62 protein-coding genes, 1 tRNA gene and 2 pseudogenes (1 of these 65 running past the window's edge) are annotated in these 57,671 nt (G+C 37.9%); 40 read left to right on the top strand and 25 right to left on the bottom strand.

What is annotated here, in order from left to right; genetic code table 11:
- The 20 genes from DWZ44_RS14705 to DWZ44_RS14600 form a co-directional block, all read left to right on the top strand.
- Positions 1-1,016, top strand: the end of a protein-coding gene (locus DWZ44_RS14705; protein ID WP_117805196.1) for a VirB4-like conjugal transfer ATPase, CD1110 family. The gene continues 1,732 nt to the left of window position 1, outside the view; only the last 1,016 of its 2,748 coding nucleotides appear in the window; its start codon lies beyond the left edge, outside the window; the stop codon is at positions 1,014-1,016.
- A gap of 14 nt (positions 1,017-1,030) precedes the next feature.
- The gene (locus DWZ44_RS14700; RefSeq protein ID WP_117805195.1) at positions 1,031-3,844 is read left to right on the top strand and encodes a C40 family peptidase; all 2,814 of its coding nucleotides are present in this window, start codon (positions 1,031-1,033) and stop codon (positions 3,842-3,844) included.
- Between the two features lie 15 nt (positions 3,845-3,859).
- Positions 3,860-7,444 (top strand): DUF3849 domain-containing protein, encoded by a 3,585-nt coding sequence (locus DWZ44_RS19575; protein ID WP_330411481.1) that lies wholly within the window; start codon positions 3,860-3,862, stop codon positions 7,442-7,444.
- A 19-nt stretch (positions 7,445-7,463) separates the two neighbouring features.
- A complete protein-coding gene (locus tag DWZ44_RS14685; protein WP_117805192.1) occupies positions 7,464-7,727 on the top strand; it encodes a hypothetical protein in 264 nt (87 codons plus the stop codon).
- A 78-nt stretch (positions 7,728-7,805) separates the two neighbouring features.
- Positions 7,806-8,789: a hypothetical protein gene (locus DWZ44_RS14680; RefSeq protein ID WP_117805191.1), complete on the top strand. Its 984-nt coding sequence runs from the start codon at positions 7,806-7,808 to the stop codon at positions 8,787-8,789.
- A 376-nt stretch (positions 8,790-9,165) separates the two neighbouring features.
- Complete coding sequence (locus DWZ44_RS14670) at positions 9,166-10,119, top strand: LPD25 domain-containing protein (protein WP_117805189.1); 954 nt, start codon at positions 9,166-9,168, stop codon at positions 10,117-10,119.
- A 91-nt stretch (positions 10,120-10,210) separates the two neighbouring features.
- The gene (locus DWZ44_RS14665) at positions 10,211-10,705 is read left to right on the top strand and encodes a hypothetical protein (protein ID WP_117805188.1); all 495 of its coding nucleotides are present in this window, start codon (positions 10,211-10,213) and stop codon (positions 10,703-10,705) included.
- Between the two features lie 113 nt (positions 10,706-10,818).
- Complete coding sequence (locus DWZ44_RS14660) at positions 10,819-11,295, top strand: hypothetical protein (protein ID WP_117805187.1); 477 nt, start codon at positions 10,819-10,821, stop codon at positions 11,293-11,295.
- Positions 11,296-11,317: 22 nt separating this feature from the next.
- Positions 11,318-11,563: a hypothetical protein gene (locus tag DWZ44_RS14655; RefSeq protein WP_117805186.1), complete on the top strand. Its 246-nt coding sequence runs from the start codon at positions 11,318-11,320 to the stop codon at positions 11,561-11,563.
- 18 nt (positions 11,564-11,581) lie between these two features.
- Entirely contained in the window at positions 11,582-13,147 is a 1,566-nt protein-coding gene (locus DWZ44_RS14650; protein ID WP_117805185.1) for a DUF6674 family protein, read from the top strand.
- 14 nt (positions 13,148-13,161) lie between these two features.
- Positions 13,162-14,850 carry a hypothetical protein gene (locus DWZ44_RS14645; RefSeq protein ID WP_117805184.1) on the top strand — a complete coding sequence of 563 codons (1,689 nt, stop codon included), beginning with the start codon at positions 13,162-13,164 and terminating at the stop codon, positions 14,848-14,850.
- 14 nt (positions 14,851-14,864) lie between these two features.
- Positions 14,865-17,180 (top strand): VirD4-like conjugal transfer protein, CD1115 family, encoded by a 2,316-nt coding sequence (locus DWZ44_RS14640; RefSeq protein ID WP_117805183.1) that lies wholly within the window; start codon positions 14,865-14,867, stop codon positions 17,178-17,180.
- A gap of 26 nt (positions 17,181-17,206) precedes the next feature.
- Positions 17,207-18,262 carry an ArdC family protein gene (locus tag DWZ44_RS14635; protein WP_117805182.1) on the top strand — a complete coding sequence of 352 codons (1,056 nt, stop codon included), beginning with the start codon at positions 17,207-17,209 and terminating at the stop codon, positions 18,260-18,262.
- A 12-nt stretch (positions 18,263-18,274) separates the two neighbouring features.
- Positions 18,275-18,850: a hypothetical protein gene (locus DWZ44_RS14630; RefSeq protein ID WP_117805181.1), complete on the top strand. Its 576-nt coding sequence runs from the start codon at positions 18,275-18,277 to the stop codon at positions 18,848-18,850.
- A 94-nt stretch (positions 18,851-18,944) separates the two neighbouring features.
- Positions 18,945-19,340: a hypothetical protein gene (locus DWZ44_RS14625; protein WP_117805180.1), complete on the top strand. Its 396-nt coding sequence runs from the start codon at positions 18,945-18,947 to the stop codon at positions 19,338-19,340.
- Between the two features lie 64 nt (positions 19,341-19,404).
- Positions 19,405-19,689, top strand: coding sequence for a hypothetical protein (locus DWZ44_RS14620; RefSeq protein WP_117805179.1), 285 nt, complete (start codon positions 19,405-19,407; stop codon positions 19,687-19,689).
- A 350-nt stretch (positions 19,690-20,039) separates the two neighbouring features.
- Complete coding sequence (locus DWZ44_RS14615; protein WP_117805178.1) at positions 20,040-20,435, top strand: hypothetical protein; 396 nt, start codon at positions 20,040-20,042, stop codon at positions 20,433-20,435.
- Positions 20,417-21,799 carry a relaxase/mobilization nuclease domain-containing protein gene (locus DWZ44_RS14610; RefSeq protein ID WP_117805177.1) on the top strand — a complete coding sequence of 461 codons (1,383 nt, stop codon included), beginning with the start codon at positions 20,417-20,419 and terminating at the stop codon, positions 21,797-21,799. The genes DWZ44_RS14615 and DWZ44_RS14610 overlap by 19 nt, the downstream gene beginning before the upstream one ends.
- Before the next feature lie 15 nt (positions 21,800-21,814).
- Positions 21,815-22,843, top strand: coding sequence for a hypothetical protein (locus tag DWZ44_RS14605; RefSeq protein ID WP_117805176.1), 1,029 nt, complete (start codon positions 21,815-21,817; stop codon positions 22,841-22,843).
- An 89-nt stretch (positions 22,844-22,932) separates the two neighbouring features.
- The gene (locus DWZ44_RS14600; RefSeq protein ID WP_117805175.1) at positions 22,933-24,114 is read left to right on the top strand and encodes a HipA protein; all 1,182 of its coding nucleotides are present in this window, start codon (positions 22,933-22,935) and stop codon (positions 24,112-24,114) included.
- A gap of 66 nt (positions 24,115-24,180) precedes the next feature.
- On the opposite strand, the gene DWZ44_RS14595 is transcribed toward DWZ44_RS14600, so the two are convergent.
- Positions 24,181-25,800 carry an AAA family ATPase gene (locus tag DWZ44_RS14595; RefSeq protein ID WP_158565929.1) on the bottom strand — a complete coding sequence of 540 codons (1,620 nt, stop codon included), beginning with the start codon at positions 25,798-25,800 and terminating at the stop codon, positions 24,181-24,183.
- Between the two features lie 19 nt (positions 25,801-25,819).
- Positions 25,820-26,392 carry a recombinase family protein gene (locus DWZ44_RS14590; RefSeq protein WP_117805173.1) on the bottom strand — a complete coding sequence of 191 codons (573 nt, stop codon included), beginning with the start codon at positions 26,390-26,392 and terminating at the stop codon, positions 25,820-25,822.
- 629 nt (positions 26,393-27,021) lie between these two features.
- Between DWZ44_RS14590 and DWZ44_RS14580 the strand changes: the two genes are divergently transcribed.
- Complete coding sequence (locus tag DWZ44_RS14580) at positions 27,022-27,489, top strand: hypothetical protein (RefSeq protein WP_117805172.1); 468 nt, start codon at positions 27,022-27,024, stop codon at positions 27,487-27,489.
- Between the two features lie 370 nt (positions 27,490-27,859).
- Here DWZ44_RS14580 and DWZ44_RS14575 read toward each other — a convergent pair whose 3' ends face one another.
- Positions 27,860-28,258 (bottom strand): hypothetical protein, encoded by a 399-nt coding sequence (locus DWZ44_RS14575; RefSeq protein WP_117805171.1) that lies wholly within the window; start codon positions 28,256-28,258, stop codon positions 27,860-27,862.
- 47 nt (positions 28,259-28,305) lie between these two features.
- The gene (locus DWZ44_RS14570) at positions 28,306-29,085 is read right to left on the bottom strand and encodes a heparan-alpha-glucosaminide N-acetyltransferase (protein WP_117805170.1); all 780 of its coding nucleotides are present in this window, start codon (positions 29,083-29,085) and stop codon (positions 28,306-28,308) included.
- Between the two features lie 281 nt (positions 29,086-29,366).
- Between DWZ44_RS14570 and DWZ44_RS14565 the strand changes: the two genes are divergently transcribed.
- The gene (locus DWZ44_RS14565; RefSeq protein ID WP_243002110.1) at positions 29,367-29,609 is read left to right on the top strand and encodes a phage integrase N-terminal SAM-like domain-containing protein; all 243 of its coding nucleotides are present in this window, start codon (positions 29,367-29,369) and stop codon (positions 29,607-29,609) included.
- Positions 29,610-29,636: 27 nt separating this feature from the next.
- Here DWZ44_RS14565 and DWZ44_RS14560 read toward each other — a convergent pair.
- The 18 genes and pseudogenes from DWZ44_RS14560 to DWZ44_RS14470 all read right to left on the bottom strand — a co-directional run.
- Positions 29,637-29,882: pseudogene (locus tag DWZ44_RS14560) on the bottom strand (transposase); the annotation flags it as partial.
- Positions 29,883-30,350: 468 nt separating this feature from the next.
- Positions 30,351-30,686, bottom strand: a complete 336-nt coding sequence (locus DWZ44_RS14555) for a type II toxin-antitoxin system PemK/MazF family toxin (RefSeq protein WP_117805169.1) — start codon at positions 30,684-30,686, stop codon at positions 30,351-30,353.
- Complete coding sequence (locus tag DWZ44_RS14550; protein WP_117805168.1) at positions 30,686-31,003, bottom strand: type II toxin-antitoxin system RelB/DinJ family antitoxin; 318 nt, start codon at positions 31,001-31,003, stop codon at positions 30,686-30,688. The genes DWZ44_RS14555 and DWZ44_RS14550 overlap by 1 nt, the downstream gene beginning before the upstream one ends.
- Positions 31,004-31,218: 215 nt before the next feature.
- Positions 31,219-31,551, bottom strand: a complete 333-nt coding sequence (locus DWZ44_RS14545) for a hypothetical protein (RefSeq protein WP_117805167.1) — start codon at positions 31,549-31,551, stop codon at positions 31,219-31,221.
- Between the two features lie 50 nt (positions 31,552-31,601).
- On the bottom strand, positions 31,602-31,751 hold the full coding sequence (locus tag DWZ44_RS18265; RefSeq protein ID WP_158565927.1) for a hypothetical protein: 150 nt from the start codon (positions 31,749-31,751) through the stop codon (positions 31,602-31,604).
- A gap of 654 nt (positions 31,752-32,405) precedes the next feature.
- A complete protein-coding gene (locus DWZ44_RS14535) occupies positions 32,406-32,720 on the bottom strand; it encodes a hypothetical protein (protein WP_117805165.1) in 315 nt (104 codons plus the stop codon).
- On the bottom strand, positions 32,717-33,037 hold the full coding sequence (locus DWZ44_RS14530; protein WP_117805164.1) for a hypothetical protein: 321 nt from the start codon (positions 33,035-33,037) through the stop codon (positions 32,717-32,719). The genes DWZ44_RS14535 and DWZ44_RS14530 overlap by 4 nt, the downstream gene beginning before the upstream one ends.
- A gap of 82 nt (positions 33,038-33,119) precedes the next feature.
- A complete protein-coding gene (locus tag DWZ44_RS14525) occupies positions 33,120-33,341 on the bottom strand; it encodes a hypothetical protein (RefSeq protein WP_117805163.1) in 222 nt (73 codons plus the stop codon).
- A 1,047-nt stretch (positions 33,342-34,388) separates the two neighbouring features.
- Complete coding sequence (locus DWZ44_RS14515; protein ID WP_117805161.1) at positions 34,389-34,862, bottom strand: JAB domain-containing protein; 474 nt, start codon at positions 34,860-34,862, stop codon at positions 34,389-34,391.
- Between the two features lie 99 nt (positions 34,863-34,961).
- A complete protein-coding gene (locus DWZ44_RS14510) occupies positions 34,962-35,786 on the bottom strand; it encodes a DUF5688 family protein (protein ID WP_117805160.1) in 825 nt (274 codons plus the stop codon).
- Positions 35,787-36,201: 415 nt separating this feature from the next.
- Positions 36,202-36,414, bottom strand: a pseudogene (locus tag DWZ44_RS19345) (Txe/YoeB family addiction module toxin); the annotation flags it as partial.
- A gap of 47 nt (positions 36,415-36,461) precedes the next feature.
- Complete coding sequence (locus DWZ44_RS14500) at positions 36,462-36,716, bottom strand: type II toxin-antitoxin system Phd/YefM family antitoxin (RefSeq protein WP_117805159.1); 255 nt, start codon at positions 36,714-36,716, stop codon at positions 36,462-36,464.
- A gap of 201 nt (positions 36,717-36,917) precedes the next feature.
- Entirely contained in the window at positions 36,918-37,121 is a 204-nt protein-coding gene (locus DWZ44_RS14495; protein WP_117805158.1) for a hypothetical protein, read from the bottom strand.
- A gap of 546 nt (positions 37,122-37,667) precedes the next feature.
- Positions 37,668-38,210 carry a hypothetical protein gene (locus tag DWZ44_RS14490; RefSeq protein WP_117805157.1) on the bottom strand — a complete coding sequence of 181 codons (543 nt, stop codon included), beginning with the start codon at positions 38,208-38,210 and terminating at the stop codon, positions 37,668-37,670.
- Positions 38,211-38,235: 25 nt separating this feature from the next.
- Positions 38,236-38,808, bottom strand: coding sequence for a hypothetical protein (locus DWZ44_RS14485; RefSeq protein ID WP_117805156.1), 573 nt, complete (start codon positions 38,806-38,808; stop codon positions 38,236-38,238).
- 148 nt (positions 38,809-38,956) lie between these two features.
- Positions 38,957-39,427 carry a hypothetical protein gene (locus tag DWZ44_RS14480; protein ID WP_117805155.1) on the bottom strand — a complete coding sequence of 157 codons (471 nt, stop codon included), beginning with the start codon at positions 39,425-39,427 and terminating at the stop codon, positions 38,957-38,959.
- A gap of 1,083 nt (positions 39,428-40,510) precedes the next feature.
- Complete coding sequence (locus tag DWZ44_RS14475) at positions 40,511-40,894, bottom strand: DUF3846 domain-containing protein (protein WP_117805154.1); 384 nt, start codon at positions 40,892-40,894, stop codon at positions 40,511-40,513.
- A gap of 178 nt (positions 40,895-41,072) precedes the next feature.
- Entirely contained in the window at positions 41,073-41,735 is a 663-nt protein-coding gene (locus DWZ44_RS14470; protein ID WP_117805153.1) for a DUF5688 family protein, read from the bottom strand.
- Positions 41,736-42,461: 726 nt separating this feature from the next.
- Between DWZ44_RS14470 and tnpA the strand changes: the two genes are divergently transcribed.
- The 10 genes from tnpA to DWZ44_RS14415 all read left to right on the top strand — a co-directional run bounded on the left by tnpA (position 42,462) and on the right by DWZ44_RS14415 (position 49,675).
- Positions 42,462-42,884 carry an IS200/IS605 family transposase gene (gene tnpA / locus DWZ44_RS14465; RefSeq protein ID WP_117805212.1) on the top strand — a complete coding sequence of 141 codons (423 nt, stop codon included), beginning with the start codon at positions 42,462-42,464 and terminating at the stop codon, positions 42,882-42,884.
- A complete protein-coding gene (gene tnpB, locus DWZ44_RS14460; protein WP_117805152.1) occupies positions 42,884-43,981 on the top strand; it encodes an IS200/IS605 family element RNA-guided endonuclease TnpB in 1,098 nt (365 codons plus the stop codon). The genes tnpA and tnpB overlap by 1 nt, the downstream gene beginning before the upstream one ends.
- 724 nt (positions 43,982-44,705) lie before the next feature.
- Positions 44,706-45,434: a ParA family protein gene (locus DWZ44_RS14450; protein WP_117805150.1), complete on the top strand. Its 729-nt coding sequence runs from the start codon at positions 44,706-44,708 to the stop codon at positions 45,432-45,434.
- A 13-nt stretch (positions 45,435-45,447) separates the two neighbouring features.
- Entirely contained in the window at positions 45,448-46,746 is a 1,299-nt protein-coding gene (locus DWZ44_RS14445; protein ID WP_117805149.1) for a DUF6075 family protein, read from the top strand.
- A 41-nt stretch (positions 46,747-46,787) separates the two neighbouring features.
- Positions 46,788-47,006 (top strand): hypothetical protein, encoded by a 219-nt coding sequence (locus tag DWZ44_RS14440; RefSeq protein ID WP_117805148.1) that lies wholly within the window; start codon positions 46,788-46,790, stop codon positions 47,004-47,006.
- A gap of 32 nt (positions 47,007-47,038) precedes the next feature.
- A tRNA-Lys gene (locus tag DWZ44_RS14435) sits at positions 47,039-47,112 on the top strand.
- Positions 47,113-47,286: 174 nt separating this feature from the next.
- Positions 47,287-47,571: a transposase gene (locus DWZ44_RS14430; protein ID WP_238033708.1), complete on the top strand. Its 285-nt coding sequence runs from the start codon at positions 47,287-47,289 to the stop codon at positions 47,569-47,571.
- Positions 47,559-47,747 carry a hypothetical protein gene (locus DWZ44_RS14425; RefSeq protein ID WP_117805147.1) on the top strand — a complete coding sequence of 63 codons (189 nt, stop codon included), beginning with the start codon at positions 47,559-47,561 and terminating at the stop codon, positions 47,745-47,747. Before DWZ44_RS14430 ends, DWZ44_RS14425 begins: the two co-directional genes overlap by 13 nt.
- Positions 47,748-47,940: 193 nt before the next feature.
- Complete coding sequence (locus DWZ44_RS14420) at positions 47,941-48,621, top strand: DUF2786 domain-containing protein (protein ID WP_117805146.1); 681 nt, start codon at positions 47,941-47,943, stop codon at positions 48,619-48,621.
- A 301-nt stretch (positions 48,622-48,922) separates the two neighbouring features.
- On the top strand, positions 48,923-49,675 hold the full coding sequence (locus DWZ44_RS14415) for a replication initiation protein (RefSeq protein WP_191847499.1): 753 nt from the start codon (positions 48,923-48,925) through the stop codon (positions 49,673-49,675).
- 422 nt (positions 49,676-50,097) lie between these two features.
- Here the strand turns inward: DWZ44_RS14415 and DWZ44_RS14410 are convergent, their stop codons facing one another.
- The 3 genes from DWZ44_RS14410 to DWZ44_RS14390 form a co-directional block, all read right to left on the bottom strand.
- Complete coding sequence (locus DWZ44_RS14410) at positions 50,098-50,361, bottom strand: Txe/YoeB family addiction module toxin (RefSeq protein ID WP_117805144.1); 264 nt, start codon at positions 50,359-50,361, stop codon at positions 50,098-50,100.
- Entirely contained in the window at positions 50,361-50,618 is a 258-nt protein-coding gene (locus DWZ44_RS14405) for a type II toxin-antitoxin system RelB/DinJ family antitoxin (RefSeq protein WP_117805143.1), read from the bottom strand. Before DWZ44_RS14405 ends, DWZ44_RS14410 begins: the two co-directional genes overlap by 1 nt.
- Before the next feature lie 1,535 nt (positions 50,619-52,153).
- The gene (locus DWZ44_RS14390) at positions 52,154-52,618 is read right to left on the bottom strand and encodes a helix-turn-helix domain-containing protein (RefSeq protein ID WP_158565925.1); all 465 of its coding nucleotides are present in this window, start codon (positions 52,616-52,618) and stop codon (positions 52,154-52,156) included.
- 168 nt (positions 52,619-52,786) lie between these two features.
- Between DWZ44_RS14390 and DWZ44_RS18260 the strand changes: the two genes are divergently transcribed.
- From DWZ44_RS18260 to DWZ44_RS14355, 8 genes are all read left to right on the top strand, one after another.
- On the top strand, positions 52,787-52,963 hold the full coding sequence (locus DWZ44_RS18260) for a hypothetical protein (protein WP_158565923.1): 177 nt from the start codon (positions 52,787-52,789) through the stop codon (positions 52,961-52,963).
- Positions 52,964-52,978: 15 nt separating this feature from the next.
- Positions 52,979-53,506 carry a sigma factor-like helix-turn-helix DNA-binding protein gene (locus DWZ44_RS14385; protein WP_117805140.1) on the top strand — a complete coding sequence of 176 codons (528 nt, stop codon included), beginning with the start codon at positions 52,979-52,981 and terminating at the stop codon, positions 53,504-53,506.
- A 41-nt stretch (positions 53,507-53,547) separates the two neighbouring features.
- Positions 53,548-54,276: a ParA family protein gene (locus DWZ44_RS14380; RefSeq protein ID WP_117805139.1), complete on the top strand. Its 729-nt coding sequence runs from the start codon at positions 53,548-53,550 to the stop codon at positions 54,274-54,276.
- A 15-nt stretch (positions 54,277-54,291) separates the two neighbouring features.
- A complete protein-coding gene (locus DWZ44_RS14375; RefSeq protein ID WP_117805138.1) occupies positions 54,292-55,713 on the top strand; it encodes a DUF6075 family protein in 1,422 nt (473 codons plus the stop codon).
- A gap of 49 nt (positions 55,714-55,762) precedes the next feature.
- Entirely contained in the window at positions 55,763-56,026 is a 264-nt protein-coding gene (locus tag DWZ44_RS14370) for a hypothetical protein (protein ID WP_117805137.1), read from the top strand.
- A 279-nt stretch (positions 56,027-56,305) separates the two neighbouring features.
- A complete protein-coding gene (locus DWZ44_RS14365) occupies positions 56,306-56,899 on the top strand; it encodes a hypothetical protein (protein ID WP_117805136.1) in 594 nt (197 codons plus the stop codon).
- Between the two features lie 4 nt (positions 56,900-56,903).
- The gene (locus DWZ44_RS14360) at positions 56,904-57,341 is read left to right on the top strand and encodes a single-stranded DNA-binding protein (protein WP_117805135.1); all 438 of its coding nucleotides are present in this window, start codon (positions 56,904-56,906) and stop codon (positions 57,339-57,341) included.
- Positions 57,342-57,359: 18 nt separating this feature from the next.
- The coding region (locus tag DWZ44_RS14355) for a DUF2786 domain-containing protein (RefSeq protein WP_147342486.1) at positions 57,360-57,671 on the top strand (312 nt) is incomplete at its 3' end.

The following is a 57,671-nucleotide window of genomic DNA, read 5'->3' as shown; positions in this document are numbered from 1 at the left end:
CGATATCCCCGGTGCTTTCTGATTTGGAAGCAATTTTCCAGAAACAGCGGGAACCGGAAGCGCGTGATTTGTATGGATCACTGGAGGCTTATACAAAGCATAGCTTTTTGACATTGGAAGGACAAAGTACACTGTCTACCAGCAGCCGGTTTGTTGCATTTGGAATGAAAAATATCCCTGAATTGATGTGGGAACCGCTGATGATAACAATCATGCATGTTTTAACGCAGCGTTTTTCCTACAACGTTGAACAGCAAAGGGCAACGCATTTTATCGTTGACGAGGCTCAATATGTCTGCCGCCATGAGACAAGTTGTAATGAGCTGGAAAAGGCGTATCTGACGTACCGTAAACTTGGTGGTATCTGTACGATCTGTCTGCAGAACGTTTCAGCAGCAACGGCCAACCGGAAAATTATGGAGATTGTATCAAACTCCGATTTCAAGGTGCTGCTTGACCAAGCCGGTGATGATCGGAACGAATTGCTGCAGATTATGGAGTTATCACAGAAAGAGTTTGAAGCGCTTTCTGATCCGACACCGGGCCAGAGTTTGATTGTCTGGGGCGGGCATATTTTGCAGTGTGATTCGACGATTAGCCGGGACAATCCGCTGTATCATTTCTACAGTACAAACTTCCATGAAGCCGCTGCCGAAAATCGGAACGTATTTTACAGCCAGGAAGCGGATCAAGATGAACATGAAGATGATCTGGAATCCGTGTCAAAGATTGACACGGATGAAAACAGAGACTCGGTGTCAACATTTGACACTGATCCAGACAAAGAGTCTGTTGAGCTTTTAAATGGCGAAGTAGAAGAGCCAATCAGTGAAGAAGAGCTGTTCATGTACCATAAAGTAGAAGAAGCTGACGAATGTGATGAATGGCTGGATTGCTATGGTGCCGGAATTTTATGCGGTGTTTCCAATAAACAGGCAGAAGAGATACTGGAATCTCTTGTGAAAAAAGGATATATCGAAAAGATCCAAGGTTGTTACCGTATGCCGGAAAACTAAAGGAAGGATAACGCATGACACCAAAAGACAAGCACACGGAAGTTGCATGGCAGGCAAAACAGCGGGAAGTTAAAACAGGATCTGTGGAAAAGACGGTACACAGTGCTACTTCTGCAATCTATACTGCGTCAGAGATACGATCTGTTATGAGCCACTCTGAAACGCAGGAAATAACAGGAAACCATATTACGCGGGAACAACAGCTGCAAAATATGCGTCTGGCGACGCAGAAATATTTGCAGCCGGAAAATCAAGTAAATACACAAAGTATCTTGCCGGAAAACACTGGACATACGGAACAGCCTGTATATAATGGCTCCAGTGAAAAATATGAGGCGAAAGCTGCACAGTTCCATGCACCTGTTTCAGAGACGTATAAAATACCAGAAAAACCGGACAGACAAGTTGCCCGGGAACAGCAGTTGAAAAGTATACGACTGGCAACACAGAAATATGTGCAAACAGAAGCGGGACGTTCCCATGCAGAAGAGAAGCAACAAACAACCCATTTTATTTTAAAAAGTACAGGTTCAGAACGGGAAGATAATATTGAGGCTGCATCAGAGAATCGGATTCAGGAAAATCACGGTAAAAAATATGCTGCAGCCAAGATGAGAGCTTCCATCCCGAATACTGAACAGCTGGAAATGTCGGAAAATAATGACATAAAAGAAGAAAAACGACAAAGTATGCGTCTGGCCATGTGGAAATATCTGCGGCGGCAAGATACAGAAAACACACAGGGCATTGGAATAGAGGAGAAGCGAAACGGAAATCCGTTGTCTGGAAAACCGACACTTTTTCAACAAGAAGAGGAAGAAAGTAATACGGATGAGAGAGAAAAAAAGAAGGATTTCAGCCGAAAATATACGATTGGCAGGATACAATCATCCACAGTACAAGATTCTAAAGGGGAAGAATTATCATCCAACCAGAGTAAAACTTTCAGACAGCAGCATCAAAGTTTGAATACTGCATCCATGCTGCATGGTATGACAGCAGCGAATGTAGAAAAAGAGGTTGAAGATGATGAGCCGGACTCCCAGAATGATTTAAAAAAATCAAAAACACTTATATATCTGACAAAATTAAAAAAGAATCGAAAAAAAGAAAAAATCACGAGTAAAAATACTTCGGAAGATAGTGAAATTTCAGAAGAATCTTCAACAGAAGAGAAAAAGGAAACTCTTGGTGAAGATGAGGAGAAAACGTCCAATCAGAAGAAGGAAATAAAAAATAAGGAACATACAGAAAAAACATCTGAAAAAAATCCGGCAGAAGATAAAGATAGGCAGGAAATAAAACCGTCCCAGGCGGTAGAGGAATGGAATAAAGAAATGGATCATGCTGAGGAAGAGGACTCAGAGGATGATTCCGGAAGTAAAAAACGGAAAGCCAAAAAGAAAAATCGGAAAGAAAGTGATACAGAAAAGTCAGGAAAGAATGAAAAAGATTCTAATGACCGCAAAAGAAAAAAGGATGAAAAAAGTTCTCGTAAAGAGGGAAAAATTAGAGCATCCTTAAAATGGTTTCGGAGAACAAAGAACTTCCATACAACCGTTCAATCCCTCCGGTTATCCGGGAACGAAGAAGAGATAAAAAAAAGGGCTGATTATCAACAGCGGATGCTACTTCGGCATGGAGTCATTAATACGGCGAAAATATCCGCAGGCATCATTAAAATTATAGCATCCAATGTTTTGTTGCTGCTTCCTATTATTTCGCTTTTTCTTCTTTTGAGTCTTCTGTTTCTTGGGGTAAAGGCTGAACGTCAAAGTGCTTCTTCCGCTTATGATGGAGCCTGTTATCTGGCGGCAAAATATGAATCCGGCGGAAACCCGGATCAGGTTGGTGGCGATGGCGGAAATGCATGTGGTGAATTTCAGTTCGACAATCGTTATGAGCTTGGACCGTTTGTTCGGTGGTGCTATGAAAAAGATCCAACTACATATGGTCCGTTTGAACCATATCTTGGCATGACCACAGAACTAAAAAATAACGCCGGATTTTACGGGGCATGGCATTCGATCTGCATAGAACATAAGATTGCATTTGAGGCAGCCCAGTGCGAATACGTCTATACACAAACACTGCAGCCACTTCTTACATCACTGACAGAATATTATGGTTTTGATTTTACAAACGCGTCTGATGCTTTGAAAGGCTGCGTTCTTTCTTTTGGCAACAGAGATGGAAAATATGTTGTAAGCCTGAAAAGATATTTTGATGGAACAACATCTGCATCAACGGACCGGGAAATTATTGAAAGGGCATATGATGCCATGATCGCCCGCAGACCGAACGTATCCAGGTGGAGCTATGAGAAAGCGGATTGCCTGGCGCAGCTTGATGGGACGCTTGACATTTATGCACCATCCGAAAATGGTGCCGGTGGGATTGACTGGTCCTGGAAAAAAAGCATAGGTGCCGGAGAGTCCGGAAATGTTGCCGTGCAGGCAGCTCTGAATGCTGTAGGAAGTGGTTATTCCCAAAGCAGAAGAGATGATCCGGGATGGTATGATTGTTCTTCCCTGGTTTACCGGAGTTATGCTGCAGCTGGTATTACTTATCTGAATGGAATGGATGCAGCAAGCGAAGCAGAATGCCTGGTAAACAAAGGAATGACTGTCAGCTATGGTGAACTGCAGCCGGGAGACTTGATCTTTTATTCTTATTCGGCCAACGGAAAATACAGGAATATATCCCATGTTGCCATATATCTTGGAAATGGTGAAATGGTTCATGCTGCAGATGAATCCAGAGGGGTATGTAAACAGGCAATGTCACAATCAAATCTTTCGCCGCAATTATATTGTCGGCCACAATAGTAGAAGGAAAATAAGATGGATAAATATGAATACATAGTGAATCTTGCAGAAAAAACAGCTAAAAGGGTTTCACAGAACCGGGAATCCTGGATGAAGTTCCTGACCTCCGCTGCACGGATTTATAAATATCCGTTTAAAGAACAGCTTCTGATTTATGCACAGAATCCGGATGCAACAGCGTGTGCTTCCATCGAGATATGGAATAAACGTATGAACTGCTGGGTAAATAAAGGATCTTCAGGAATTGCACTTCCGGATGATACTGCAACATACGGTCATAAGCTTAAATATGTATTTGATGTTTCGAATGTTCATGCTGTAAAGCCAAATGGACGTTATCCGAAGGCGTGGAAACTGCGGGAAGAACATAAAAGTGATGTACTGCATAGGCTCGAACAAATATATGGCAGTACAGACAGCACAAAACCCTTTGAAGAAAGAATTATTGAAATTTCAGATCAGCTCGCGGCGGATGCCTATACAGAACTTCAAATTGATTATCCGGATTTACAGGATAGGATAGGATTTGATAAACTGAGCGAACAGGACTTTGCTCTTTGCTTAAAAAAACTTATATCGGAAAGTGTTTCTTTTACAATTTTATCGGCCTGTGGAATAGAAATTTCCGATCATGAATTTTCATTTGATTATATCAATCAGTTTGTTTCTATTAAAACATTGTCAGTATTAGGAACAAAAATTAATGATTCTGCCAGAGGTGTTCTTGCAGAAATCGGAAAAACAGTATGCATTTATGATAAACTTCGCGAGAAAGAACAGGAAAAAGAAATCTCCAAAAAAGAACTTGCAAATGCACCACAACCGCGATATAATGCTTTAAAGCGCGAAAGTTTGCAAGAGGGTAATTCCAAAGATAAAGATAATATTGAAGGAGGAAAACAAAATGGACCTGGAATACGAACAGATGGGAGATTATCTGATTCCGAAACTGAAAGCAAATCCGGAACCGGAGGGAATGGTAACGAAATACGGACTTCTGAGGGACAAATTTCTGAGGGAGAGATACGATGGGGCGAGAACAGCAATGTTTCTGGAAGGAACGCTGAAAGCACATCTTCTCGAGATTCAGGAACAGGCAAGAGAGAGGATGGAAGTCCTGACATCCCAGATGGCGGAGAAAGAAGGAGTAAACGAACAGCTCAAAGCACAGGATCAGATGCTTTGGGTGAAGAAGATGAACAGCATCCAGAGCCGGGCGGAGGAAGTCGTACTGAAAGAACTGATTTACAGCCGACCAATTTTGTAAAACCAGAGGAATCATACACACAATTAAGTCTGTTTCCATCAGCAGAGGAACAGAGAGGATCAATTACAGCAGCGGAAGCAAGTAAAAAATATACTATGCCCGCTGCTTTCTATTTGTCGGAAACCGATCTTGAAGTAATCATCCGAAGTGGTGGCGGGCAAAAAGATAGCCGGAAACGGATTTACGCCAAATATACCGAAGGAAAAAGTACCGATGAAATAATTGCTTTCCTGAAAAAAGAATATGGTCAGGTCGGCAAAGGTTTTGAATTACACGGTCATCCAATATCTGTATGGTTTGATGAAAACGGAATGACTGCCGGTTATGGTATGCAGGCAGCGGAATCTGTAGTTACAACATTAAGCTGGGATCAAATCGAAAAGTACATTCACGCCATGATTACGTATGGCTTGTATATGGATGCGAACGAGGCAGCACTCGTAGACAAAACAGAGATGGAGAGGGTATCTTATCAGATCGGCTATTTTCTCCGTGATTGGATAGATGATGTACCGGAAGAACTTAACAGTATAGAAAAAATAGAAACTCTTCTTTCTACGCATGAAGGAAGAGAACAGCTGGAAAGCTTTTTGGAAGATGTCGATGCACGGATTTCCTATGGAGAATTAAAGCCGAAAACTGTGAAATCTCCAGGATATCTATTATCCGAAATCGCGGATCTTGACAGGGAGAGAATTCATTTTCCACTTCATGATACGGTAGATGTCAGACAGGAAGATTTCATCACACAGGACGAAATCGACTATGCCCTTTGCATTGGAAGTGGTTTTGCAGATGGAAAATTTCGAATCTACGAATATTTCATGGACCTGCATAACCAGAAAGAAAATGCAGACTTTCTGAAAAAAGAATATGGGATTGGTGGCCAATCCGGTGCGTTACCTGGCAATAGTAGTTCCAACAGTGAACATGATGCGAAAGGTATTCTCCTGGAGAAAGGAAGCCTTTTAAATCCATATACAAAAGTCCTTTTAAATTGGAATGTCGTAGAAGAAAGAATCTGCGAGCTGATTTATGCAGACAAATACTTTTCACCACAGGAAAAAGAAGAGTATAAGAATTATAAAAAAGAACAGGAAAAAAAGGCAAAAGAAGCCGAAATTACCCGGCTGAATAACGGAATCCGGTTAGAGTGCAAACAGGAGATCGAAAAACAGATTGCCGAAAAATACAATGGATTTTCCGTTCCACAAAATACGGTATCTGAAATTGTAGAAAAATACGGCATAGACTGTGTACAATTTGTTTTGGCCAATACCATTGTGCAGGCATGGAAGGAAGGTCGGTTTTCTCTAAGAAACAAAGAATGGGCGAGTTCCATCCTTACAGAAGGAGAATGGAGCAATACACTGATCTTAAACACCCACCCAACTATTTTGGATGGATTTACAAACCAAGTCAGAAACCTGCAGCATGAAAAAGAACAGGTAGTACAGGAACAGCTTACACTGGATGGCCATCTCTGCATTCTGATTGACCAGTGGGAATCTGGAAACGTTAAATATCTGATCGGAAATTGTGTTGATGATCCGGACTTTTATTATGTTCAGTGTAAAAATCGAGTCTTTGAATTTGACCATAAGCCAGATAAAGTTGAAGTAGAGGACTATTATATCGACATTCTTGCTGAAGAAGACATTGATCGACATGAAGCGGAAGTTGGTGCCAAACTTGATGGGGAAGAACTGCAACGGTTATCCTGGCAGGTGGTACATGAGGCAGATGATGCGTTTGGAAATCCAACAAAATGGAGCGCAAGGCTTTTTTCGGATGTCTTTTTGTGGATCAACAAAGGAAATGCCGTATATTCCATTTATGATGCAGAAGGTTATCCGCCATTGGAAACTTTTGAATCTTTGGAAGATGCCATGGCATGGGCCGATGAACTTGCTGCAGATGGAAGAGACATTGAAAATTCTATTCCAGACGAAACGACGCCAGATACCGAAGAAAAACAAGAAATTGGTCCTGATCCAGTTGAAAATATTATTCGATTGGACAATGTTTTGAAAACCATGCCGGATAAGCTTGCCGAAGCCAAAGACAGACTTGAAACCTTAACTAATCAATTAGAATCAGCGAAAATAGAAGTAACGAAACCATTCCAACAGGAAGAAGAACTCGCTGAAAAGCTAAAGCGACTGGCAGAACTGAATGCGCTCCTGAACATGGATGAGAAAGGAACAGATGCTCTTATACTGGAAGATGATGAACAACCTGCAATAGTAAACTCCGACATGGCAGTTACGCCAATCACATCCGTGAAAACAAAACCAATGCTAAAGAAAAAAGTGGTTGGACTATGCTTATAAGAAAATGGGGAGGATTTCAATGGAAATAACAGAAATAGAATGCAAAATCCTACGGATAAAAGCCGGAGCTATTTTAATTCTTGGGATGCAGCTAGGAAGTGAGCTGCAGCTTGATACGGAAGAAAAACGAGAGGATGTTCTGATGCAACTGGTGGCTATGCAGCGGCTTGTCGAAAAAGCCGAATATTCCCCAGATCTTGCATTTGAATATTTCGGTTATTCGGAACAAAAACGGCAGCTTTACAAGAAGGTTGTTGACTACATGATTGATGTTTCGAAATAAAAAAGGTGTTAAAAAGAAAAAAAGGTCGCTAAGGGAAATTTCATCTTTCTCTTACGACCTTTTTTGTTGGAGGCATTTATGAGTAAAAGAAAATTTTCAAAAAAAGAGGTTGCCATAAGCATAGCGGCGGCCGCTCTTGCAATAGCAACGGTTGGAGGCGCGGTCGCTATCCATAAAGATTCCAGCAACTCAAATACTGGACATTCTATTACCGTGGAGCAATCAGACTACAGTAAAAAAAAGGAAGAGGCAATCCAGCAGATTCAGGATGCCGTAAAAGACTTATCGGATGACCAGCAATCCGAAATTGACTCTTATATCAAACAGAATATTGAAAACATCCAAAAAGCTGAGTCTGAACGTACCATAGAAAGCACGCTGCAGGAAACACTCGATTACATCGACCAAAGAAGTTTGAGTGAAAAAGAAGAGCAACGAAAAGAAACACAGACAACGGAAACATCTTCTTCCAGTGAAAGGGAGGTTACTTCTTCCTCTGTATCAGAAGAAGATAAATACCATATCCTTGGGGAAGATTATATTTATGAAAATAACGACTATCTTCCAGTTATCAATCAAAGTAACTGGATCTATATGTCTGATGAAGAGAAAGACGATTGGCTGAAGAAATGCACACCGGTAAAAGAAGATTCCGCCCACTCTATCACAGCCATATGTACAGACGCTTATGGTTACAATAAAAGCTGGTTTCTTCCCTGCAGACTGCATAAATGGATCACGGAAAACAATATCACAGCAACGGAAGGTGAATATCTGGCCTATGGAACCTATAAACCAAGTAAGGAAACATTCTATCTCGTACTGAATGACAGTAACCGAACCGTAACTCTGGTTACATACAACAAAAATTCCCAGGACTTTTCCTTTGAATTTGCCGGCATGACAGAGAGTGAGGTACTGGAAATGAAGAAAATGGATGCAAATACATCAGACACCACAGGGCACCAGGATGATTCCAATAATACTTCTGATGCCGGTGATGCACCACTTTCTGAATCTGCCTTAAATGAAATGGAGAAAAATGCAGAACAAAATCAATAAAATCAAACATACCGGCGTATATGTTCTGGTTGTAGATGATTACTTATACAAAACCGGAGACATATTTGGCGAGTGGGTTTTTCTTCCCATGGATTCACCGGCAATCTCAAAATATGATGATACTTACGTTATTATTAAGTATGATTTAAGTGACATTACAAATCAGACACAGAAAAACTGGATTCAAAAGCAAATCGAGCAAAATAAACATAATATTTCGCGCCTCAATAACATCTTAATAGCGTATATGGAGAACGAAAACTGGAATTCATAGTCTCCAAGGAAAACTGATACTTATAAATTTTCCGAAAAAGGTAGCCTAATTTTGAGGCTGCCTTTTTTGAACCACAAATCAAAAAAAGGAAGAATTAAAAACATGAAAATACAACGAGATGGGAAAGAATATACCTTGACGGCCGAAGAAGTTATGGAAGCCCACGAAGAATTTGTTACCAGTTTTATGGTTGCCGAATTGGAAAATTCATATGATGTACCACATAAATATTCGAAAGATCTCGCAAAAGAGGCATATGATATGTATGCTGACAGCAGTATTTATTCCGAATATGATTGCATCGAACGTGTTGCAAAGGACTATCAGGATCGCTGTAAAGAACCTACTGTTACAATAACTTGGTCAGAGTGTAACGATTTTGAAGATGGCGAGGTTATTCCGATCGCAGAAGCAAATAAAAGGTTTGAATTAATTGATGCCGATATTCGAGAACAATATGGCGGCCACTATTATGAAAAGACAAAATTCCTGTTGAATTATAATATGGGGAAAGAAAATTTTTCCTATGAAGGCCGCCAGGATTTCGGTGATTATGAGGGTTCCTTGATCGATCACCTTCATAATATGGCACTTATGTATGCATATGATTCTGAGTATTATGATTCAGTGGCATCCAGTAATACACCGGAACTTGCAGAGAAAATCCGTACCAATGGACTGTTTCTTTTAAATAAGCTGGTGCCGTATTTGAGAGCACATGAAGAAATTTCCGATAAATCAGTAACAGTGCATGTTCTGTTTGACAAGCCATCTGTAGAGATAGAATCATGGAAGGAAAAATACTTGATAGATTTCGATAACTATGTATCCGACTGCAGATACTGCCTTAATTCTGGTTTGAATTTACCCGATGAACCGATGTTAAAAGATTACGATCCAGCTTTAATTGCAGAAAGGCAAAAAATAGAGGAAGAACTTAAGCAGGAAGCTGCTGCTGCGGGAATGACGGTAGAGGAATATGCTGCAAATGATTTTATTTCTCCAAAGCAGCAAACAACGAATAAGAAAGCCACAAAAAAACAGCCAACCCTTTAACCTATGTTCAGCAATCTATCCCCGGCTTCTTGCATATACCTAATTTTCTGTTATTATAAAAGTGAGAAAAAATGAAAGAGGCGAAAGAAATATGAAATTTGATATTAATGCATTAATTCAAAAACAAAAAAGACCAATCAAAGATAAAAAACAGCTTTCTGCTGAACTGAAAAAAACTATTGAGCAAGAAGAAGATCCTCGGATTCAAAAACATAAAATTAATGCCTTGAAAAAGGGTTATACTCCAGAAGAAGCGGAGAAAATTGCTAGTATTTGCCGATCATACTATAAGTCTATTGACAAAATGCAAGCGGAACTTTCTGAGAAATCCATGAAAATTCACGAGATTTTTAACGAGCAATCTGTAAAGAAAGGATCATGGCAGCAAAAATACTTGACAGATTTTGATAAATATGTATCCAAATGTAGATACTGCCTTAATTCTGGTTTAGATTTGCCTGATGAGCCGCTATTTACAGATTATGTTCCGGATTTAATTCCTGTAGAGGAAGAACTTAATCAGGAATCTGCTGCCGCAGGAATGACGTTAGAAGAATATATCAAAAAAGAATATCTTTTCAAATAATATTTTCAAAAGGCAAAAAACAGTAAACAAGCATACAAAATGTTCCCAAAAACGCCCAATCATTTAAGACTGCTAAGCAGTCTTTTTTATTACACAAAAAGGAGAAAGAAACTATGGATATAGATACATTAATTGAGCGACAAGAAGTACTGGTTGAAAATCAAAAACAGCTTTTATCTGCGATGGTGTCTACACTTGACCTAATGAAAGCAGAAAAATTACGTCAAGAAATAGATCAGGAAATAGCATTTGATGAACCAAATAAGACTGTTGAGCAAGAAGAAGATCCTCGGGTCCAAAAGCATAAAATTATTGCCTTGAAAAATGGTTATACCCCGGAAGACGTGGAAGAAGTTGCGAGTATTTACCGATCATACTATGAATCTCTTGATGAAATCGAGGCAGATCTCGCTGCAGAAGGTAAGCCAAGTAATGGATCTGACTATGAATTACGAGCTGAAAATGTACGTGCGCTTCGCGATCAGGACTTATCATATATTGACCACAAATATGAAGAGCAGCGCAAACAGAAGTCACGTCCTACGCAGCATCCACTGAAACGTCCCAAAAAAACGATGAGTAAAATTTGACTTGTAGAAAAGAGGAAACCATATGTCAGAGTCACTGGGCCCCCGGAAAAAGGATTGGGATTTTTCATCCACATTAAAAACTCTTCTGGATCGTCATACTCTCGAACTTTCCAACGAAGAATTAGAGGAAATCAATCTATACCTTTTAAATCAAAGAGAACACGCGATCGCTTTATACTCTCAGCAATTATATGGAATGAAACGTACAGCCAATCGTTTATCCAACACTTCAACATCCTTTCAGGATCAGTTACAACACATGAACTAAAAAGAAAGAAGGGTTCTTATGTCACAAGAAATTGAAAATAATTTTGAAGAACGAAAGAAAGACTGGGACTTGACCGGGCTTTTGGACGATGTTATTCGAAGGTACATATATCAACTGACTAATGATGAGCTTAATGAAATCAACTTGGAAAAAGCTTCTGGAATGCCAGATGAAGAGATTAAAAATGGAATCAAACTCCCTTTGGCTACTATGCAGCAACGCCGTGAAACATGGGGTTCTCAAAGTAAATTAGATGTACAAGAGCCTATGATTTTTATATTGCAAAGTACAGTAGAAAAGTTGTCCGTCGGAGACAAAATCCCATTATCAGACGCAGATAGCTTTTTGATTCACCAAGAATCCGGTGTTCTTAATTATGAACTTCATTATTTGATGAATGGTACGCCGCAGGAGTATAATGCATTCCTTGATCTTTCTAAAGTTAAAGTGGCCGACACGTTAATGGATGGCGTTACGCACAGCACTCCACCTGCTTTATCGGATTACCTTGAGCGGCATCAACAATTAAACGATACAGAACTTGGAGCCAAACGATTGCAGAAGTTAAATTGTGATTCAAAAAATGTATCTTATGCAAATGCTCTACTTTCCTATGTAAGAGAAGCAAGGGAATGTTTAAATTCTGGAAAACAACTTCCACAGCGGCCAACCAGAAGTTCTATTACTCTTGAAAAGCCAAACGAAGAAGTTGCAGTTCCGCTTTCCGAACAAACTCCAGAAGAAACTGCTGTCCTTGATCTTAATTCTGCACCTGAAATTAGTATCCCTTCATCCAACAATGAAGAAGTTATGCAGCATCAAAACACCACTCCGGAAAGTCCGGAGGCAGAACATCAACAAGCAAAAATGGAAAATCTTATGGATATATCTCTTCCATTGGTTGATCAGGAACCATTTCAAGAGATACTACAGGCTCTTCTGAAAAATGATATGTCTCAAGCAGCTAATCTGTTGCAATATCTCGGAAGTCATCTGGATAAATTACAAGAAGAGCATCAGAAAATGCAAGTAGAATTCAGGGAACTCAAAGAACAGGTAAATTCTATTGACGAAAGATTTTTTAATGATTCTGACAGTGTTGATACTGTACAGAATAATCTTGATCAGAGTGAAAAACTCATAACACTTAACAAGTCCCGCCTTGCCAATGTTGTTCTGCAGACTAAGAGTAAATTAAAAACTGCTGGAAAAAATGCGCTTTTATCGTTTGCTGAAAAAATTCATGTTCCAAAAGCTTTGGCTTCGTTGCAAAAGGGAATGCAGCATACGCAGGATTCTCTCGATGTACTATTCCAGCGGCTGAACGATGCAAAGCAGGCCGTACAAGATGTTTCCAATAGTGTAAAAAACGTTGGCCGGGCATTGACCGGAAAAGAACTTCTTGAATATGTCCCGTGGGACCCAGAAAAGGGTAAGATTGCTTCTGTCCAGCGTAAGATTTACGCTATGGAGCGTACATTGGGTAATTTGCAGGAAAGAACAAATACATTACTTTCTAAAATGCAACGTCCTGAGCAGAAACCCGAGAAGCAGGTAAAAAAGACAACTAAAAAGGTTATTTAAAGGAGGTATTAAAAATGGCAGCTGAAGATGCAGGTGGAAGTGGTGACCTTGCTATCTTGGTCAACACAGAAATGATTATTCTTAAAGGGGCTGTTAAAGCAGCAGCTTCCGCAGGTAGTGTAACCGGAAAGGTAGTAAATAAAGCTCTGCTTTCTCCCTTCCGACTGATTCAATTTTGTATGAAACTACATAAGCAACATATAATCTCCACGTCAGACTTCAAAAGTTTTACACAATTCATGAAAGCCTGTGATGGAGATTATATTATCGCAAATCTCCCCACACGCGATCCGGAACAGTTGGATAAACTCATGGATTCCATGACAGAGGTTGGAATTACCTACTGTCTCCTTCCTGATCTGGATATTCAGGATTCCTGCCAGCAAATTGCCATACGTGGAAAAGACGTTGCAAAATGGCAGGCATTATACGAATCTTATGTAACAAACCAGCTCGATCTTGGTGGTCCACTGGATTTTGAAGAGTTGAAAGCTCTTACTTCCGGAAATTATAAAATCAAAAGTCTTGCACTCGGAGATGCTTCGGAAGATAATGAGCAACTAGAGCAATTTCTGGATATATTGGACGAACGTGGCGTGAACTATTCTGTTCTTCCGGATCTTAAATATGGAGATAATCACATCCAGATTGCCGTTGCGAATCAATCTCTGCAACAATTCGCAGCAGCTATTAAAGCATATTTAGAAGAATTTCCGGATGCAGCTAAAGATTTGGTAGAAGATATAACTGAACAAGAATATTTTGATTCTGGCCGTATGTCAGAGGAAGATTATATGAAAACAGCTTCGCCGGAAATAAAGGAAAAAACCGATCCAAAAAATTGGCAGAAAGGAAAAAATCTGAATGCACAGTCTTTTGAGCAAGCCCTGGCTGGGAAAGAAGTCGATCGTTATGAAACCTTAAAGAACCGACCAGGGTTAATCGAACGATATATTCCTTCTCAAAGAGTAGCTGCCAGAAGAGAAGATGAAATTGCGCTGCAGACAGGTGACCGAGAATATGTTCGTATTCAGGAAGCTCTTTCCGTTGACAATGGTAAGGGCTTTATTATTTTTCTTGATCCGGAAAAAAATTATAATGTCTATCGTCCGGATGAAAAAGGGATTCTTCAGACTCCTTCCGGCAGTCTGTCTGGAAAAGAATTTTCCAAGTATACAGAACAATCTGACGAAACACATCGTTTAGATTATATTCCGTATGCAGAAACTGAAACTCCGTCCGAAGCTCCTCAAAAGCAATCATCAAAAGCAAAATCTATGGAAAAAACTGTTTCACAAAGCTCTCCAGATGTTTCTACTCAAGAAGCAGCTTTTCCCGTTACCATTAATCGTAGTCTTGTTGATGATATTATGGATGACAAGACTTTTATTTCTCGTATTCCTGGTTCTAAATTGCATATCAAACTTCCTCTTTTTTCCATTGCTGATGACGGAAAAACTCTTGTTTCAGCAATTGATCCACAAAAGGAATATGAAATTTTTAAAAATGATTCACCAACATCGAATCCTTTATTGAATATGAAAGGAGCGCAAATACTACCTTATTATGATCCAGTTCGACGCAAAAACATAACAAAACAGTTCGGCCAGAATCAAAATAAGATTTTAAAGTTTTCTCAAAATCCTGCTTCTAAACACAAGCCTAAATCTTCCCCTATAAGGAAAAAAGACTTAAAGCTTTAATATAAGGAGAAAAAATGATAAAGAAAAAAAAGATTCCAATTAAAAGTCTTGTGCTTATTCTTATTTTGGTCGAATTAATCTGCCTTGTATTTGCAGGTATTTTGGGTGAACCTGGTAATGATATAAATCTTAAAACAGCGTCATGGATGAATCATCCATGGCGCTGTTTTAATCAGTACACATTGATTAGTCTTGGATGTGGTCTGACCGGATGGGTATTTTTTCTTGCGTTTTATTTGGATACGCATCGCAACACACATTCAGACATTGAACATGGTTCTGCAGAATGGGATGACCCGGACACTGCAAATAAACGCATGGCCGATCTTGAGCATCCGGAAAATAACCGCATTCTTTCCAAACACGTAAATCAGGCTTTATCCGGTTCGAAATCCTTTCCAAATAATAATATGATTGTTGTCGGTGCTCCTGGTACCGGTAAATCATTATTTGTGATTGCTCCAAATATTTTGAAATGTATTTCTTCCTATTTATTCATGGACCCTAAAGGTGAACTTGTGGAAAAATATGGAAACTATTTGCAAAAGAACGGTTATCAGATCCGTGTTTTGAACTTAAAAAACATGGAATCTTCTGATCGATACAATCCTTTTGTTTATATCCGAACAGAAGATGATATTCCACGATTGATTATGAATATTTTCAAGTCTGTGGAACCCCCGGATGCCCAAAAAGGCGACCCTTTCTGGGATGATGGTTGCGCTCTTTATCTGCAATCTCTCTTTTATTTCGTGTGGGCTGTATCTGTACCAGATAAAAAAAAGATTTTTGCAGAAGCCGGTTTAAAATGGGAACCTGTATATGCTACGCAAACTTTAAATCAAGTAACAAAGCTCACGCAGATGGAAGGTAAAAAAGTACCACCTCGCTCTGAGGATGAAGAAGAGTCCACAGAATTATCTTTATTAATGGACGCATTAGCAGATATGTATCCAGATCATCCAGCTGTCAGAGATTATCGTAAATTAAAAGAAGGTGCGCCCGAAACAGTTGCTTCCATTCTTTTAATTTTAAATGGAAAATTCAAGTTTTTTTATTCGAAATCTATTCAGCGCATTTTTGAAGCAGATGATATGAACTTATGGGAACTTGGAACCGGTTGGCACAGGGATGGAAAAAGTAAAGTAGCATTATTTCTAGTCCTAAAAGAAAACGATAGCAGCTACAATTTTGTAGGAAATATGCTTTATCAACAGCTGTTCGATGAACTTTTGGTAGAAGCAGATCAGAATTACCATGGTGTTCTTCCTATTCGTGTTGAGTGTTGGATGGACGAGTTTGCCAACGGGTTACGGCCGGAAGGTTTTGAACATTTAATCACAACCCTTCGATCTCGTAACATTGCTGTCATGCTGTTCCTGCAATCAATTAGTCAGCTGCAGACCATGTACAAGGGTGACGGATGGAAAGTATTCATGGATTCCTGTGCTGTATTTTTATTTCTTGGTTCCGGCCGTGGTGCGTATGATACCCAGGAAACTATCAGTAAAATGTTGGGTGCTGCCACAATCGAAAAGGCATCCGGTAGCGTTTCATACGGTCAAAACGGAAGCAGCAGCACAAGCTACGATCGCCTGCAGCGTTCGCTTATGGATGCAAATGAAGTTGCACAAATGGATAAAGACAGTTGCATCATTCTTCCATTTGCAAGTAAACCAATCATCGACAAAAAATATAAGCCATTCCATGATCCCTCTTATTTGAAGGCAAAAAAATATGGACCTTATACCCATCCAGTTGAAATTTTCCGTGATAAAAACGGAAATCTGCATACAGTAAATCACCAGGAGAAATTTTATTTTCCGGATGAATGTCTTCAAGCAAAAATACGCGATGATCTAAAAGAAGGGAAATCTTCCGGCATGTTATTCGAACTCAGCGAAGATGAATTTTGTTCTCTGGATCTGGATGATCCGAAACTGAATGGCCCGCAAGGAAATCTTTTTTTGCTTCAACAGTTAAAGAAATTGGAAGATGATAGTGCCACTTTAAAATTACAGAATGCTGTCAACGAAAAAATGAATTCTGTAATTTATGATATGTCAGACAACACATCCTCCTCGGAGACAGATGAAGAATCTGCCGCAGAAACCATTTCCGTTTATGATGTGCGTCAGTCTTGGGATCTTTCCGGGAATCTGGAAGATGTTATCCGAAGATATATACTCGAACTTTCCGAAGATGAAGTATCAAACATCACAGAAGCTATGAATCGGCATATCCCGGAAAAGAAGATCAAAGATTGTTTAACTCTTCCACCGGAAAAATTATGTCTTATGCTGCAGTTTTATATGAAACAAGCAAACTAAAGTAACTTAGAGAGGAAGTATACCTTATGGCCGAAGAGAAAAAAAACAGATCAGAGGAACTAGAAAGTCTGGATAAGAAAATCAATGAGATTATTAATGGATGGAATCAAAATCCGGAAGAGATTGTTGAATTTTTACAGTTCTCCAGCAAATTTTCTTACGCTTATTCACCACGCAACATGATGCTCATTGCTCAACAGCAAAGAGGAGCTTTACTCTGTAAATCCTTTAAAGCCTGGAAAGAACTTGGTTACTCTGTAAAAAAAGGTGAGCATGGAATGGAAGTGTACGTCCATACACCGATCACTATTTTAAAAACAGATGATGGAGATATTCCTTATAGTAAAGCATCCAAAGAACAGCAGGTCGCTTATGATGTCGGAGAAATAGAAGGAGAGAAACTTTCGTATTTCAAAAAAGGATATACATTTGATATTACGCAGACAAACTTTCCTCCGGAAAAATATCCAAAGCTTCTTGACCGTGGAATTCCATCTGAATTTCACAGAAGCTGCACAAATATATTAAAAGAATACTGTGAAGAGAATCTTGGGCTTAAAGTTTTTCTGCAAGACCAGGAACAAAATATTAAAGGAGTTTCCCTTTATGGCTATCACAGTCCGTCAGAACACGAAATTCATATTGCTTCAACTTTACAGGATACCGCTGCTTTCTCAACATTAACACATGAATTCGGACACGCTCTTGCACATGGATCTGTCGAAGAATCTCTGAATACAAATTTGCATCAAAAAGAATTTGAAGCTGATGTTATGAGTATTATGTTTTGTCAACACTATGGGCTTGAAATAACCGACGAAAGAAAGAGTCATCTTTCTGGTCATTACAAAGATTGGAAAAAATCCGATCCGAACAATTTTCATCCGGATAAAAGTATGCGGAAAATGTTTGACTTATTTAGGGAACACTCAACTGTCCTGGATCAAAAAATAGTTAAAGCTTTTCCAGAGCTTGCAACAAGATTACTTCCGCAAGAACTAGAAGTGAATTCAGAAAAAAAGAAAGTTGTAAATAAAACTGCTAAGAGAAAACAAAAGAAAAAGAAAACACCAAGACTGTAAATACGATTTTTTATGAAGAAGAAAAATAGATGCGCAGACGAATTTCCATCCAGCAGTATCAGAAAATACATCGGCTATCCAGATAGTGCGTATATACATTTTGATGAAGTTGGTGCAGTGCTTTTTATTTTTCGAGCAAATCCTTCTTTGAAAGAATTGGATGGATTCGAAAAAAAATTTGAAATTCGAATTACAGAATTTTCAAAAATCATGTTTATCTCTTTTCGCTTTGGATCTTCTGACTGGTGCAGCATCTCATATTCTCCATACTTAGACACATGGCAGAGCAAACAATTTATTTTTCCGAATTGTAAGTACGGAATAAATTTATTCATAGCACTTTTCGATACATCAACCGGAAAAATATTAAGGGCCAGGATGCTCGATCTTCCGTGCCTCTTTTCAAAAAAAATACGCTCTGCCATTGTACTGCAGGCACTGCAGCCATTCAATAAAGAGAAATATATTAAAGTTATTAAGCAGTTTACTTTTTTTCATTCGCAAGAAGAAATTGCAGTGCAAAGCAAATTATCATCACGCTGCACAGTCCATTATCGTGCATCACAGACTGTCCCTATACAAAAATAATGAATTATTTTCACACCACACATTTCAAAATAATCAGAAAAATGCAGAATCACTATTCTGTGTTTCATAAAAAATTAAAAGTGAGGTAACTAAAATGGAAAGAAAAAAAACTCAGGCAACAACAGCAAAGTTAAAAAAGGTTCAGACCGAAATCAAAAAGACAAAGGATAAACTCAATAAACTTATGGCAGAAGAGGAACGTTTGACTGTTCAGTATCAGACAGAAAGTTACGAAGAGACTTTAGCTTATTTGAAGTCTGCAAGCAAAAATGGAAAGCCAGATCTTGAAGAGATGTGGAAGTTTTTGCAGAGCACTTATTCTCCTGAGTTGAAAAATTCAGTTTCACCATCGACCGGAAATTCTGCACCTTCAGAAGAATCAACTGATGACGTAGAAGAAAATTCTGAAACAGAAGAAACATCCAGCACTGTTCCGGAACAAAAAACTTCTCATTATGATTCAAATGATCTTGAGTTTTTAGCTGACTAATTTTTTGCGGGACATCCTTTGGGGGTGAGGACGTCCCGTTTTTCAAATAGAATCGAGGTAGCAAATGGAAAGCAAAAATTATCATTTCAATGTGAGCAATCCCGAATTGATTTCAAAAATTGAACGCTTCAATGAATATGGATTTGCAAACCGAACTGATTTTTTTCTTGAAGCAATAAAAGCATATGACACAATTTTCACTCCAGAAAATTCTTTGAAAAAACTCATCACAGACGCAGTGATGGATGGAATTGTTGGAGCATTGAACATAGAAACAAACACAACTGATGATGGTGATAAAACAAATTTTGAAGACAGTGATGAAGATTATCTCATCTACATTAAGTAAGAATTGTAAAAATTTACATTACCTTATACCTACGCTCGATATAAAATCGAGCAAAAGGGGTCTTAGGGGACTCCCTAACAAGATGCAAATTGTTTACAATTTGCGTATCTTGCTAATTAAGAAATAGGAATGTGTTTCTTATGGTCGTAAAACGTCCATGAGCCTGCAGCCCCAGTGTTTATGCGGCTTTCCGGGATTTTCATAAAAAACGCATTTTTCTCCACAAAAAGCCCATGGTCATAAAACGTCCATGGATATTTTTGTCATGGTCGTAAAACGTCCATGGGCTTTTTTTAATTGATTTGTCTCGAAAATTTTTATCACCGAGTACAGAAAAGAGGAAAGTATTGATGGAAAAAGAAAATAAAAAAGCAACTGCCTCTGAGAAACTGACGAAGGTAGTTGCCATTCGAATTTCTCAAACTGATTATGATATTTTTTTAGAAAAAGCAAAAATGGAAAATCCGGAATCCACAAAAATAAATATTTCAAAATACTTATGCAGCGTTTTACACGATTCCACAATTTCAAATTTTCATTTTTTAAAAAAGAATTTTCGTCAAGTCGAACAGGCCTTACTCAATATTGACAGCAAACTTTTGCAGATCGAAAAAAATTCGGCAGGATCTTTTTATCCGGAAGAAATGTTGGAAAAAATCTCTGAATGTAAACGGCAGCTTGAAAAATTAGAGTTTGATTTTCAAAAATTGGAAGAGGAGATTTCAAAATGGCAATCACCAAACTGAGTCATGTCAAAGAACGGAAATCCGGAAATCCTAACGCAGGACTCTATAATTGCATTGATTATATTTTGAATCCTGACAAAACAGAAGAGCGTTATATCGGAGGAAACGCGGGTTCCACTACACAGGAAGTATATAACCGGATGATGGCAACAAAACAAGAATTTCGCAAATTGGATGGCCGACAATGTTATCACTTCATTATTAGTTTCGCACCAGGCGAAACGGATGCTATTACCTGCTTTAATATTGCTCAGGATTTTTGTGAAAAATATCTCGCCGGAAAATATGAATACGTTTTTTCTGTCCATACAGATCACGCGCATATGCACGCTCACATAGTTTTTAATTCTGTCAGTTTAGTAGACGGAGTAAAGTATCATTATTCAGATGGACAGTGGAAGAGTAACATTCAACCGATAACGGATCAGCTTTGCGAAAAATATGGACTGAAAAAATTGACTTACGTTCCAGGAAAAAGAAAAGGTGTTGATTATGGAACATGGAGGGAAAAGAAAGATCCATCCGGAAGTCAACGATTACGTGAAGCTATTGACATGGCAATAGCGCAATCTGATTCCTACGATGATTTTCTTTCTATAATGAGGAAGTCATATCAAGTAAAAATTGGGTTTTCACAAAAATGGAATTCTGAATATCTTTCATTTAAAGATTTTAAAACTCCGGCCGGACGATACCGTAGAAATTACGTTCTTGGAAAATCATACACTGTCGCAAGTATTCAAAAGCGCATTTCATTAAATAAGATGGAAATTCCAGAATCATTAAAACGACTGCCACCACATATTCGAGGTTTTGAATCTTCCATCGGCTCTGGTTTTCGTTCAGCAAATGGTTTATACCTTACGCAGCATCAAAAACGTTATATGATTCAATACTGGAGGTTAAAAAATTCCGAACGCACAGTTACTAGTGGCACAGGGAACATTCGAGAATATTCAAAAGAGGCTGATAGAAATTTGCGTGACCTGCAAACCGTGCAAGATAATAAAATTCGAACCGTTCAGGATTTGTCCTCCCGCTTGGATGAATTGAATCAAATGACCGATTCCATCCGAAGAGAACTTCGTGCAATACAGTCTAGCCGTGAAGATTCAGAAACAGAGAATGTCATTTCCGAATATCTTTCCATTCAAAGTGCATTTGCGAATGCCGCTGTTCCTATTGAAATGGAAGGGAAATTTGAAAACCGATTGGATGAGATCGAAGAAAACTATCCGATCGAAGAATTGATACACCAAAAAGAATCTAATAGTAAAAAAGAAAAACAACTACAGAAAGAAATCAAAAATTTGCAACAGGCATCCAGACGTTTATCAAAATTAAAAAAGATCCAAAAGAGATAAAGAGGAGTAGTGAAAATGGCTTTCCAAAAATATTCTGAAGAAAAACGTAATGAAATTTTAGATTCTCAACAGGAAAAAAATGCGCGTGGAAAAATAAGTTTATTACTGAATTTGGGATTTCCCAAAGATTGGATTGAAAAAATGCTTCCTTATATAAATGAGGATACTACATCATGGCAATTACGCATGATCAGTCTTTTCGATCAAGATCCGGAAGATCTCGTAGCCATGTTGGAAGATTCCGTAAAAAATTCTTCTGTGGAAATTTTTCAATCTATCCGGAAGAAATATTATATTGAGAAAAAAAGCAGTGCAGATATTGACCAGATTCAAAAATCAATGGAGCAATACGTTCCATTGATCCATAACCAACTAGACGCTTACAATGAGATGTCCTCTTTGTTGCAGCAGCAATTCGCCGCCCAAAAAGAGAAAGATGATCTGCATAAATCAAAGGGTGATCTGCAAGAAAAAATAAATGCTATGCAGAAGGAGCATGAAAAAATTTCTATTGAAAAGGAAGATATTTTTCATCAGCTGCAGGATTCAGAGAAAGAAAAAATTTCCATTCAGCAACAACTCGTTGATGCGAATGAATCGCTGCAGAAATCTCAGGGAACTGCAGCTTCTTATGAAAAACAAATTGTCCTCTTGAATAACCAGCTCAATGAATTAGAGAAACAATTGGAAGTATATCAAGCAAAGGAAAATGAAATTGCACAAATAGAATCGATGCAGCCTAAAAAATCTTCTGCAAGTCCGCAAAAAAATTGGCTATCTTTTTTTCACAGCTCTAAAACAAATCGTGAAGAAAAATTGGCCATTCAGGAACAGGCTACACGAGAGGATCTGGCAAAGGAATACATTTACAACCCATCTCACTCTGAAGAACAGTCTGCGATTTTTCTTGCTGCTGCAGGAACAGAAGAGTGGACCCTGGAAGATCTTCGAACGCTTGCTGCTCAACCAGATACTGATAGTATGAAACTATTGCAGCGAAAAATAGAACAGCTGCATAAAGCTACGCAAAAAAATAATAAATAACCTTTACTTTCCCTGTTTACATCTGTTGTTTTCTTTCAGGAGAAATGATAAAATTAATATAATTCCATTACTACGGAGGGTAATTTAAAATGGCAGTATCATATTTTAATACAAGCGAATATGAATTAATGAATAAAGATAACATTGTTGCAACGGTAAGTTGTATAAGAGATGAATTTAATGATTTACATTTTGAAATTCAGCATGTATCTTCACAATTACCAATCGGTTTCAAAACATTTAAAGATTGGATCGAAAATCGTAGAGCACCGAGCAATCGCCAGCATATTGAAAAATTGCTTAAACATTGTAACTGTTATGATTTAGAAGGTTTCATTCAAGTTACACATGCTGCAACTCTAAATGATACGTTTTGGGTTCGCCCAGCAGAGAGTAGTCTTTCTTGGAATAACGTTTCATTATTCCAAAATCCTTTCGATGACATTGTTGCTAGGATAGCCTTTGAAGGTGGTATGTATGGAGAACATTTTTCAACAGCTTCCCCTGAGTTTTCTACTGATGGAACCTTTGCAAAATGTTGGACTCGTTTAAATAATCAAATTTTTCTTATGAAAAGAGGATCTGAAGGTGGTGTGAATGCTGGACTCGAACCATACAGTGAAATGTATGCTTCACAATTAGCTGCTGTATTTTGTCCGGACTTCGTTCCATACGAGGTTGTAAATTACCATGAAAAAAAAGCATCTAAATGTCCTCTTTTTACAAATGAACAATATGGTTTTGCTCCAATCTACAAATTCATTGGGGTAGAAGCTGGTATTGCAAAAAACCTACAATACTTTTCCTCTATTGGTAGTGAAAATGCTTTCCGTAGAATGCTCATTTTAGATGCCCTTATAGTCAACACCGATCGTCATAAAGGAAATTACGGAGTATTATTTCAAACTGATACTCTTCAACCGATAAAAATGGCACCTGTATTTGATCACAATCAAAGTTTGTTACCATACGCAATGGAAGATGACTTTCGCCACCTCGACTCTTATTTGCTCGAAAAAATTCCGCGAATCGGTACAGACTTTTCAGAAACCGCAGCTATGGTAATGACGCCAGACATAAGAGCAGATTTAAGAAATTTACAAGATTTCGCATTTTCCAGCTCAGAAAACGGATTGCCAAAATGGAGAGTTAATGAATTAAACAAATTAATAGTACATCAATCAAGAGCTATCCTTAAATCAAAAAAAATATATATGTCTCCCGATCAACCTAAAAAGAAAAACATAAAAAAAGCAACTCCTCGTCTATGAAAAAAATCCGTGTCAATAATTGACACGGATTTTAAAGTTAATGTGATTATGATAGCTCTCTATTCATTATAGTTTACGTGGTTTCTTTCTTGATGTAGTCTTGAGATTTGGTTTGGAAGTATTGCAGTTTTCATTAAGTAATTGTTTTATCTCTGGCCGTGGAGTATTGGAAACTATCGAAAGTCGTTTTAAATACGTTGCTGCATTCAAATAAAGTACATCATTTTGTTTTGAAGAAGCTCCCGTATAAAGTACCAAACGGCTTTTCACCTTTCCAAAATTTTCATCTATATATTCCAAAAAATCAGTGTTTCTTAAATGCTTTGTTTGATCTATTACGATCTGATTAGAGTATTTTACTTCAAACAGATAGCTTTCTCCTTTTTGCTTATCAACCAGTATCATATCAGCTTCAACATGCTGGTTGTTGTTTCTCAAGGTGATGCTTAATTGTGATACGTAATAACGATCCGGATCAATCTTTTGGAATGTTTTATATGTTTCCGCAAGAATTATATTTTCAAGTAAAATTCCTTTTACGAAATGATCTGCTCTTAAAATAAATAAATTTCTGTCAGCTATACCACAAGTATCCTTCCACATAGAATCATCCGCCAAATTTTTGATCAAAGCAGTTGAATGGGCATATATCATACCTGGTTGCATAAAAATTTCTAAATCTTCAGAACGTTCCCCACTATTCAATGAAATATATGATGGAATTTCGAGAAATAGTTCGAGTTCCAACAAGTAATTCTTTAGTTCATCCAGATGTCGCTTACTTAAAGACGTTTGCATTTCATCCAAATCCTTAATTCCCAAAGCATTCTTGGTTGCCTGATTGGCTTCTTCCGTGTTAATTAGTGACACATAAGATGGTTCTTGAATATTATGGATCGTAGAATACAGCGGGGCACTTTTAAAACACTTGTTAACTGCTTTGACCGTAGTGTAATAGCTGAACTTATTAATCATTTTATTCAAAACAGATTTCAATTCATTCTGTTCGTACAACTCAGTTATTGCAGCTCCATACCTTCTTGCATCTTCGCTTTTCTCCAATGAATGTAAAATATTTCCAACAATAGCGGTATTTTGATATTCTTCGCTGGCCTGCAATGTTTTATATGGACTTTTTGTTAATGTTCCTCCGTATTCAATATATTCATCTACGGAATCATTTTCGATAAGTTTTGAAAACTCCGCAAAAGGAATATAGGATGTATGTATCATTTGAATCCTATCATATAAAATATCGGATTGCGCAAGCATAATTCCCAATGAGTCCGTTCCAGCGATAACGATTTTAGCTCCTTTTGCTGCAAAATAATCTGAAAAAGTATTTCCATATTTTTGAAAGTCTGTAACTTCCGTTATTTCATCTAGGAAAAAGTTGCGAACGCCTTTATCGTATAAATCTTCCATTGCCTGCCGCAATTCAAGCATATCACATTCCCGTAGGCAAAGAATATATACTGTTTTTTCTTTGTCTTTATCCGATAGTTCTGATATATACTGATACATCATTACTGTTTTTCCGGTTCTTCGTAGGCCATATAAAGCACAAATCTTTCCAGGATATTCATGTTGCATAAAATCTTTCAATTGATTATAACAATCCCTTTTCCGAACATATGAAGTGGCGATTTGTTTTCCCATAATAATATTAATATTTTTTTCAGACATAAATTGCGCCTCCATCTCTTCATTGATTTATTTTATATTCTTGGAACAAGCGGTCAAGCGTACATCTACTTATTTTCAATTCTTTTGCAATCTGCGTTTTCGTTGCCTGTCGGGTCATATAACGATTATAGTATTCTTCGATTCCAGGAACAACGATTTTGTTTCTACCTTTGTAGCGCCCCTCTTTTTTGGCGATTGCTATTCCTTCACGCTGCCGTTCCAGAATCATTTCTCGTTCAAACTCTGCAATGGCTGCCATCATGGTGAGCTGCAAACGTCCTGTTGGTGTCGATGTATCAAAATTTTCTTTTAGGCTTACAAATTTTGCTCCGGCATCTTCGATTTTTTCCACAATACTTAAAAGATCAACTGCGGTTCGGCCGAGTCTGGAAAACTCCTCTACATATACGACATCATCTTCCCGAATGTATTCCAGCATTTCCTGGAGTTTAGGTCTTTTCATTGTTTTTCCAGATGCCTTTTCAATAAACCACTTATCAATGTTATATTTTCCCAATGCCTCTTGCTGCCTGGCTTCATTTTGGTCAACCGTTGATACTCTTACATAAGCAATATTCTTACCTTTACTCATTTTTTTCCTCTTTGTACAAATAAATTCTAAGATATAATCTACATTTTGTTTAATAATTAAATTCACAATTCTATTTTAACATTTTATTTTCTATTTGGCAATGTATAAAAACGTACACCCTATTTAGACATTTTATTTTTCACGATCGGATTGCTTTTCGTATATTGCAAAAAAAAATTGCATATGCTATAATGCCAGTAGGCAAAATGAAGAGATAAATTCATAGTAATGCAACGAAAACCCCGGAGGTGCGAACTCCGGGGTTTTCTGTCCGTTTGGGCGAGGTGGATTAGTCCTCAGGCTGGCTACCAGCTGCTATTTTCTGTCCAGCCATTTGCAGATGTAGTAGGCGACTACACTTGCCAGAACAGAAAGCAAAAATGAAGAGATCATGCTCATAGTAACGACCCCCTTCCTGCACCAGTTTAGGGGCGGTAGCTTCTGAATTATAACATAACGATATTGTGAAATACAAGATGCGGATGTCTGTGGAAATAAAAAAAAATTAAACTTCTCATTTTATTGACAAATGCCGGCGAATGTGGTATTCTATAGAAGAAAAGAAATAAAAAATTTTTTTACCACTAAAGAGGTAAAAAGAAAATTTACCACTAAAGGAGGAATTTAAAATGAAAAAGAAAATAACGATCGATTTATTCCGTGCGCTGGTTATCGCAGCCTTAGAGGAAAAGGGGTACGATGTCATTTCAGATGACACAGGATACATCCATGCTTGCCCGGAGGAAGAGGGGAAACCAGAACTTCTTCTGGCAGTAATCAGCCGGTGCCTTTCCAACGGAGAACGTCGGGAGAGCCCACAGGTATTGGCGAGTCGGACGTTAGTGGAAAAGCTCAAGACAAAAGCAGATTCGATGGCTGGCGATGTTATGCCTTGTGTTGCGTTCGGCGTTGCGCGTTACAGTTATTTTGATTGTGAAGTTTGTGTGGTACCAGTGATGGTATGGGATGAGTTAGCAGAAACGGGAGGCGTATATTCAAAAACCGCAGCGGGAGTTTTTTATAACTACCAGGCGGCGGGGGAATTACTCCCGCAGGATGCAGTTTTGCGGGTGAGCTGGGGAGCAAAAGAGTATTAATCGTATCCCAAAAAGAGCAGGCGGTATACCGCCTGCTCTTTTTGTATATTTATGTCTTTTTGAAGTATAGGGAAATATGAATTAGCACGGGAAGAATTTGAAAAACTTTCCTATATAAATGCTGAGAGAAGACTGTGAAAAATAAAATAAGAGCTGCCGCACGTTAATACGGCAGTTTCTGCATCTCTGTTCATCAGTAATTTTTTATAAAATTACTGATGAACAGGAGGAGAGTATGATATGCAAGGGAGGGGAACTTACACTATAATCCAAGCCTCAGTTGCACCTTGCTCTTGTTATGCGGCGTATAGTTTTCAATTTGCCAGTTCAAAAGTTGTTAGTCTGTTCTTTGACCACGATATCATAGTTTTTATCCAGCGCTCAGTAATTGATTTGCATAGCGGCTAAGCCTCTCACACGGTTCGTATTTTGCCTTATATCCTACGCCGTTGATTATGACAAACGGATTGAATACTGTAATTTTTTCCTGAGCCCCATCAGCCATTGTTAGCGTGAACAAGACCGTTTGACCGCAATAGTCGTTATATGAATGATCTTCATTATAGATGGTAACCTCGCCGAGATATGAAACAAGTTCTTCTACATCTGTAATTTGGACTGTCTTATCGGGCGGAAAGAAATAGACTGTTGCGGAAACAATATCGGAGGCTTTCAAATCTTTATAAGGCATTTTCCCTCTCAAAATAATCACGCCTGCCGTCAGAACGATGATCGCAACTGCCATAGTGATAGCTACTTTCTTTCTCATACGGACAACTCCTTTCGAAATATATCATGGTAGTTTGGACAGGCAATCTACCCAGCAACCATTAACTTAAAAGGGAGAAAAATCTCGGAAACCAAGAACGCTACAACATAGCAGATCGGTTGGTGTATCATGTAAATAATAAGTGAATGTTTCCCTAAAAAGTTAATACCTGGAACTTTCCCTTTTCCAAATAGCCGGTTAATCAGCCCCTTTTCCTGTAAGAAACTGTACAGGAAATATCCTGTTGCAAATAAGAAAATCCATGGGAGCAACGGAAAATAGTCGGTAGATGAAAAGCCAGCTTGCGGAAATCCAATATAAGCTAATACCGATTTCAACCATGTAACATTCATCAAATTATCAGATAGTTGGATAGGGTCTTGCTTCGTCCAACTTCTGAGAATGAGGAATAGCACAAAACTAACGCTTACTCCAACCCCAGCCGGGATTTTTTTCAGAACCTTATCCAGTAAAATCCATATCAAAATACAGCTGCCAATAAGCGTTAGAACACCGTAGCGCACCCGATCATTGGGAAGAACTATGGCGGTAACGAGCGAAACGACCACACCACCACCAAACGCCCACAATCCACTTTTCATGTGTTTTTTTCCTAAATGCCAGCTGAACCCAGCCAGCAAAATAAAAGTCCAGCAAATGGATTGCTGCCAAATATAGGCACCGTGGGACTTATACCATGGAATATCTGCATTATACAGATAAACTAAATCCCATAAGAAATGATACGAAATCATTTCAATAATGGTTATACCTCTTATCAAATCAATAAACGGTAAACGCTGCTTTATTTGCGTTGTTTCCAGCAAAATTTCATCACCCCTTTTATTTACTCCAAAATCGGCTCCACCAGCTCCGGGGCGGCTCTGGCTGCTGCCGTTCCGGAGCTGCCGGAGCTACGCAACTCTCTTAAAGGCTAAAAGGAATGAGTATATCCAACAACATAGCAATAGGAATTGCCATCACAAGCTCCACTGCCTATGATAAGAATAACATTTTCCAGTCTCTTCCGCAATCGGAATTATGACGCTAACGCACCTCCGAATAGGTAGATGTAATTATTAACACTACTTATTCTGGAGGTTTTATTATGTATAAAGATATTTTTGAATCCATCCGCAATGAAGCGGAAAAACGTAACCTGCGTGAAAGAACTATTCAACTGTATTGCTCTGATGTCCGTTACTTCCTTCGTTGGATTGGAAAAAATGTTTCTGATCTTACACTTGAAGATGCGGAAAGTTTTCTTACTGCCAAACGTCTGGAAGGAAGGTCTCCTGAAACTCACAATCGAGACTGTGAGAAAAAGTCTGTAAATAAGATTCTTCTATGATATGCAAGGGTGGTGAGCTTACAGTTTGAGCTGTTTGCGCTTATACCCATTGCGGTAATCATCATTATCCGAACGTTCTGATTTTTCATAGCCGAGATGATCGTCCATTTCCGCTTCCATCATTTCCTTAATGGTACCGCCTAAAAGATCCTTGAGCGCATCCTGGATGTCTTCAGCAGACTGGATATCATACTCTTCCAGGAGCTGATGGATGATGTTTCGTTTTCCTTCGGTCATTTGTACTCGATGTACCGGTTTCTTTTGTCTTGCCATAATAAAAGGTCCTCCTAATGATATTTATTGTATCATAGAAGAACCTTCCAAACATTATTTTACAGAAAAAGTTTCATACTCTCTGTGACATCAACCCCCGCCTATAAAAGCGGGGGCTTTTTGTTGAACTTAACTCTTAAAAGTTGTAGGTCTGTCACCATTTCCATTCCATAAAGTCCCATACCAATCTACCATAACATATAATCATTCTATTTTTTTATCCATGCTCTTTGTCTAAATTTAGTTCTCTCAAGCAATTGGGGCAAATATTTCCATACTCTTTTGTATATCGCCAATCACTTGTAGCATTTTTTAACCATTTTACACTCGTACTGTTCTTATAATTTCGATTTATAATACCTCCGCAGTGACCGCAAGCTACTTCCATATAAATAATAGCTTTCCTCATTTATATCATATCCTTCCAAAATTAAAGTCGAATTTTAATAAATGGTGCTATACACCATATTATATAGCACCATTATCCTTTAAAAACTTTCTATACATATCTTCAATTCTACTTAAATCGTCTGGATGTAAATTTCCGATCTTAAATATAAAGCTATCTTTTGTAAGTAGCGTTACCTTTGACACTCTTGCGGTAGATGCCAGTCTTAAACTTGCTTCTTCCCAATAAATAATTGGTATATCATAAGGATCTTCTTTTCTGGCTTTGTGTTTTGTAATCTTGACTGATAATACTCCAAGAATATTTTCATCAAGTACAATGACTGGTCTATTGATTGATTTACTTTCATCTTCTTCTAATGGAAATTCTACAAACCATACTTCTCCCTTGTTCACTACTCAATACCTCTTTCTTTTTTCATCTGTTCAAACATATCATCCCATTCGGTTTCATCTTTCCATTCGTCATCAGATGATATAACAGCTTTCCCTTTTTGGTTATAGTTTGTATTCTGCATTGCCAATTTATATGCTTGCAATCCATATATCCCAGTATTCATATCCGGTTTAAATGGCAAAGCTTGCTCTCTAACTGCTTGTTTTGCAGCCATAGTAAAGAAAGTAGTCATATCAAGTCCTAAACTAGACATAAGTTCTTGTAGCTGCGATTTTAATGTTTCATCAATTCTCATTGTTACATTTGTATTTGCCATATTTATCACCTCTTTCTTAATATTATTATATTCTCTATTTTCCTTTATGTCAATACATTGTATTAACAATGCACACAAAAGTTAAATTTCATCTAAATAAACTCTATGCCCATTATTTTCTTTATCAATAGCATAAAAACATGGTTTTTCATTTATTTCTCAAGTGAATTACTCAACGAATTTTTGCTGAGTAATTCACTTGAGATTACAATGTATCACTCTTCGAAAGTTTTCATACAATGTACAACTACACTTTGTCCAACCACTTCAAAGTGATATTGGTATTCTGCAAAAGACACATCAAATTTTCCTTCCGCAATTGACGGATCAGTTTCCTCTTTCGGGAAACATTCTGGCACTGTTGAAATGTATTCACTCATGTTTTTATAGACATTGTATTTTACTTCCCGATTTTTCGGATGATTTTCAATCATCACTTCAAAAACTCCAACTTTTATTACATCGCAAATTTTAACAAAATCCCCTATTGTCAAAAATTGGTTATTATAGTTATCTGCAATAGTTTTTGAGAAAAAAATATTTTCCATTTTATATACCTCCTTAAGTAAACTCTTTCAGCTCATCCCTGAAGCTTTCCCTAATACTCTTCATTATACAGTTTCAAGTATTCCGTATCAAGTTTATTCCAAGTCGTAAGCACTTCTTTAAATTCCTTTGAATCTCTACTGGTTGTTTTTAATTTTTTCCAAGCTTCTTGTACTCGTTTTTTTCTTTCTTCTTTTGTCATTTCTTCTTTTCCTTTCTGTACAAATAAAGATCACGGGAATCAATTCTCTAAAAAACCTTCTGGGGCTTGTTTCTGAGGGGGGATGCTCTTGATTTTTCGAATGTAGAAGTGTGCATTTTCTTTCTCCTTTCTGCTATATTTTTTTCTTCCGGGTTCTCGATCTTCGGGGGTTTGCGGGCATGATAAATACACCATCCGCGGAAAGATGATAGGGCGGCGCAGCCGTTCATCTTGACCCTATCATCTTTCCGCGGATGGTGTATAATGCACGCTTAAAAACCCCTGATCGAGGAGCCGGGAGAAAAAAATATAGCAGGGAGGAGAAAGACATTTTCTACGGACATTCGAAAAAAGTCCCCCTTTGGGGGGATTTAGGGGGGACTTTCATTTTTCCTTTTTCTGCCGGGCTTTTTGCAGCTCTTTTTATCAAAAAAGAGCTGCTTTCCGGCAAGTGGTCTGGGAGACGGGCAGACCAACGCGCAGCGGTGCTGGGAATGGTACCCGCCAAATGTTTCAAATTAACCCTTGCTTTTTGATGCTTTTTATGATATATTTTAAATACCTTATAATTTAAAATTTGCAAAAACAAAAAAGAGAAATGTGATGACTTCCATTTCTCTTTTTTGTATGCTTTGTGTCCAATCACTTCATGTTTCAGTATGTCTTGTTGCCAATATATAAACCATCCTCTTTGCTTGCGTATTGTCCCCACAACTTTTTGAATAAAGCAACTGTTGCATCAAACATCTTATTCTTTTCAGTTCCTTCCTCATTTTTCGCGAAGTCAATAAAATCATATTCATTTGCACAATCAGGTACAAGATAAATCCATGTAAAATAAGCAGATTCATTATTCATGTTTCGAACCATAATGTCCATTGCAATAATTGCATTTAACCTATCCATTTCTTTCCGCGAAAAATTTTTCACAATTACCTTTGCATCTTCTTCCCAATTTACTAAAATCATTTCTTTTCCCCTCTCTTTTTCTCTTCCAGTAAAATTTCCTCTTCAATTGCACTCCAATCCACAGTTCCTGATCCGATTTTTATTCCCGTAGAAATACCAGAGTCGTTCTTTTTCATTCTATACAGCAAATAGAACAGTCCTTCATTGCTCTCCCCATCAGAACTAACCATTAGTTCCTCCAGATTGTCTCCATATACAATGTCGTTTAGAATTCCTTCCGCTGGACTATTTGCAAAAAAATCCAGTCCATATCCTGCTGTTCCATATCTTTCATCTTCCGCCGTAACAATCATCACATATTTTTTGTCTATTTTCATTGGATCATCGCTCCTCTCTTAGTGTAACATCCTCCCCCGTCTATAGAGGCGGGGGATTCCTTTCCGTGTCAACGCTTGACACCTAACCTTCCAGTTCATCTAAATGGAAATTGTATTCAGGACGAACATCACCAATATAATCATTTTCATACTGCATATGGTCACATATGTCAGGAACATCAACAAGAATATAATCTTCGTGTGTTTCTTTCACCGTTCCTTTATGCCATTTTTGCCATATATCATCCGCAACAAATACTCTCACTTTCTGACCGACATGGAAAATATGTGTTAAATCAGCCATTCTTATTAACCTCTTTTCTCGTTTTTCTTGTGTCATACATTGACACAAGACATATTCACATTTTTATAAAAATTTACTGGAGCCAGCGTTCCCTCAAAACCTTCTGGGGCTTGTTTCTGAGGGGGGATGCTCTTAATTTTTCGAATGTAGAAGTGTGCATTTTCTTTCTTCCTTCCTGCTATATTTTTTCTTCCGGGTTCTCGATCTTTCGGGGGTTTGCGGGCATGATAAATACACCATCCCTGTAAGGATGATAGGGCGGCGCAGCCGTTCATCTTGACCCTATCATCCTTACAGGGATGGTGTATAATGCACGCTTAAAACCCCTGATCGAGGAACCGGAAGAAAAAATATAGCAGGGAGGAGAAAGACATTTTCCACGGACATTCGAAAAAAGTCCCCCTAGGGGGATTTAGGGGGGACTTCTATTTTTCCTTTTTCTGCCGGTGCTTTTTGCAGCTCTTTTCATCGGAAAAGAGCTGCTTCCGGCAAGTGGTCTGGGAGATGGGCAGACTAACGCGTAGCGGTGCTGGGAATGGTACATAACAAATAAAACAAACCGCATTTTTCCACCTTTTTTCTACTCTAAAGAAAACATTTCTTCCAGGTCCAGATATCCCGGACAAGTATTTCTATATACTTTCGTACAGCATTTAACATACGTCAAAATAAACTGCTTTATGAAATTGCGACAAGAAGCTTTAAGTCCCCCTTTCCGGGGGCTTTAGGGGGCTTTTATTCTAGTTTTCCTGTGTCAAGGATTGACACAGGAAAATTCCTTTTTGTTTTGTAAAGTAGACTAAACGGCTGCTCAGAAAAAGAGATTGGATAGATAGGATATACATCCCACCTTATTGTAGCGGCAAAACTGTGTATTAGAGCCATTCCTATAGAGACAAAAAAAGATTCCCTATTCCGGGAATCTAATGGGAATACTTTGATTTTTCCTTTTTCTGCATAAAAGCAGTCTAGGAAATGGGCAGACCAATCACAGCGATGCTGGGAATAGTATCTACCCATTTTTTGTCTGAAAATTAGTTCTCATTTTTACTCAAACGTAACTGCTTGTATTTCCCGCAAACTGGTATAATTTTTTTCACCGATAATCAAATGATCCAGTAGTGAAACGCCAATCAAACTTCCCGCTTTTCCAATACTTTCTGTAATTTGAATATCTTCTTGGGACGGATTTGTGTCTCCACTCAGGTGATTATGGCACAGAATAAATGACACAGCACCAGCCAACAGCATTCGAATTAATATTTCTCTTGCAGAAATCAAACTACAATTAACGGTTCCTTTTCCAACTTCAAAAATTCCAGTGATTTGATTTTTCGTGTTCAACGCAATAGCATATATATGTTCTTCCGGTAGATCACTTATCCGGAAACAACTTTCCATGATCTTTGCTACATTTGCCGGAGAATTGCACTTACTCTCACATAAAAAAGATTTCTGTGTTTCTAAATATGGAATTCTATTCTCATTAAGCATCATCTGATATTCTTTTATTTTTTTCATTTTCTCCTTTCCGTGGTTCGTGTCAATGATTGACACGAACCACTTTTATATTTTTATTTACGCCGCCATACTGTTTCTTTCATGGCGGAATTTTTGCAATTACACTTCCATGATATATGATTTATTACCGAGCTGTTCAATCGGTGAAACTAATGTGTCATTCACTTCTTGAATTATTTCATCTATGTCTCTTTCATCTATTGCCTCATCCAATGGGAAAAACAACATTTCATGAATAGTGGATGGCAAAACCACTATTTTGTTTATATCCCTTTCATGACAATAATCAGAAAGCATTTCTTTATTGATAATTGCTGATGCACCATATTTCATTTCTTTATTTGTTACTACATATAATGGTATTCTTATAAAATTTTTCACATCTGCTACATCTTTAAAAAAATCTGCCATTGAAAAAATAATGCTGTCTCTTTTCGTATTTTCTTCTGCGGCTTTCCATGCGCTTTCCACTGGTACATTAAAATATTTAAGGAAATCATCATTCATATTAATTTTTCCGTCCTCTGTCATAATGTATAAATACTCTTCAATTCCATCAAAATCTGATTCCCGTTTCAACATATTACTGTTATATTCCGTTCTCTGAAAACCGATTGTGATTTTCTGTAAAACTTCTTTGTCGTTCTTTGGAAAATCGTTTAACTTAGGACTATTTTCCCATACGACCTCGATGATTCTTTCCACCACTTGTTCAAAACTCAAGTTTTCCATTTCTTTCATTTCTTCTAAAGTATCCATATAAATTACCCCAAAAACGCTCTGAACTTTTTCGTTCTCCATTTTTGTTTCCGGCAAATGAATTGAAATTCCATCACAAATGACACCATTTTTCACTACATTTTTTTCTTCTGCAATATATCCTCTTTTACGTAACTCATTGATTACCATTTTTCTATCCAACATAATATTTTCTCCTTATCAATTTAAAATTTGCCGGAGCCGATGCTCCCAAAAACCTTCTGAGACTTGCTTCAGGAGGGGGTGCTCTTAATTTTTCGAATGTAGAAATGTACATTTTTTCTCTCCTTTCTATGTATTTTTCTTCTGATTTCTTGATCTATCGGGGTTTGCGGGCATAAAAAATACAGCATGGGCAAAAAGCTGATAGGGCGGCGTAGCCGTTCATCTTGACCCTATTAGCTTTTTGCCCATGCTGTATAATGCACGTTAAAACCCTGATCGAGAAATCAGAAGAAAAATAAAGAGGAAGGAGAGAAACATTACATAGCGACATTCGAAAAAAGTCCCCCATCGGGGGATTTAGGGGGGCTTTCATTTCAAAATTCCCGTGTCAATCATTGACACGGGGTGAATTTGCTCAATCTTCATAATGAAATTTACAAGAATATATTATGAGATTTTGGTTGCTATCAAAGTTATATGTAAGTCTGTGTTCGTCCGTTATCCGTCTACTACATACTTTTCTTTTTTTTAACGGTTCAGGTTTACCAATTCCCTTTAATAGTCCATCGCGGTCTATACTCCTTATAAGCTCATTGATCCGTTTTACAATCTTTTTATCTTCCTTTTGCCAGTCCGTGTATTGCTACCATGCAGTCGGAGTAAATACTACATTCATTATTCGTATACTCCTAACTCATCTATTGTTTTTGTAATAAATCCACCAGCTTCAGCTTCGGCCATGGATTTGTCCAGCATAGCAAGGTATTCAGCATTTCTTTTGGCTTTCATAATTTCATTGTATTCAGATTCTGACATCATTACTATGTTTTCATTCTTTGGTCTTGAAACAATCAATGTTTCTCCTTTGAAAACCTTATCGCATAACGACTTGAAGTTTTCTCTTACATCCATGCTCTTTACTGCTAACATTTTTAACACCTCTTTTCCGTACAAAAAATCGTATGTTTTTTCGTACTTATATTATATGCTATTATTGTGTCCTTGTCAATTAATCTCATAAAATAAAAAAATTCTTCCTATTTAATATAATGCATATTTCCATATGCCGGATCTTACCGGCATATGGATTATCGTTTCTTTCAGCACCTGCTGATCGGTCGCCCTACGTTTTTATGCCATAAATTCTTCTACACGCTCACATAATCTCGTGAACGCTATTATTATATCTTCATCAGGGCATTTTTCCAGGGCAACCGTCATTTTATCTATGGCATCTTCTCTCCATTCTTCGTCATCATATCCATCGGATATGCAATCGCAAATTCTTTCGGACAACTCTGTTATGTTATCCATTAAAAATTCTTTTCGTTCCATAAATTTTTCTCCTTAAATAAAATATTTTGTTCTTCCCCCAAAACGACTTCTGGTACTGTTTCTGCAGGGGGTGCGCTTTTATTTTTCAGAGCATAGACGTTTATTTATCTCTCCTTTCCGCTCTGGCTTCTGTACACTGTTCATTGGGGTTTGCGCAGCATCATATGAAACAGAAGATGAATTGATATGCAAGGGCGGGCATAGCCCGTTCATCTTGACCCTTGCATATTATTTCATTTTCTGTATGATGCCATAAGCAAACACCGAACAGTGTACAGAAGCCAGAGCGGAAAGGAGAGTAGTATTACGTTCATGTTCTGAAAAAAATCCCCCTCGGGGGATTTAGGGGGGATTTCACTTCTTCCTTGTTTTGACTTCTACATTTAAAAATTTAGTAGAAACTCCCCGCAAACACTTCGAGGCGGAGAGGAGAATAAAATAAGCTGCCGCACGTTAATGCGACAGCTTATGCCTCTCTTGTTCATCAATAATTTTATATAAAATTTACAATTGTACTGGCCACATAATGAAACATCTTCTTCATCATTATGATCCAACGGAATATTCGAATGATGCTACACCCAAAATAACCGTAGCCTTTTCATCATTTTTTGAAAAAGCAGTCATTTGCAGAACGGTATTTTGTTCCCCCTTCCACTGGTAAATCTGATTACCCAACCCTGTTGTCTCTCCGCTTCCATATAAAGAATTCAGTTCATCGACTTCTTTCTGAATCCATTCTTTCGCATCTTTTTCAATCTCAAAAGTAAATGAAACTTGATTTAACTGATCATCGGAAAATTCCAGATCCATGTTCGCTTTTTCATTTTCAAGGGAAAATTCCTCTTCACTTGTATATGTTTTTGCGCTATCCTTGGTCTGCCCCAAATCTTTCTCATCAAATTTCAAAGAACTTTGTTTAAAAACTTCTTCCGCATCTATTCCCCAACTAAAATCTTCGTACTGAAAAACCTGTTCTTCTGTACAAAGTCCTTTCAAATCCAGTTCTCTGCTTTGATTTTCCCCATTGAATGCACATCCAGCCAAAAGAATCAATGGTAACAAAACTGTGGCATGTCTTATTTTCATAATAGTGCCTCCCTTCGTTTGAAATTCAAAATTCAGCTATACCCAATGTAGCAGACGGATTAATAGTTTCTCCTGTCATCATAATTAACTGTAAAGTTGTATCGCCTAAATCCCAACGATATGTTTGAGATTTCATTTTTGTAATGCTTGAATAATTTATATTCCAGCTAGTTTCTTCCCCATACAACTGTCTTAAATTGTCACATTGTGTTTCAAACCATTCATCATAAGTTTCACCCAAATGAAATGCATATAAAAACTGTGATAATTCTCCATCAACAAATTGTAATTTTAATATTGCATTCTGACCTTGTAAATTAAAAGTTTCATTTGCAACGTAAACTTGCTCCTTATAGTTTGCTGAAAGATTTTCGTACTTTAAAGGTTTTAATGTATATGGAATTTTCTTTTTTACATCTTTCAGTTTGCTTTTCCATTTTAATCCATTATACTGATATTGACCATCATCTTTTAGATCATCCAATGAGATACTTATACTAGCGGTTTGACCCTGTGTTTGATGTGTATGCTTTGCATATACTGTATAGGGATTAAAAATTAATAATACTGTTATGATAATGAATATGCTTTTTTTCATATAAGTCCCCTTTTTAATACAAGAATTCCAACATTACATCAAACAAATGCAACGTTGGATTCTTAGATCTTAACAGGCCCTATCGCCTCTGATTCCTAGAAAAAATCAAATCAGCAACTTTAAGAACCTCTCATTTATGCGTAAGGGTTCAGCTTACCTGCATCGGGCATACATCATAGTCCCCATATGAACACTTTTTGTGAATTTCCCAACATGCATGATATCCATACTGCTCTAATACGCGCTGGCACTGTGGACACATTAATGCTCCACGGCTTTCAAAATAATATGCATAACAATCTGTTTGATTTCCAAAAAATCCTCTATGGTATCCTTCGTTGACCAATTTTGCTTCCGCGGCACAAACGGTAACTCCGATTGTTGCACAGTCAAGACAGTGACCTATTGTCATCATACCATTACTTAATGGCATATTATCCCGTTCTACATTCAGCCATTCAGCACTATTTTCGGAATTAGTAATCTCATCGATGCGCCGCTGCTCTTCCTGGCGATACGGTTCCAGATAGAAATCAAGCTCATTGGTGCTGGCCAAAGTCAAAACAGGAGAAAAAAACATAAGCAAACAGGTCATCAAAAAAGCGATACATTTCTTCATATTTCATGCCTCCTTTCAGGATTATCATCTATCCTAAATCTCTGTTTTTCAATCTATCGTTTCTAAATTATCTAACAATTAAGTTCATTGGAAACACCTCCATTTTTTTGAATTTCGTGTCTTTTTCTTGAAATTATTATAATATGGATGTCATTTTTCTGCAATATGTAGTATTTCATAATAAAATTCAGCAAATTTCATTTAATTTGCTGAAAAAATTTTTTTCCCCTAAAAAGTGTAATTTTTCATATGCTCAATCGTATAGATAAGGTAATCAGGAAAATAATGGAAACGACAACTTCCATGGTTATGTTCGTGAAATAAAAGATAGCGTTTTATATTTAAATGGATCAATTAAGATGTGTTATAATCTGGCATATCAAAAACACCATAGATATTCGTTTCATTTTTTTATCAACATAATGGACTGCAAATTTAATAAGAAACAGAAGATGAAATGATGCCATAAGCAAACAATGATCTGTGTGTAGCGGCAAAAGAGTAGCGTCATATTACGTTCATGTTTTGAAAAAGTTCCCCTCTGGGAATTTAGGGGAAGATTTCATTTCTTCCTTATTCTGCCGGATCCAGGGCTTTTCTGATGAAAAGCCCTGGATCCGGCAAACCTTTGTGAATTAGTTTATATAGACACATATAAACTAAGAAAATATTTCTTTTCCATACTCTTCGCGTAAGCTTATATACTCTCTATTTCCAATAATAAGATGATCTAATAATTCATGTTTCCATATGTCGGCTTTTACCGGCATATGGATTATCGTTTCTTTTAGTATCTGCCGGTCGGTCTCCTTATATTTTTATGCCATAAATTCTTCTATGCGCTCACATAATCTCGTAAACGCTACCATTATATCTTCATCATGGCATTTTTCCAGGGCAACTGTCATTTTATCTACGGCATCTTCTCGCCATTCTTCGTCATCATATCCATCCCGATACGCAGTTACAAATTCTTTCGGACAACTCTGTTATATTATTCATCAAAAATTTTTCTCCTTAAATATTTTTTCATTTACAATGTTTTAAATTCCTGTGCTGTTACCAGCACAGGAATTTATTTTTTTACAGATATTCTACATTACAAAGCATCATATATACCGCGGTAGTTTTTTCGTCTCTTTCCACACCGATAACTGCTAAATTTTTTTTCAGATGTTTTAATTCTTCATTGGAAAGTCCATGCAAAATTTCATCTCCCTCAGAATTGCCCATCACAATGAGATTTCCAACTAGCATTGCATTCTGTTCAGAATCAACAGCAGATACCAGCACTGGCTCATGAAAAAATCCTTCGTCATCGCAAATAATATCATAAATTCTACCACCAATCTTTCGGGATGTAATATCAATGTTTTCACATCCAATCCATTTATAGTAATCATCAAGTTCCGATACTTCTACCTCTTGAATTTTTGCGTTATGTACGTCAATTAAAAGTCCTTTCATTATACATTTCCTCCTTAAATAAAATATTTTGTTCTTCCCTCAAAATGACTTCTGGTACTGTTTCTGTCCTGGCTCCGGCAACTGTTCTAAAAGAAAAGTGTATACCGTTATCCCACTTCTTTTAATATTTTTATGGTGTTTCCTCCATGCCTATAGACATGGAGGAAACATTACTCTATCAAATATCCAAAATATATGCACGATCTGAAAGCTGTTCTCTGACCAAAACTTCATTTGCATTTACATCTTGTACCATTTTCGTTAATTCTTCCATTCTTTCCAATTCTAAAATATCAGCCGAAAGAATGAGCATTTCATGAATTGATGATGGAATTACAACTACTTTATTAATGTTGTATTTTCTCCCAAATTCTGATAACATTTTTTTATTTAAAATCGCCGATGCTCCTTTATATTCGCTTTTATTTGTTACCACATAGAATGGAGTCTGATTCGGAAAAAGCATAGTTGCCATATCTTTTCCATATTTTTTTGTTATATATTCAGCCAGTCCCATTACAAAGCTTTCCTTATTTGTATTTTTTTTTGCCAGACTCCATGCTTCCTGTACAGATACTTCTGCCTTTTCCCAATAGCTTTGATTCACTTTCGCTGTAATAAATGCACCACCTTCTGTGTTTATTCTGATATACAAATATTTTTCTATTCCATCAAACTCTGTGTTCTGCTTTTCAATCTCTTCCTGTCCGCTTCGCTGTAATCCAATAAAGATGTGTTCTTCTACATATTCTTTTTGAAAGATTTTTTCTGACTGCATTAATTTTTCTACATATTTTTCAGCGCTTTCCAGATTTTTAATACTTACATTTTCAAATTTCATTGTTTTTCTCCTTAAATAAAATATTTTTTGCAATCCCCAAATGACTTCTGGTACTGTTTCTGTAGGGGGTGCGTTTTTGTTTTTCGGAGCATAGACGTTTATTCATCTCTCCTTTCTGCTATGCTCTGGCTTCTGTACACTGTTCATCGGGGTTTGCGTGCATCTTAAATAGCAGAGCAATATGTGGATGCAAGGGCGGTGCGCAGCCCGTTCATCTTGACCCTTGCATCCACATATTGCTCTGCTATGATGCACAACAGCAAACAACGATCAGTGTGCAAAAGCCAGAGCATAGAAGATAGGAGAGAATCACCGTGTTCATGCTACGAAAAAAATCCCCCTTGGGGGATTTAGGGGGGATTCTATTCTTTCCTTATTCTGCCAGTGGTTTGCCAGGACTTTTCATTTGGAAAGTTCTGGCTCTGGCAAGCATTCTCAAAGCTCCGAATTACAATGTCATGATTTCAAATTTTATAAAAATTTTTTCTTGAAAATCATAACTATCTATGGTATCCTATTCATATCCTTAAATAAAATTATTTGCAAAGCCCGTGTCAATGATTGACACGGGCTTTGTTCTAATCTTCTTTATATTTATCCAATGCGTCGTAAAACTCCTTGCTTCAGCTATGGGGATATAAGACGCGTCCATCGAATTTACGCAAGTAATTGAAGATGGACAAAATAACAATTGTGTTAATTGATAAAACATTGTATCATACAAACATGAACACAACATATAAATCAAACAATAATGTCGTCTATTCCTGTAAATACCATGTAGTATGGCGTCCCAAATATAGACGAAAAGTATTAACGAACGGTGTAGATGTCCGGCTGAAGGAGCTGCTCACAGAGTATGCTGCAAATCTTTCTGTAGACATTCTGGAAATGGAGATCATGCCAGACCATGTTCATATGCTGCTGGAAGTAGATCCTCCGTTTGGAATCCACAAAGCTGTAAAATCGTTCAAAGGCTATACGTCCAGAATTTTAAGACAGGAATTTCCCTATCTCAAAACGAAAATGCCGACGCTCTGGACAAACAGCTATTTTGTATCTACCGTTGGCGGTGCCCCGCTGGAAGCAGTAAAACAGTATACCGAAAACCAGAAAACATCGCAGAGACAAAAGGATAAGATGGGCTAATGCAAAAAGGGATCAAATTCAGAATCTACCCGAACAGAGAACAGAAAAACTTCATCCACCAGACGCTGGGATGCTGCCGGCTGATCTACAACCGGGGACTTGCCATGCGCAAGGAAAGCTATGAAGAAGGGAAGAAGATTGGATATACCCAGACTTCCGCCATGCTGACCGAACTGAAAAGACAGGAGGAGTTTGCTTTTTTGAAAGCAGCAGATTCCATTGCCTTACAGCAGTCTCTGCGGGATCTCGACCGGAGCTTTGTGAATTTCTTTCAAAAACGTGCTTCCTATCCAACCTTCAAGAGCAAACATAACCGGTTCCAGTCATACAGAACGGTCAATCAAAAAGATAATATCCGTATTGTGGGAAGATATATCAAACTTCCGAAACTTGGATTTGTCAAAATACGCCAGTCGATGGAAGTGGGAAAAATTAATCACGTAACCATTGAGTACACACCGGCCGGAAAATATTTTGCAGTCTTAAATGTTGATTTCGAACCGGAACCACGCCCAAATGCTGGAGGAACGATTGGAATTGATGTCGGAATCAAAGCATTCTATTCTGACAGCAATGGAAATACGGTATCAAATCCCAGATATCTGGAACGCTCCATGCGAAAACTCATAAGAGAACAGCGCAGACTTTCCCGGAAACAGAAAGATTCCCATAACCGCGGGAAGCAGCGGCTCAGGGTAGCCAGAGTGCATGAGAAAATAGCCAATCAGCGGAATGATTTCCTGCAGAAACAGTCAACGATGCTGGTGCGCGAAAACCAAACCATCTGTATCGAGGATCTGAACGTGAAGGGAATGATCCGGAACCATAAACTGGCAAAATCCATAGCAAGTGTTTCCTGGGCAAAGTTTTTCGAAATGCTGGAATATAAAGCCAGCTGGTATGGAAATGAACTTCACAGAGTACCAACGATGTATCCGAGCAGTCAGACCTGCAGCTCTTGCGGCTACAGAAATCCACGGATAAAAAATCTGAGCATTCGTATCTGGGAGTGCCCGAAATGCCATGCAGTTCATGACCGGGATACGAATGCAGGCATTAATATTCTGAAAAAAGCACTGCAGATGCAGTCTGCATAAAGATGAAAAGCTGTACCGCAGGGCATACGGGAACAGGATAAACATAGCTTGTGGACACTGTGTAAGACATTGCAGTACCGTAAGGTATTCGTCAATGCAGTAGTGGAAGAAACAAGAATCCCCCTGCTTTAGCTGTAGGGAGTGTCAATTAGCATAGCAAAAGCGGGCAGTTGAAAAAATAAAAGTACTTGCATCTGAAGATTTTTTAAATTTTCAAAATAATACTTTAGATACCTGCGCAAGTAGCATAAATCCGGAAGAAGTTCCTGTATCCGAAGAAGAGCCGGAAGAAACATCGGAAAAACCTTCCGCGTCTGATAGTCGCACAATCTCGATTAAGTGTCCAGCGTATGCAGCAAAAGCAATTTTTTCTTTTGCGCAGGCACTTACTCCGGATGCAGAGCTGGTTGACAACGTACTGATACTTCCGGAAGAATATAAGCAAGCCGTCAAAACCTTCGTAGAGGTGATTTTGTAAACGTACAACATACACTTTTTCAAATGTCAAAAGGACAGATCTGTTGAAAACGGATGTGTCCTTTTGACATTTCCACCCGCCAGGGTTATGTTTTTTTTGCGCAATAAATCAAATTTTCTCTTGATTTATTGCGCATTTTATCATATAATCTTAATAGAAAAGTTAATAAAAAATTATTAAAATAATTATTATATTTTCAAGACTGTCTATTTTATTGGTTCCAGAAGGAACCGGAAGGGAGATAACATGAAAATAATTGCAGTCGATAACTACAAAGGAGGGGTTGGAAAAACCACAACGGTCATTAATCTGGCTTACAACCTTTCCGCATTGGGAAAAAGAGTGCTGATGGTTGATGCTGACCCGCAGTCCAATACAACCTATGTTTACAACAGAGTCAACGAAAATTCCAAAACATTGCTGGATATTTTCCATGGTGTAAAAACAGAAAGATGCATTTACAGAACGAATTATCCAAACCTTGATCTTATCAAGGCCTCTCCCCGGATGGAGGAGGCAGATGGACTTCCAGTTATTATCAAAGAAGCTTTGCACCAAGTAGAAGATCGCTATGATTATGCGATTATTGACTGCCATCCTTCCATGCAGCTGCCAACAATTGCCGCACTTGTTGCAGCGGATGAACTTCTGATTCCATATGAACCGGATGCTTTCGGAAAAACTGGCCTAAACTTTCTATCTGATTACATTGCACAGATTCAGGAATACTACAATCCGGAACTTACATACCATGTATTTATTTCGAAATATGCTGGCCGTAAATCTCAGATAGAAGAAATACGTGACCTGGTAGAGAAATACCAGTTTCCACTGCTCACTACCGTTATCAGTAACCGAGCTGCTGTGAATTCAGCGAATAAGGCAAGAAAACCACTGGCAAAACACCGCAGAACCGATGCATCAACAAAAGATTACGAGGATCTTACAAAAGAAGTTCTGGCATTAATGGAATAGGAGAAATAAAAATATGGCAGATTTAAATGCGATTCTTAAGAATAAAATGGGCCTGTCTGTAGAACAGGCAAAAAAAAGCAAGATTCTTGCTTCTCTTTCCGGATCTTACCGGCAGAATATGAAATCAATCCATTATTCCCAGCTGGTTCCAAGCACTAACCAGTTCTATACCGAAAAAGAACTGGAAGATCTGGCAGATATTATCCAGATTTTGGGTGGGGTTGCCCAGAACCTTCTGGTCCGGAAAAAGGATGCAGAACAGTATGAAATTCTGGCTGGACACCGCAGATGGCGGGCCAGTCAAATCGTAGTGCAACGTGGCTTTCCGGAATATGCTTACCTTCCGTGTTTGGTCATAGAGTGCAACGATGATGTTGCCGAGCTACTTCTGATCCTGACAAATTCATCCGCTAGAAGTGACTTAAATGGATATGAGCAGATGATGCAGGTCGTTAGACTGCAGGAACTCCTACCCAAAATAAATAAAGATGAAACATTGAAGGGAAGAGTGCTGCGGAAAGAAATCGCTCTGTCCACGAAACGGAGCGAGTCAACCATCCAGAACTTAATGTATACGGCAAAACATCTATCAAAAGATGGAATGCAGGCATTCAAAGAAGAAAAGCTGACACCTGCAGCCGCACTATATCTGGCTAAACAGTCAGAAGAAGATCAGAAAGATCTTGTTCTGAAGGAATTTTTCACCGTATCTGCAATGAAAGGATACCTGTCCAGTAAGAAACCGGTTCAGCGATCCTCCATGTCAGGAAAAGAGCAACCTTTCATTCAGCAACAAGAAATCGAGCAAAAAGTCCCTACTGAAAATTTCGTTTCATATATACAAGAACCGGAGCAACCAGAGAAAAAAGTCGAAAAAACACTGTCGGTCACACAATCATCGAAAACTTTTTCAAAAGAAAAATTTCTCTTTGCCAGCGCCGATCACGAGAAAAGGTATTATGAAACTTTAGAAAATGTTCCAGATCCGGATGCAACTGTCAAGTCTTTATGTTATTGCTTATGTTTAAGCCCCAATACAAGGGATAGACTGGAGAATTTTTTTGACTTCCATGCCATGCAGCCAAAACCTGAATGCCTGAAAAATGATGCACTTTCAGAAGATGATGAAAAAGCAATTAAAATGGCATTCAATTTGTTTTCTGGCGATACCCCAAGTATTAACAACTATGGGGATTCAATCAATCAGGTAAAGGAATGTAAAAGTTATACGGTAAAAGATCTGTTTTGCAGCTCTTATGCACCATATTTTTGGCAGGCAATCCAGATCCGTTATCCAGAATATACCAAGTAATATAGCAAATTGGAAAAAGTCATGGAAGGAGTGTTTTAACATTGGCTGAAAAAGATTCTTCAAAAGAAAGAAAAACTACAGATGAAACAAAATTCGATGTATCAAAGATATTTTCTACTCCCCCAGAGAAACCGAAAACAATAATAAAGAGTTTTAATCTTAAAGAAGAAAATGTAAAAAAATTAGAGGAAATCGCACATGCTCAGAATATGTCCCTTTCGAAGGTATTGAATGAAATTCTTTCTAATATTGTAATTTGACATTCCTATTGAATTACCGAAAAAATAATGAGGGACTGGCATTTTAGGCGGTAAGGGAACTTGACTTTTAATCAAGTTGTCCGGGGTTCGAATCCCCGATGCTTCATCAAATGGAAACGGCTGAAAACCTTGATTTTACTGGGTTTTCAGCCGTTTTTCTGTTACAAAAATGAAATTGTAAAAAATGGTCGTACGACAAAGTAGAATTTAAGACACTTCAAGAGACATTTCTTAATGAATCTGATATACTGTAAACACTACAGAAAGAAGGATTTTTATTATGTCTCGAACAAGAAGAAATTTCTCAGCCAAATTCAAATCAGAATTAGTGATTGAACTGCTCAAAGGAGAAAAAGACTTAAATACAATCGCAACCGAAAACAATATTCAGCCGAATCTTCTCCGCAACTGGAAGAAGGAGTTTCTCGATAAAACATCCGTGGTTTTTGATGACACACGAGAGGATAATCTGAAAGAAAAACTCGCTTTAGAGCGCAAGGAAAAAGCTGAAAATGCGAAAAAAAGTCGGCCAGCTATTAGGAGAATAAAAGTATGGGAGCTGTAAAAATATCAAAAGGTATCTACGAGTATAAAGGATACAGAATTAGTAATTGTGGTTATTATGAACCAGATCATTGTATATGGTGGGAAGCCGTTGATATGAAAACGGGATGTGCTGATTATCACGCAACTACAAAGAAGTTTTTAATGGAACAAATTGATGACGATTTAAAAAAATAAAGACAAGTAAAACCAATCTTTCATTTGAATAGATTGGAGGTGATTTGTTGAACAGCATGAATTTGCGGAAAGCAAACGGGATCAGACTCCTGGCGGAAATGCCGGAGAGATAGATATGGATACAGAGTTTCTTGATATTTCGAAAATGTCGGAAGAAGAACTTCCATTCCGATAAAAACGAGGGGGTTAAAAGATGGATATTGAAAAAAAGATCCGGAAACTGCTGGCTCTGTCAGAAAGTCCAAACGAATTCGAAGCCCAGGCTGCACTCTTAAAAGCCAGGCAGCTTATGGCAGAGTATAAATTAACCGAAGCAAAGCTGCATGAGGGAAATAAGAAAGTCAAAACAATCAAAACATCTATTTCCTGCACAAAACAAACAAATTTTTGGATATTCACTTTATCTACTGTTATTAGCGAAAATTACTGTTGCCAGGCTGTACATGAAAGAACAAAACACTCAAAAACATATTTTATTGGATTCGTTGGACTCGAAGAAGATGTGAGTATATGTGTAAATATTTTTACATATGCAGTGGACTGCGTTTTAACACAGATACAAAATTTGAAACAGACATACTGTAATTTATCGCTTGGTGCGCAAAAAAAAATAACCAATGGATATGGAGCCGGTTTTTGTGAAGGGGTAAGAGAAGCGTTTTCAAAGCAGGATCAAGAAAAGGAAAAAGAATGGAGTCTGATACTACGGTTACCGAAAGAAGTCATAGATTTTTGCGACAAATTTAATACGGGTCAAGGTAATATGTATGATACACCGATAGACTTCAGGAAATTCTCATCTGGATATTTAGATGGAAAATGTTTTGGAGAACAGAAACGGTTACAGCCTGCACGACATACCGGCACAATTTAAAAAAAACCACCTTTTGATAGTTATTTGATGCATATATAATATAAATTATTTTAAATATTTATAATACTTATATTTAGAGGGCCGGAAACCCGCATGGTTACTCACTTTTTGGCACTAAAAAACCACCTTTTGATAGTCAATCGACCACCTTTTGATAGTTTTAAAACCACCTTTTGATAGCTAAAAAACCACCTTTTGATAGTTGTAAAAATGTGGATAAGTATCACAAAAACCACCTACTTGCAAAAGGGTGGTTTTTGTGATATAATCAAATACAATTTTACGAGGAAAGGTAATATATATGGGGAAAAAGAAAGATTATCAGCTGAATGGACAGCTCTGTTTCGATTTTAATACAAATACAGAACATTATGTTGTACAATCAAATGAATTGCTGGAAGGAAAACAAAATTTGAAACTCAATTCAGCAAAAATAGTAAGAGCATTGATAATGCAAATTAAACCAGACGATGAAGAATTAAAGTCTTATTTCATTTCGGTACAGGAGCTTGCAAAAATGTTACATATCAGTGCAGCTAATCTATACCGGGATATGGATACGATCACAGATGATATTTTAACAAATCATGTAGCAATAAAAGATTATCAACAAGGAAAATTCATGAAAATACAATGGGTAACAGCATGTGCTTATGAAAAAGGAGTCGGATTGGCCGTAAAAATGAATCCATTATTAAAACCTTTTTTATTGGGATTGCAAGAGAGGTATACTCAATACCAGCTGGAAAATATACTTGCTATGAAATCAGTGTACGCAATCAGAATATATGAACTTTTAATGAAAGAACAAATGACAAGATTCATACCTGCAGATGGAGTATCCGTTATATTGGCAATCAAGACAATACGTGAAGCATGTGATTGTGAAACTAAATATGAAAAGATCAGCCAATTTAAAAGCAAGGTTATAGATATAGCAGTAAAAGAAATATGTCGGTGCACATCATATACTGTAAGCTACGAATGTTTAAAAAAGGGAAGAAGCATAGAGGCATTCAGATTTCATCTTAATTCAAAGTATAACAAAATATAATTACCTTCTGTTTAGCCAATTAGTCTGTATCAGATTCGTTTTCTTCGAATATTTCTGGTCTATATTTTCTTACGATTTCCCAAAATTGCTTTTCCATTTCTTCAAGTTCTTCAGGAGTAAGTTTTGATTCATCCATAATTTCACCTCTTTTTTTAAAAACCCCGATGTGATAGAGAAACATCGGGGTCAGGGTAAGTATGTACTTTCGAAAGACAGTGACAACTAGCCTAAAGAAAGCCCCAGAGGTTGCGACTCTGGGGCTTTCACTTTGTGTACCACTTGGATACAACTTCTTTCTTAGCTATTGCCATTATAGCATATGCAGCTCCGGAATGCAATATTCCCAAAACGAAAATCTTATGATATACTTATGGCTTTTTAGCACCCAAGGGAAAATGGCTTATTGTGGCATCTCTGCCACTCTATTTATCCCTGTAATGCGTTCCGCACTGGATAATTTCCATGCTGTCTCCGTCTATCTTAAACACTATCCTGTTTTTCTCGTCAATGTGAACGCTCCAATATCCTGCAAGGTTTCCGCTTAGCGGTTCTGGCTTTCCTGTGCATTGGTACCCGTTCCGGTCGATATCGGTCAAAAGCCTGTTGATTTTCTTTAGAGTTTTCTTATCCTGTGTCTGCCAGTCGAGATACTCTTCCCACGCTTCATCCTGCCATAGTTTTCTCATTATTCCACCTCTACCAGCTCATGCTCTTTCAAGGTGCTCTTGCCAGAACGTATGTCCGCTACACGTCTTTCCAGTTCTTCCATGTTCTCCTTGCTGTAAAAAGGGTCTGCTGACAGTTCAAATGGAATACGGTTTTCCCTTACAACTGTTTTCAGAAAAATGTTGATTGCGGTAGACATGCTCAAACCGATGTCATTTAACGTCCTTTCCGCACTGCTTTTCAAATTATCATCTACACGTAAATTAATCTGTGCCATAAATATCGCTCCTTTCTTTTTTTATTATACAGCAAATGTATATATTATGCAAGCACTTTTATATACATTTGCTTTCGCTTCCGCCACTTGTATACTGTCGGCTTGCTTGATCCAGTATCTCGTATGCAGTCAGCTTTCTTTCCGCTTTGTTAAAACGGAATAAAAATCCCCGTGAGCTGGTACCTCACGGGGATTTTGTTGACTTTTGCAATCCGTTTATTTCATTTGCCTATCGGCATTATAGTATATGCAGCTCCGGAATGCAATATTCCAAAATCCATATTTTTATGATATAATCTGAAAGCTACCGCCCCTAGACAGGTAAGGGAAGGGGGTGTGTCATTCATGAATTTAATCTTTTCATTTATTTTTTCTGTTCTGGCAAGTATAGTTGCCTACTATATTTGTAAATGGCTGGACAGAAAGTAGTAGCTGGTAGCCAGCCTAGGGCTTAATCCACCCTTCCAAAACGGACAGAAAGCCCCGGAGGTGCAACTCCGGGGCTTTTGCTGTATCAATCATGAATACATCTCTTCATTTATTGCCTATCGGCATTATAGCATATGCAGCTCCGGAATGCAATATTCCAAAATTGAAAAAATTGTGATATACTTCATCAGTTGTCGCACCCAATCTGGCAACAGAAGGGGGGTGTACTCGTGGAGATTATTATATCCTTTTTGGTTTCCGTTGTGGCAGGCGTAACCAGCTACTACATCTGCAAATGGTTAGACGGAAACAACAGTGACAACTAGCCTAAAGAAAGCCCCGGAGGTGACGCTCCGGGGCTTTCGCTTTGTGTACCCGTGGGTACTATATCCTTTTTAGCTATCGCCATTATAGCATATGCAGCTCCGGAATGCAATATTCCCAAAACGAAAATCTTATGATATACTTATATGCGTTGCCACCCCTATACAGGCACGGAAAGGGGGGTTGACTTACGGAAGTGTTAGTATCGTTTATTATCTCTGTCGTGGCAAGTGTAGTTGCCTTCTACATTTGCAAATGGTTGGATGGAGAGAAGTAATCGGCAACCAGCCTAGGGCTTAAGCCACCTTGCCAAAACGGAATAGAAAATCCCACGAGGTGTGAACTCGTGGGATTTTTGTTGCCCTTACGGACTGTTAATATCGTTTGCCTATCGGCATTATATCATATGCAGTTCCGGAATGCAATATTCCAAAATTAGAATTTTACAACATAGGAAAAGGAAAAATTGACCGCTACAGCTTGGATCAGCGATGAAAAGAATTCTTTATGATACAAAAAAGTCTGAAAATCCCGGAAATTACCAGCACAAATTTACCAATTTTTGTAATATAATAACCTCTCAGGCGTATAAGACAGGAGGTGAGACTATTGAAAAAAAATATGTTTTTTACAAACCAGGTAACATATATGCATTATATTTCTTGAGAGAAAACACGTTATGTTACAACATCAACTTTTCCGGCAAAACAAAGTTTATCTACATGATCCGGTAATATGGCAGAACGCCAGGAACTTCATTCTTCATGAAGGTCCCTGGCGTTTTACGCATTTTCTTCTTTTTTGGGCTTATACCGTTTTTCTAAAGTTTCCAGTTCTTTTGTTGATGTGGGAAGTTTTTCTTTTTGATCGGGTACACGGTTCCCAAAACAACTTTCTAAATAATTGGATATAATATCTCTACTAGCTGGGGGCAATTGTAGAAAATTTTTAAAGAGATTAAATTGTGCATTATTTAGACCGAAAACTGCTTTCAATTCCAACATCTTTTTTTCAAGTGGATCATCTAAAAACATGGAAGTACCTTCTCCGGTTCTGAGCCATTTCATGTTCACTTTTTTCTTTGGCCATATTTCTATTTGGTGAAGATGTCTTTCTGTAACATTTCTTCTGCCAGTTTCTATTTGACATACACTTCCCCAGCTTAATCCTATGATTTCTCCAAACTCTTTCTGTGTTAAATTACATGCTACGCGCAAATCACGAAGTCTCTCATTGATTGTGCTCATTTTGTACCTCCTTTTTAAAAAATATTTTATCATAATTATATCATTTTGTAAATATAGTATGCAAAAAATGATATATTTGTCAATATATTTTTATAAAAAAATATTGATAAATCTTTACAAAACGATATAATTAGCAATATAAAAGATTTCGACAAGGAGGAGATAAAAATGAATAGTCCAATCGAAAGACTAACTAAAAAAGAAGAACGTTCCGGTTTTTTGATGGCAACATTAGATGAAGATGAATTATATGCCGTACAAAATTTCATTGCCGGTATGAAAGCTACAAAAGAATACGTGAAAATGCAGGAAAAAGAAAAAGAAGAAGCTGAAAATCCAGAATAGAATCCGGGGGTAGTAATGAGGGAATATACCGATCAAGAAATCTGCCAAATTATTCAAGACTACGATCGCATTATTCAAGAGCTACGATATGGCGTAGAAGCCTTTGTCCGTGAATTAGTGAGTTTGGATTCTAATGATGACTGGCTTTGCAGACTTCTGGCGCTACAGCATTCAGGAACCGGGAGTGCGACAACTCATTCGAGCTTACATGATCTGAGCGATTTGCTGAAAAACAAGAAATTTAAAGGAATGGAATACTCCAGCGAACTGCAAAAGGGAATCAATGAAAAGCTGGAAGAGATTGACGGTATACAAAAAATACATAGATGTTATATGTGCCTCCCGCGTAAAGAACATGAGATTTTGCAGCTTTTGTATGAAAAGTTCATATCCTGGAACGAAGTCGCGAAAGAATTACAAATTTCTTCGCGAACAATCCAAAGAAGGCGAAAACGTGCATTGAATATGATCCATTCCATGTACCATTCAAATTTGGATGTGCATGAATTGATTAATAAGAATTGGATAAAAGCAGATAAGTAAATTTTTTATTGGTTCCATTTGAGAACCCGAAAGGAGAAAACATGAAAACAATCGCAGTTGACAACTACAAGGGCGGTGTTGGAAAGACCACAACTGTTATAAACCTGGCTTACAACCTTTCCGCAAAAGGAAAAAGAGTTTTGATGGTTGATACTGATCCGCAGGCCAATGCGACCTACATTTACAGCAAGGTCAACGAAAGCACCAGAACTCTGCTGGATATTTTTCATGGTAAAAAAACAATAAGTTGTATTTACCGGACAAAATATCCAAATCTTGATCTGATTAAAGGATCGCCCCGAATGGAAGAAGCAGATGGACTTCCACTTATTATCAAAGAAGCTTTGAAACAAGTAGAAGATCGATACGATTATGCAATCATTGACTGCCATCCTTCCATGCAGCTGCCAACGATTGCCGCACTGGTTGCTGCGGATGAACTTCTGATTCCATATGAGCCGGACGTTTTTGGAAAAACAGGGTTAAACTTCCTTTCCGATTACATTGCACAGATCCAGGAAATCTATAACCCAGGTCTTACATATCATGTTTTCATCGCAAAATATGCGGAACGCAAATCGCAGCTTGAAGAAATTTATGATCTGATCGAAAGATACCAGTTCCCAATGCTGGAAACAGTGGTCAGAAACCGTGTTTCTGTAAATTCTGCCAATAAGGCAAGAAAACCGTTGGCGAGACACCGCAGATTTGATGCGGCAACAAAAGACTACGAAGATCTTACAAAAGAAGTTCTGGCATTGATGGAATAAGAGGGAGGCAGAAAATTGGCAAATTTGAATGCAATCCTAAAGAATAAAATGGGGTTGTCTGCAGAGCAGGCAAAGAAAAGCAAAGTTCTGGCATCTCTCTCTGGATCTTACCGACAGAACATGAAATCAATTCATTATACGCAATTGGTTTCAAACATTAATCAGTTTTACAGTGAAAAAGAACTGGAAAATCTGGCAGATGTTATCCAGATTTTGGGCGGGGTTGCTCAGAATCTTCTGGTCCGAAAGAAGGATGCAGAACAGTATGAAATTCTGGCCGGACACCGCAGATGGCGGGCCAGTCAAATCGTAGTGCAGCGTGGCTTTCCGGAATATGCTTATCTTCCATGTCTTGTGATAGAATGTAATGATGATGTTGCAGAGCTGCTTCTGATCCTGACAAATTCATCCGCTCGAAATGATTTAAATGGGTATGAACAGATGATGCAGGTAGTCAGACTGAAGGAACTCCTGCCAAAAATCAATAAAGATGAAACATTGAAGGGAAGAATACTGCGGAAAGAAATCGCTCTGTCCACAAAACGGAGTGAATCAACCGTTCAGAACTTAATGTTTACGGCAAAACATCTGTCAGAAGATGGAATGCAGGCATTCAGAGAAGAAAAACTGACACCTGCAGCTGCATTGTATCTGGCCAAGCAGTCGAAAGAAGATCAGAAAGATCTTGTTCAGAAGGAATTTTTCACCGTGGCTGCAATGGAAGGTTATCTCGCAAGCAAATCCGTGACACAGGAAATACCTTCTAAACAGCCCACAAAAGAAGGAAAAAGAAACCCAAACCTCAAGCCGTGCAAAACAGGACTGAGCAAATCAGGCGCGTGTGGTTCTGCAGCGTATTGTGAAGCACCATACTCATGCTGCAAAGAATGTAAAAAAGAATGTTCTTTGCGTTGTGGCTGGATTCGGGAAGAAATAGATGATATTCCGGAGAAACATCAAGGTCCGGAACCATATGTTGCGGTACCTGCAGAAAAAACAGAATCTAAAAGACAAGTAGAAAATCTTTCTGATTTTCCGGAAGAAGGAATTCGTTTTACGAGTTCAGAACACAAAAAAGCATATTACGATAGTCTGCAGAAATTTTCTGCACCAGATTCTGCAGATAAAGCATTATGCTACTGCATCAATTTGATGCAGAGTACCAGAAGTCATGTAACAGAAATATTCGATTTTGAACAGAAATGTTTAAAAACGGAATGCTTGAAAGCCGGATGGCAGACAAGCAGCAGTGAAAAGGCAATCCGAATGGCATTCAATCTGTTTTCGGGGGAGATACCTACTGTGGACTATGAAGACAAAGTAGATAACCAGTTGAAAGAATGTCAGAACTATACAGTAAATGAACTGTTTTACAGCTCTTTTGCTCCATATTTCTGGCAGGCAGTCCAGCTCCGTTATCCAGAGTATACGAAATAGAAAAGCAGATCAGTATTCTTGCTTAAACCACTTGAGGGGAAAATAAAAAATGGAAACCGTATTGAAATATTTACCAGTTATTGTGTTTTATATAAAATGCTTTGTCAGCTATTTCACGTTTGCACGGACAAACGCGAAAAGTAATGAGTATTTGACCAGATTGCGTCATCCTGAATTTAGAACCTACTGGGGGCATAAAATTCTGCTGGCAGCCTTGGACTTTACCACAAAAGGAACCTTCTATCTAATTGCTTTATTCATCTGGATTTTCCCTGGATCACAAGACCTGCTTTTGAACATTCTTATATTGTAATAGCAGTGGACTTTGTTTCTTTTCATGGAGATCCATCCAATCATGCAGTGTTACTGAATATTGTCAGAAAAGAAGGACGAAAAAATGGAATTATGAAACGGTGGACAGCAACACAAACGGCTCAATATATATCTATTTTGATTATAGTTTCTTTGTTCGTTTCTTATGGTATTCAAACAAAGAATCTCTCGATTTGTTTGAATACCATAAGAAATATTGACTGGTGACCTGTAACTGAAATATAGAATACAAAAATCATGAAAATGCGGGGAAATATATATGTTGAAAAAATATTTATGGAAGAAGGCAATAAAAAAAGCCTGCAGTGCAACCGAAGGTTTAGAAGACACATTTGCCAATTATCTTACAAAAAGTCCAGGTGTAAAAAGATACTTTCGGTTGCTTACCAAAGCTAATACATCAAATAATTTATACCGAAATTTTGTCATTACAATAGCATTTGAATTATATATGTGTAAAAGAAAGGAACAAAAAGCGTGGTCATTGGCATTTGCTATTCTGGACAACTGGTTTGATTTGAACAAAGTAGATTATCAAGAAATACAAAATCAAGTAGATCCGAAAGAACTTAAGAATATTTTGTCTGGCACACAAAACGTATATCGGGAATATTTTTTACTATATGACGATCCCATTGGCAAAGATCTTATTAGAGTTCATTTTCCATATCCGTTCGGCAAGCTTTATGTAGATGTCAAAGCTAATCTGTCTCGCGGAATAGAATCCGGTTTTTTTAGATCTGGTTTTTCGTACTACAAGGTGGATGGGAAGAGCGAAAAGGAAATAAACTGTGTAGCTGCCATTGGCGATCAGAAAAATTTTTTAAACACAAATTTAAGAAAGAGAGGATAAAAAAATGAACAAAGTATGGGAGATTGGAAGACTAACAAAGGAGCCAGAGATACGTTACACTTCAAAAAAGAATGGAAATGGTGAAGAGGAATCTACCGTAACAGCAAGCTATACACTTGCTGTTGCAAGAGGATACCGGCATGAGGATGGACAGCAGGACGCAGATTTTTTCCGCTGCGTTGCCTTTGGAAAGAACGCTGAGTTTGCGGAAAAATACCTTCATAAGGGAACTAAGATCGCTATTTCCGGACATTTGCATTCTGGCAGTTACACAAACAAAGACGGGGTTAAAGTTTATAACGTGAACATTGTTGTGGAACAGCATGAATTTGCGGAAAGCAAACGGGATCAGACTTCCGGAGGAAATGCCGGAGAGATAGATATGGATACAGAGTTTCTTGATATTTCGAAAATGTCGGAAGAAGAACTTCCATTCCGATAAAAACGAGGGGGTTAAAAGATGGATATTGAAAAAAAGATCCGGAAACTGCTGGCTCTGTCAGAAAGTCCAAACGAATTCGAAGCCCAGGCTGCACTCTTAAAAGCCAGGCAGCTTATGGCAGAGTATAAATTAACCGAAGCAAAGCTGCATGAGGGAAATAAGAAAGTCAAAACAATCAAAACATCTATTTCCTGCACAAAACAAACAAATTTTTGGATATTTACTTTATCTACCGTTATTGGCGAAAATTACTGTTGTCAGGCTGTACATGAAAGAGCAAAACACTCAAAAACATATTTTATTGGATTCGTTGGACTCGAAGAAGATGTG

This window comes from Blautia sp. AF32-4BH (assembly GCF_003460565.1).
Taxonomy (GTDB): domain Bacteria; phylum Bacillota; class Clostridia; order Lachnospirales; family Lachnospiraceae; genus Fusicatenibacter; species Fusicatenibacter saccharivorans.
Note: the sequence above shows the minus strand (reverse complement) of the source record. Positions and strands in the feature narration are given on the sequence as shown.

Excerpts from the sequence above, each read along its gene's own strand:
- DWZ44_RS14700 (WP_117805195.1), top strand. The coding sequence starts at position 1,031 with ATGACACCAAAAGACAAGCACACGGAAGTTGCATGGCAGGCAAAACAG.
- DWZ44_RS19575 (WP_330411481.1), top strand. The coding sequence starts at position 3,860 with ATGGATAAATATGAATACATAGTGAATCTTGCAGAAAAAACAGCTAAA.
- DWZ44_RS14685 (WP_117805192.1), top strand. The coding sequence starts at position 7,464 with ATGGAAATAACAGAAATAGAATGCAAAATCCTACGGATAAAAGCCGGA.
- DWZ44_RS14680 (WP_117805191.1), top strand. The coding sequence starts at position 7,806 with ATGAGTAAAAGAAAATTTTCAAAAAAAGAGGTTGCCATAAGCATAGCG.
- DWZ44_RS14670 (WP_117805189.1), top strand. The coding sequence starts at position 9,166 with ATGAAAATACAACGAGATGGGAAAGAATATACCTTGACGGCCGAAGAA.
- DWZ44_RS14665 (WP_117805188.1), top strand. The coding sequence starts at position 10,211 with ATGAAATTTGATATTAATGCATTAATTCAAAAACAAAAAAGACCAATC.
- DWZ44_RS14660 (WP_117805187.1), top strand. The coding sequence starts at position 10,819 with ATGGATATAGATACATTAATTGAGCGACAAGAAGTACTGGTTGAAAAT.
- DWZ44_RS14655 (WP_117805186.1), top strand. The coding sequence starts at position 11,318 with ATGTCAGAGTCACTGGGCCCCCGGAAAAAGGATTGGGATTTTTCATCC.
- DWZ44_RS14650 (WP_117805185.1), top strand. The coding sequence starts at position 11,582 with ATGTCACAAGAAATTGAAAATAATTTTGAAGAACGAAAGAAAGACTGG.
- DWZ44_RS14645 (WP_117805184.1), top strand. The coding sequence starts at position 13,162 with ATGGCAGCTGAAGATGCAGGTGGAAGTGGTGACCTTGCTATCTTGGTC.
- DWZ44_RS14640 (WP_117805183.1), top strand. The coding sequence starts at position 14,865 with ATGATAAAGAAAAAAAAGATTCCAATTAAAAGTCTTGTGCTTATTCTT.
- DWZ44_RS14635 (WP_117805182.1), top strand. The coding sequence starts at position 17,207 with ATGGCCGAAGAGAAAAAAAACAGATCAGAGGAACTAGAAAGTCTGGAT.
- DWZ44_RS14630 (WP_117805181.1), top strand. The coding sequence starts at position 18,275 with ATGAAGAAGAAAAATAGATGCGCAGACGAATTTCCATCCAGCAGTATC.
- DWZ44_RS14625 (WP_117805180.1), top strand. The coding sequence starts at position 18,945 with ATGGAAAGAAAAAAAACTCAGGCAACAACAGCAAAGTTAAAAAAGGTT.
- DWZ44_RS14620 (WP_117805179.1), top strand. The coding sequence starts at position 19,405 with ATGGAAAGCAAAAATTATCATTTCAATGTGAGCAATCCCGAATTGATT.
- DWZ44_RS14615 (WP_117805178.1), top strand. The coding sequence starts at position 20,040 with ATGGAAAAAGAAAATAAAAAAGCAACTGCCTCTGAGAAACTGACGAAG.
- DWZ44_RS14610 (WP_117805177.1), top strand. The coding sequence starts at position 20,417 with ATGGCAATCACCAAACTGAGTCATGTCAAAGAACGGAAATCCGGAAAT.
- DWZ44_RS14605 (WP_117805176.1), top strand. The coding sequence starts at position 21,815 with ATGGCTTTCCAAAAATATTCTGAAGAAAAACGTAATGAAATTTTAGAT.
- DWZ44_RS14600 (WP_117805175.1), top strand. The coding sequence starts at position 22,933 with ATGGCAGTATCATATTTTAATACAAGCGAATATGAATTAATGAATAAA.
- DWZ44_RS14595 (WP_158565929.1), bottom strand. The coding sequence starts at position 25,800 with ATGTCTGAAAAAAATATTAATATTATTATGGGAAAACAAATCGCCACT.
- DWZ44_RS14590 (WP_117805173.1), bottom strand. The coding sequence starts at position 26,392 with ATGAGTAAAGGTAAGAATATTGCTTATGTAAGAGTATCAACGGTTGAC.
- DWZ44_RS14580 (WP_117805172.1), top strand. The coding sequence starts at position 27,022 with ATGAAAAAGAAAATAACGATCGATTTATTCCGTGCGCTGGTTATCGCA.
- DWZ44_RS14575 (WP_117805171.1), bottom strand. The coding sequence starts at position 28,258 with ATGAGAAAGAAAGTAGCTATCACTATGGCAGTTGCGATCATCGTTCTG.
- DWZ44_RS14565 (WP_243002110.1), top strand. The coding sequence starts at position 29,367 with ATGTATAAAGATATTTTTGAATCCATCCGCAATGAAGCGGAAAAACGT.
- DWZ44_RS14550 (WP_117805168.1), bottom strand. The coding sequence starts at position 31,003 with ATGGCAAATACAAATGTAACAATGAGAATTGATGAAACATTAAAATCG.
- DWZ44_RS14545 (WP_117805167.1), bottom strand. The coding sequence starts at position 31,551 with ATGGAAAATATTTTTTTCTCAAAAACTATTGCAGATAACTATAATAAC.
- DWZ44_RS18265 (WP_158565927.1), bottom strand. The coding sequence starts at position 31,751 with ATGACAAAAGAAGAAAGAAAAAAACGAGTACAAGAAGCTTGGAAAAAA.
- DWZ44_RS14535 (WP_117805165.1), bottom strand. The coding sequence starts at position 32,720 with ATGATTTTAGTAAATTGGGAAGAAGATGCAAAGGTAATTGTGAAAAAT.
- DWZ44_RS14530 (WP_117805164.1), bottom strand. The coding sequence starts at position 33,037 with ATGAAAATAGACAAAAAATATGTGATGATTGTTACGGCGGAAGATGAA.
- DWZ44_RS14525 (WP_117805163.1), bottom strand. The coding sequence starts at position 33,341 with ATGGCTGATTTAACACATATTTTCCATGTCGGTCAGAAAGTGAGAGTA.
- DWZ44_RS14515 (WP_117805161.1), bottom strand. The coding sequence starts at position 34,862 with ATGAAAAAAATAAAAGAATATCAGATGATGCTTAATGAGAATAGAATT.
- DWZ44_RS14510 (WP_117805160.1), bottom strand. The coding sequence starts at position 35,786 with ATGTTGGATAGAAAAATGGTAATCAATGAGTTACGTAAAAGAGGATAT.
- DWZ44_RS14500 (WP_117805159.1), bottom strand. The coding sequence starts at position 36,716 with ATGTTAGCAGTAAAGAGCATGGATGTAAGAGAAAACTTCAAGTCGTTA.
- DWZ44_RS14495 (WP_117805158.1), bottom strand. The coding sequence starts at position 37,121 with ATGGAACGAAAAGAATTTTTAATGGATAACATAACAGAGTTGTCCGAA.
- DWZ44_RS14490 (WP_117805157.1), bottom strand. The coding sequence starts at position 38,210 with ATGAAAATAAGACATGCCACAGTTTTGTTACCATTGATTCTTTTGGCT.
- DWZ44_RS14485 (WP_117805156.1), bottom strand. The coding sequence starts at position 38,808 with ATGAAAAAAAGCATATTCATTATCATAACAGTATTATTAATTTTTAAT.
- DWZ44_RS14480 (WP_117805155.1), bottom strand. The coding sequence starts at position 39,427 with ATGAAGAAATGTATCGCTTTTTTGATGACCTGTTTGCTTATGTTTTTT.
- DWZ44_RS14475 (WP_117805154.1), bottom strand. The coding sequence starts at position 40,894 with ATGAAAGGACTTTTAATTGACGTACATAACGCAAAAATTCAAGAGGTA.
- DWZ44_RS14470 (WP_117805153.1), bottom strand. The coding sequence starts at position 41,735 with ATGAAATTTGAAAATGTAAGTATTAAAAATCTGGAAAGCGCTGAAAAA.
- tnpA (WP_117805212.1), top strand. The coding sequence starts at position 42,462 with ATGAACACAACATATAAATCAAACAATAATGTCGTCTATTCCTGTAAA.
- tnpB (WP_117805152.1), top strand. The coding sequence starts at position 42,884 with ATGCAAAAAGGGATCAAATTCAGAATCTACCCGAACAGAGAACAGAAA.
- DWZ44_RS14450 (WP_117805150.1), top strand. The coding sequence starts at position 44,706 with ATGAAAATAATTGCAGTCGATAACTACAAAGGAGGGGTTGGAAAAACC.
- DWZ44_RS14445 (WP_117805149.1), top strand. The coding sequence starts at position 45,448 with ATGGCAGATTTAAATGCGATTCTTAAGAATAAAATGGGCCTGTCTGTA.
- DWZ44_RS14430 (WP_238033708.1), top strand. The coding sequence starts at position 47,287 with ATGTCTCGAACAAGAAGAAATTTCTCAGCCAAATTCAAATCAGAATTA.
- DWZ44_RS14425 (WP_117805147.1), top strand. The coding sequence starts at position 47,559 with ATGGGAGCTGTAAAAATATCAAAAGGTATCTACGAGTATAAAGGATAC.
- DWZ44_RS14420 (WP_117805146.1), top strand. The coding sequence starts at position 47,941 with ATGGATATTGAAAAAAAGATCCGGAAACTGCTGGCTCTGTCAGAAAGT.
- DWZ44_RS14415 (WP_191847499.1), top strand. The coding sequence starts at position 48,923 with ATGGGGAAAAAGAAAGATTATCAGCTGAATGGACAGCTCTGTTTCGAT.
- DWZ44_RS14410 (WP_117805144.1), bottom strand. The coding sequence starts at position 50,361 with ATGAGAAAACTATGGCAGGATGAAGCGTGGGAAGAGTATCTCGACTGG.
- DWZ44_RS14405 (WP_117805143.1), bottom strand. The coding sequence starts at position 50,618 with ATGGCACAGATTAATTTACGTGTAGATGATAATTTGAAAAGCAGTGCG.
- DWZ44_RS14390 (WP_158565925.1), bottom strand. The coding sequence starts at position 52,618 with ATGAGCACAATCAATGAGAGACTTCGTGATTTGCGCGTAGCATGTAAT.
- DWZ44_RS18260 (WP_158565923.1), top strand. The coding sequence starts at position 52,787 with ATGAATAGTCCAATCGAAAGACTAACTAAAAAAGAAGAACGTTCCGGT.
- DWZ44_RS14385 (WP_117805140.1), top strand. The coding sequence starts at position 52,979 with ATGAGGGAATATACCGATCAAGAAATCTGCCAAATTATTCAAGACTAC.
- DWZ44_RS14380 (WP_117805139.1), top strand. The coding sequence starts at position 53,548 with ATGAAAACAATCGCAGTTGACAACTACAAGGGCGGTGTTGGAAAGACC.
- DWZ44_RS14370 (WP_117805137.1), top strand. The coding sequence starts at position 55,763 with ATGGAAACCGTATTGAAATATTTACCAGTTATTGTGTTTTATATAAAA.
- DWZ44_RS14365 (WP_117805136.1), top strand. The coding sequence starts at position 56,306 with ATGTTGAAAAAATATTTATGGAAGAAGGCAATAAAAAAAGCCTGCAGT.
- DWZ44_RS14360 (WP_117805135.1), top strand. The coding sequence starts at position 56,904 with ATGAACAAAGTATGGGAGATTGGAAGACTAACAAAGGAGCCAGAGATA.